The 42,020-nt window shown below is 72.6% G+C and carries 21 protein-coding genes and 2 pseudogenes; 12 read left to right on the plus strand and 11 right to left on the minus strand.

What is annotated here, in order from left to right; all coding sequences use genetic code 11:
* Nucleotides 1-14,349, minus strand: a 14,349-nt coding sequence (locus B056_RS37745; RefSeq protein WP_018504342.1) for a non-ribosomal peptide synthetase, incomplete at its 3' end; no start/stop codon positions are given.
* A 339-nt stretch (nt 14,350-14,688) separates the two neighbouring features.
* Between B056_RS37745 and B056_RS0123695 the strand changes: the two genes are divergently transcribed.
* From B056_RS0123695 to B056_RS0123705, 3 genes are read left to right on the plus strand one after another with little or no spacing between them, the layout of a single operon-like run.
* Nucleotides 14,689-15,741 (plus strand): FecCD family ABC transporter permease, encoded by a 1,053-nt coding sequence (locus B056_RS0123695; RefSeq protein WP_018504344.1) that lies wholly within the window; start codon nt 14,689-14,691, stop codon nt 15,739-15,741.
* A gap of 9 nt (nt 15,742-15,750) precedes the next feature.
* Nucleotides 15,751-16,887 carry a FecCD family ABC transporter permease gene (locus B056_RS0123700; RefSeq protein ID WP_018504345.1) on the plus strand — a complete coding sequence of 379 codons (1,137 nt, stop codon included), beginning with the start codon at nt 15,751-15,753 and terminating at the stop codon, nt 16,885-16,887.
* A 32-nt stretch (nt 16,888-16,919) separates the two neighbouring features.
* Nucleotides 16,920-17,825, plus strand: coding sequence for an ABC transporter ATP-binding protein (locus tag B056_RS0123705; protein WP_018504346.1), 906 nt, complete (start codon nt 16,920-16,922; stop codon nt 17,823-17,825).
* A gap of 29 nt (nt 17,826-17,854) precedes the next feature.
* On the opposite strand, the pseudogene B056_RS37750 reads toward B056_RS0123705, so the two are convergent.
* A pseudogene (locus tag B056_RS37750) lies at nt 17,855-18,160 on the minus strand (SDR family NAD(P)-dependent oxidoreductase); the annotation flags it as partial.
* Between B056_RS37750 and B056_RS42090 the strand changes: the two are divergent.
* Complete coding sequence (locus B056_RS42090) at nt 18,158-18,340, plus strand: hypothetical protein (RefSeq protein WP_018504348.1); 183 nt, start codon at nt 18,158-18,160, stop codon at nt 18,338-18,340. The pseudogene B056_RS37750 and the gene B056_RS42090 sit on opposite strands and share 3 nt — an antisense overlap.
* Nucleotides 18,341-18,383: 43 nt before the next feature.
* Here the strand turns inward: B056_RS42090 and B056_RS0123720 are convergent, their stop codons facing one another.
* Both B056_RS0123720 and B056_RS0123725 read right to left on the minus strand, forming a co-directional pair.
* On the minus strand, nt 18,384-19,487 hold the full coding sequence (locus B056_RS0123720) for a TIGR03621 family F420-dependent LLM class oxidoreductase (RefSeq protein ID WP_018504349.1): 1,104 nt from the start codon (nt 19,485-19,487) through the stop codon (nt 18,384-18,386).
* Between the two features lie 97 nt (nt 19,488-19,584).
* The gene (locus tag B056_RS0123725) at nt 19,585-20,583 is read right to left on the minus strand and encodes an aldo/keto reductase (RefSeq protein WP_026240066.1); all 999 of its coding nucleotides are present in this window, start codon (nt 20,581-20,583) and stop codon (nt 19,585-19,587) included.
* A 954-nt stretch (nt 20,584-21,537) separates the two neighbouring features.
* Between B056_RS0123725 and B056_RS0123730 the strand changes: the two genes are divergently transcribed.
* On the plus strand, nt 21,538-22,734 hold the full coding sequence (locus B056_RS0123730; protein WP_020572665.1) for an ABC transporter substrate-binding protein: 1,197 nt from the start codon (nt 21,538-21,540) through the stop codon (nt 22,732-22,734).
* A 42-nt stretch (nt 22,735-22,776) separates the two neighbouring features.
* Here the strand turns inward: B056_RS0123730 and B056_RS0123735 are convergent, their stop codons facing one another.
* A complete protein-coding gene (locus B056_RS0123735) occupies nt 22,777-23,676 on the minus strand; it encodes an SDR family NAD(P)-dependent oxidoreductase (protein WP_051105725.1) in 900 nt (299 codons plus the stop codon).
* 251 nt (nt 23,677-23,927) lie between these two features.
* On the opposite strand from B056_RS0123735, the gene B056_RS0123740 reads away from it, so the two are divergent.
* The gene (locus tag B056_RS0123740; protein WP_018504353.1) at nt 23,928-25,883 is read left to right on the plus strand and encodes a M13 family metallopeptidase; all 1,956 of its coding nucleotides are present in this window, start codon (nt 23,928-23,930) and stop codon (nt 25,881-25,883) included.
* 189 nt (nt 25,884-26,072) lie between these two features.
* Here B056_RS0123740 and B056_RS0123745 read toward each other — a convergent pair whose 3' ends face one another.
* Together B056_RS0123745 and B056_RS0123750 are read right to left on the minus strand one after the other, a co-directional pair.
* Nucleotides 26,073-27,467 (minus strand): MBL fold metallo-hydrolase, encoded by a 1,395-nt coding sequence (locus tag B056_RS0123745; protein WP_020572666.1) that lies wholly within the window; start codon nt 27,465-27,467, stop codon nt 26,073-26,075.
* A 251-nt stretch (nt 27,468-27,718) separates the two neighbouring features.
* Nucleotides 27,719-28,003, minus strand: a complete 285-nt coding sequence (locus B056_RS0123750) for a hypothetical protein (RefSeq protein ID WP_018504355.1) — start codon at nt 28,001-28,003, stop codon at nt 27,719-27,721.
* Nucleotides 28,004-28,532: 529 nt separating this feature from the next.
* On the opposite strand from B056_RS0123750, the gene groL reads away from it, so the two are divergent.
* Both groL and helR read left to right on the plus strand, forming a co-directional pair.
* Entirely contained in the window at nt 28,533-30,161 is a 1,629-nt protein-coding gene (gene groL / locus B056_RS0123755; protein WP_018504356.1) for a chaperonin GroEL, read from the plus strand.
* Between the two features lie 399 nt (nt 30,162-30,560).
* Nucleotides 30,561-32,708, plus strand: coding sequence for an RNA polymerase recycling motor ATPase HelR (gene helR / locus B056_RS0123760; protein WP_018504357.1), 2,148 nt, complete (start codon nt 30,561-30,563; stop codon nt 32,706-32,708).
* Nucleotides 32,709-32,841: 133 nt separating this feature from the next.
* Here helR and B056_RS0123765 read toward each other — a convergent pair whose 3' ends face one another.
* Nucleotides 32,842-33,645 carry a PaaI family thioesterase gene (locus B056_RS0123765; protein WP_026240068.1) on the minus strand — a complete coding sequence of 268 codons (804 nt, stop codon included), beginning with the start codon at nt 33,643-33,645 and terminating at the stop codon, nt 32,842-32,844.
* A 622-nt stretch (nt 33,646-34,267) separates the two neighbouring features.
* Here B056_RS0123765 and B056_RS0123770 point away from each other — a divergent pair.
* Together B056_RS0123770 and B056_RS0123775 are read left to right on the plus strand one after the other, a co-directional pair.
* Nucleotides 34,268-35,200, plus strand: coding sequence for a toll/interleukin-1 receptor domain-containing protein (locus tag B056_RS0123770; RefSeq protein ID WP_230203154.1), 933 nt, complete (start codon nt 34,268-34,270; stop codon nt 35,198-35,200).
* A complete protein-coding gene (locus B056_RS0123775) occupies nt 35,197-36,825 on the plus strand; it encodes an SPFH domain-containing protein (RefSeq protein ID WP_018504360.1) in 1,629 nt (542 codons plus the stop codon). Before B056_RS0123770 ends, B056_RS0123775 begins: the two co-directional genes overlap by 4 nt.
* 169 nt (nt 36,826-36,994) lie before the next feature.
* Here the strand turns inward: B056_RS0123775 and B056_RS0123780 are convergent, their stop codons facing one another.
* Entirely contained in the window at nt 36,995-37,432 is a 438-nt protein-coding gene (locus B056_RS0123780) for a MarR family winged helix-turn-helix transcriptional regulator (RefSeq protein ID WP_018504361.1), read from the minus strand.
* A gap of 129 nt (nt 37,433-37,561) precedes the next feature.
* On the opposite strand from B056_RS0123780, the gene B056_RS0123785 reads away from it, so the two are divergent.
* Entirely contained in the window at nt 37,562-39,100 is a 1,539-nt protein-coding gene (locus tag B056_RS0123785; RefSeq protein ID WP_018504362.1) for an MFS transporter, read from the plus strand.
* A gap of 52 nt (nt 39,101-39,152) precedes the next feature.
* On the opposite strand, the gene B056_RS0123790 is transcribed toward B056_RS0123785, so the two are convergent.
* Together B056_RS0123790 and B056_RS0123795 are read right to left on the minus strand one after the other, a co-directional pair.
* Complete coding sequence (locus B056_RS0123790) at nt 39,153-39,887, minus strand: phospholipase (protein WP_018504363.1); 735 nt, start codon at nt 39,885-39,887, stop codon at nt 39,153-39,155.
* Between the two features lie 137 nt (nt 39,888-40,024).
* Nucleotides 40,025-40,810 carry a neutral zinc metallopeptidase gene (locus B056_RS0123795; RefSeq protein WP_018504364.1) on the minus strand — a complete coding sequence of 262 codons (786 nt, stop codon included), beginning with the start codon at nt 40,808-40,810 and terminating at the stop codon, nt 40,025-40,027.
* 223 nt (nt 40,811-41,033) lie between these two features.
* On the opposite strand from B056_RS0123795, the pseudogene B056_RS45485 reads away from it, so the two are divergent.
* Nucleotides 41,034-42,020, plus strand: a pseudogene (locus B056_RS45485) (amidohydrolase family protein); the annotation flags it as partial.

Below are 42,020 nucleotides of genomic sequence, written 5' to 3' on the forward strand. Positions count from 1 at the left end.
CCCGCCGTATTCGGGGGTGGGCAGGGCGTTGCGGTCCAGCTTGCCGGACACCGTCACCGGCAACCGGTCGAGTACGACCAGCGCCGAGGGAACCATGTACTCCGGAAGCGACCCGGCGGCATGCCGGCGTACCACCACGACATCGACACCCGCGGTCTCATCCGACGCCGTCACATAGCCGACCAGGCGACGGTCCCCAGGACGGTCCTCCCGCACCACCACCGCGCTCTGACCCACCCCCGGAGCACCCGCCAACACCGACTCGACCTCACCCGGCTCGATCCGATACCCCCGCACCTTCACCTGATCATCCGAACGACCCAGGAAAACCAGCCGCCCATCCTCCGTCCACCGGACCACATCACCCGTCCGATACACCCGCTCACCCAAGACGAAGGGATCCGCCACAAAACGCGACGCCGTCAGCCCAGAACGGCCCACATACCCACGGGCGACCCCGAGACCACCGATATACAACTCACCCGGGACACCCGGTGGAACAAGCCGCAGATACCCATCCAGCACATACACCCGCGTCCCCGGATCGGGCACGCCGATCGGCACCACACCACCGACCACCCCCTCCGGTGAGCACAGGCCGAGTGTCGAGTTCACCGTCACCTCGGTCGGACCATACGCATTGAACATCCGCACCGAACCCGAATACCGCCCCACCAACTCCGGAGACACCCGCTCCGTCCCCGCCAACAACGTCCCACCAGCCGGAAGAACAGCACCCTCCGGCAACGCCGCCAACAACACCGGCGGCAAAATCATAAAATCAACACCCTGCTCAGCCAGGAAATCCGTCAACCCCACATCCGGAACCCGCAACTCAGCCGGAACAACAACCAGACCACCCCCCGACAGCAACCCCGCCACCACCTCCCAGAACGCCACATCAAAACTCGGCGACGCGAACTGCAACACCCGACTACCCCGACCCACCCCAAACCGTTCCACCTGCGTCGCCACCAACTTCGCCACACCCGCATGCGACACCACCACACCCTTCGGCCGCCCCGTCGAACCAGACGTGAAAATCACATACGCCGCATTCGACGGAGACACCACACCACCCCGCTCCACCACCGAAATCTCCCCACCCGACAAACCATCCACCACAGCACCGACCGCCGGATCATCCACCACGACCACCCGAGAAACCCCCGACACCGCGGCCAGGAAATCCTCCCCCACACCCGACCACGTCACCACACACACCGGCGACACATCCGCCACCATCCCCACCACCCGAGACACCGGCAAATCAGGATCCACCGGCACATACACCCCACCCACCTTCCACACACCCACCTGCACCGCCACCCACTCCACACCCCGAGGCAACGCCACCAACACCACACTCTCCACCCCCACCCCACACCCCAACAAAAACCTCCCCAACCGATTCGACCACACATCCAACTCACCGAACGAAACACCCACACCCCCCGCCACCACAGCCACCGCACCCGCACCCTCAGCCACCCGCACCCCAAACAACCCACCAAAAGACACCGGCTCCACCGAACAACCAGCCACACCCCAAACACCCAACACCCGACGTTCTTCCGGGGTAATCACGTCGAGCGAGGAGAGCGGCGCGTCAGGGGCCGAGACGATGGATTCGAGAACGAGCAGGAACCGCCGGGCGAAGGATTCCACCGTGGACTCGTCGAAAAGATCGACGGCGTAGTCGACGGTGCCGGAGATCCCGCCGGAGGCGGGTCGTTCGGCCAGTTCGAAGGCGAGGTCGAACTTGGCCACACCGAGCCCGGTGTCGACCGGCCGCGCGGGCAGGCCGAGCAGCCGGCCGTCGTCCCCGGACAGCACGCTGTGCGAGATCATGATCTGGAACAGCGGGTGCCGGGCCAGCGAGCGGGTCGGACTGATCAGGTCGACGAGCCGCTCGAACGGCAGGTCCTGGTGGGCGTAGGCCGCGAGGCTCGCCTCTCGGATCCGGCCGAGCAGCTCGCGCGGCGTCGGGTTCCCGGCGGTGTCGGCCCGCAGCACCAGGGTGTTGACGAACAGGCCGACGAGCGGGTCGAGCTCGTGTTCGGTCCGCCCGGCGATCGGCGAGCCGAGCGGGATGTCGGTGCCCGCGCCGAGCTTCGTCAGCAATGTCGCCAGCGCCGCCTGCAGGACCATGAACAGGCTGGCGTCCCCGGAGCGGGCGAGCTCGGTGAGCGAACGGTGCAGCCCGGCCGGGATGTCGAACTCGACGGTGCCGCCGCGGCTGCTCGCGCGGTCCGGCCGTGGCCGGTCCATGGGCAGGTCCAGCTCGTCGGGCAGGTCCGCCAGCGCCGTGCGCCAGTAGGCCGCCTGGGCGGCGGCGACACTGGCCGGGTCGGCCTCGTCGCCGAGCAGCTCACGCTGCCAGCGGGCGACGTCGGCGTACCGCAGCGGCAGCGGCGACCAGTCCGGCGCGGTGCCGGCCAGCCGCGCCGCGTAGGCGGTGTTCAGGTCGGCGAGCAGCGGCGCCTCGGAGGCACCGTCCGCCGCGATGTGGTGGATGACCAGGACCAGCGCGTGGTCGTCCCGGCCGAGCTGGAACAGCCGGGCCCGCAGCGGGATCTCCCGGTCGATCGCGAACGGGTACCGCGCCTCCCGCAGCAGCGCCGCCGGCAGGTCGGCCTCGGTGACCGCCTCGACGGGCAGTTCCGGGCGGACGCCGGTCAGGGGGGCCTGGTAGGGCCGGCCGGCGTCGTCGTCCGGGACGATCGTGCGCAGCGTCTCGTGCCGTTCGACCAGGTCGGCGAGGGCGTCGCGCAGCGCGTCGCGGTCCAGTTCGCCGGTCAGCCGCCAGGCCCACGGCACGTTGTAGGTGGGGCTCGGTCCGTCGAGGCGGTAGAGGAACCACAGCCGCCGCTGCGCGAACGACAACGGCTCCCGTTCCGCCGGCGGGGCGGCGAGCAGCGGCGGCCGAGCGGTCGGCTCGGCCACCGGGCCACCCGCCGAGGCGTCCACGGTCGCGCCCGTCGCCGCACCCGCGGGTCCGTCCGTCGCCGCTCCCACGGGTCCGCTCGCGGCTGGGCCCGCGGCCGCACCGGCCGCGCCGGCCGGGTCGAGCACGGCCGCGAGCCGGGCTACGGTCGCGGCGTCGAAGACCGCGCGGACCGGAACCGCCCGGCCGAACTCTGCGCGGATCCGGCTGGTCAGCCTGGTCACGGTCAGCGAGTGCCCACCCAGGTCGAAGAAGCTGTCGTGGACGCCGACCCGGGCGACGCCGAGGACCTCCGCGAACAGCCGGCACAGCGTCTCCTCGGCCGGTGTCCGCGCCGCGGTGGCCTCCCCCGCGCCGCCGAGGTCGGGCGCGGGCAGCGCGCGCCGGTCGAGCTTGCCGTTGACGGTCAGCGGCAGCTCGGGCAGCACGACCACGGCGGGGATCATGTGCTCCGGCAGCCGGGCGGCCGCGGCGGCCCGCAGCCGCGCCGGCTCACCGGCGACCGGGTCGGTGCCGGCCGGATCCGGGCCGGCCGAATCCGGGCCAGCCGGATCGGTGCCGGCGGCGGGCACCACGTAGGCGACCAGCCGTGGGTCGCCGGGGGTGTCGGTGCGGACGACGACCGCGACGGAGCCCACCTCGGCCAGCTCCGCGAAGGCCGCCGAGATCTCGCCCAGCTCGATCCGAAAGCCGCGGATCTTGACCTGTTCGTCGGCCCGGCCCCGGTAGGCCAGCGCGCCGTCGCGCTCGCGGTGGACCAGGTCGCCGGTGCGGTACATCCGCTCGCCGGGTGCCCCGAACGGATCGGCGACGAACCGCCCGGCGCTGAGGCCGGGCCGGCGCAGGTAGCCGCGGGCCAGGCCGGCACCGGCCACGTACAGCTCACCGGTCACCCCGGGCGGTACCGGGTTCAGGCCGCTGTCGAGCACGTACAGCCGCAGGTCGGCCAGCGGGTCGCCGATCAGGCTGCCGCCGGCCGTGGCCGCGACGGCAGTGTCCAGCGTGAGATGGGTGACGTGCACCGTGGTCTCGGTGATCCCGTACATGTTGACCAGCAGGGGGGCACGGTCGTCGTGGCGGCCGTACCAGGAGCCGAGCGAGGCCAGGTCGAGCGCCTCACCACCGAAGATCACCAGGCGCAGCGCGAGCCGGGCGGAGGTCGCGGGGTCGTCCCGGTCCGCCAGGTCGAGCGCCGCGAACGCCGAAGGCGTCTGGTTGAGGACGGTGACGCCCTCGTCTGCGAGCAGGCGCAGGAACTCCCCGGGCGCCCGGGTCACCGCGCGCGGGACGACCACCAGCCGCCCGCCGTGCAGCAGCGGCCCCCACAGTTCCCAGACCGAGAAGTCGAAGGCGTAGGAGTGGAACAGCGTCCAGACGTCGTCCGCCCCGAGGTCGAACAGGCCCCTGGTCACGTCGAACAGGCGGGTGGCGTTGCGGTGGGTGACGAGGACGCCCTTGGGCGTGCCGGTCGAGCCCGAGGTGTAGATGACGTAGGCCGGGTGGTCGGGGTCCGGCTCGCGCCACACCGGCGGCGGCTGCGTTCCCGCGCTCGGCGTGAGACGTCCCTCGGCGTCGACGACCAGCCGTGGCAGGCCGGTGCCGGTGCCGGAGTCGGAGTCGGAGTCGGCGGCCGTGACAAGCAGCACGGGCTCGGCGTCGCGGAGCATGAGGTCGAGTCGGTCGGCCGGGTAGTCGGGGTCCAGCGGCAGGTAGGCGCCGCCGGTCTTCAGCACGGCCAGCACGGCGACGACGAGGCCGGGCGAGCGCGGGAGCGCCAGTGCCACGATCTTCTCCGGGCCGACCCCGTGCCGGGCCAGCTCGGTGGCCAGCGCGTCCGCGCGCTCGTCGAGGTCGCGGTAGCGCAGCGTCGCCCCGTCGCAGCTGACCGCGGGCGCGTCCGGGGTGCGGGCGACCTGCTCCCGCCAGCGCGCTGGCAGCGTCGCGGAGGGCGGCGACGTCGAGGGCGGCGCCGCGGGCGTCGTCCGGACGGCCTCGGTGGGCCGGGTGAACCGGGTGCGCTCGGTCGGGTCGAGCACGTCGACGCGGCCGACCGGGCGGTGCGGGTCCGCGGCGACGGCGGCCAGCACCCGCAGCAGCCGGGCGGCCGCCTGCTCGGCGCGCCCGGGGTCGAACAGGTCGGGGCGGTGGTCGAGCAGGAACGTCAACCCGCCGGCGGGGTCGGGCAGCGCGGTCAGCGTCAGCGGATAGTGGGTGGTGTCGTCGCCGCCGTCCGCGACGACCCGCACCGCCCCCGTCACGACGCCGGCGGCCGCCGCCGGGTCCTCGGGGTAGTTCTCGAAGACGGCGAGGGTGTCGAAGAGCTCGTTGACCCCGACCAGCGCGCGGATGTCGGCGAGGCCGAGGTGCTGGTGGTCGAGCAGGTCGGCCTGTTCCGTCTGCAGCCGGCGTAGCAGGGCGAGCACCGGTTCACCCGGCCGCGTGCGCACCCGCACGGGCACCGTGTTGGCGAACAGGCCGATCATCGTCTCGGCGCCGGGCAGCTCCGGCGGGCGGCCGGCGACCGTGGTGCCGAAGACCACGTCGTCACGGTCGGTCAGCCGGCCGAGCAGCAGACCCCAGGCACCTTGCACGACGGTGTTCATGGTCAGGCCGTGCTCGCGGGCCAGCCGGGTCAGGTCGGCGGCCAGGCCGGCGGGCACCGTGACCTCGATCCGCCGTGACTGCGGCGCCACCGCCGCCTCGGCGGACGGCCCCGCTTCGGCGGACGGCATCGGCTCGGCGAGCAGGGTCGGCTCGGTAAGGTCCTCGAACGCGGCGGACCAGGCGGCCCGCGCGGCATCGGTGTCCCGCGCCGCCAGCCAGGCGAGATGACGGCGGAACGGCACCACCGCGGGCAGATCGGTGGCGGCTCCCAGCCGCCCGCGCAGCAGTGCCCGGAACTCGGCGACCAGCAGCGGCATCGACCAGCCGTCCAGCAGGACGTGGTGGTGGGTGAGGACCAGCCGGGCGTGGTCGACGCCGAGGCGGACCAGCGTCCAGCGCAGCAGCGGTGGGCGGGCCGGGTCGAACCGGCGCGCGGTCTCGGCGGCGACCAGCTCGGTCAGCGCCGCGCGCTGGCGGTCCGGCGGCAGGCCGGTGAGGTCCACCTCGCGCCACGGCGCCGCCACCCGGGCCGGGACGAGGGTGACTCGACGTCCCGAAGCCGTCTCCGGGAAGGCGGCGCGCAGGTTGGGATGCCGGTCGAGCAGGTCGGCGGCGGCGGCGCGCACCGCGCCGGCGGGCAGCGGGCCGGTCAGGTCGAGGCCGAGCCAGACGACGTAGGGGTCGGGCCGGTCCGGGTCGAGCGCGGTGTGGAAGAGCAGCCCCTCCTGCAGTGGGGTGGGCGCGACGATGTCCTCGACGGCCGGGACCAGGGCCTCCAACCGCTCGATCTCGGCCTGGTCGAGCGCCGCCAGCGGGACGTCGGACGGGGTGCGACCGCCGGCTCCCGGGCGCCGGGCGTGCGCGCGCAGCTCGGCCAGCGCGGCGAACCAGCCGTCCGCCAGTTCCCGGACCTCGTCCGTGGTGAACAGCGCGGCCGGCCAGGACCAGGTGGCGACGAGCACCGGGCCGTCGGGGCGGTCCTCGGTGACGGCGTTGAGCTCCAGCGGCAGGCTCACCGGCATCGCCGGGTCGGCGCCGCCCGCCAGGCCGCCGTCGGAGGTCGCGGTGCCCGGAGCCCCCGGGGCTCCCGGGGCGGCGGTGCGGCCCAGGTAGTTGAAGCCGACGGCGGGCGCCGGCGCGGTGGCGAGCGCGGCGGCGGTGGCCGGGTTCGCGTGGCGCAGCAGGCCGTAGGCGACACCGCTGCCGGGCAGCCGACGCACCTGCTCCTTCACGGTCTTCAGCGCGGCACCGGGGTCGTACCCGCCCGGACCGGCGGTGCCGACCGGGACGGCGGTACCGATTGGGACGGCGGTACCGACCGAGCCGAGACCGGTGAGATCGAGGCGCACCGGGTACTCGGTGGTGAACCAGCCCACCGTCCGGGCGAGGTCGGCTCCGGCGACCCACTCCTCCTCCCGGCCGTGGCCCTCGATCGAGACGAGCATCGGACCGGACACGCCGCCGTGGGCGGCGCCGAACCGGGCGAGCGCGACCGCGAGCCCGCTCAGCCAGACGTCGTTCACCTGCGCGTGGAACGCGGCCGGGACGCCGGTGAGCAGGTCGGAGGTGATGTCCGCGGGCAGTTCCACGGTGAGCCGACGCGCGGTGGCGAACGTGTCCCGGGCGGGGTCCAGTTCCCGGGGGCCGAACGGGGAGACCACGCCGTCGGCGAGCGCGGCCCAGGCGGCGGCCTGGTCGACCAGCGCCGGGTCCTGGGACCGGGCGAGCAGACCGCGCGCCCAGGTGCGGAACGAGGTGGACGACCGCGGCGCCACCGGCGCCACCGGTACGGCCGGATCGGCCGGCGCCACCGGATCCGCGGCCCAGGCAGCCACCAGGTCGGGCAGCAGGACACGCCACGAGACCGCGTCGACGACCAGATGGTGGATGAGGACGTACAGCCGGCCGGGCCGATCCCGGCCGGCGTCGACCCACACAGCCCGGACCATTTCCCCCCGCTCCGGCGCGAGCTCGGCGCGGGCGGCCGCGAGGGCGCCGGCGAGCGGGTCGCCCACAGGCGGATCGCCAGCAGGCGGGTCGGCGGCAGGCGGGTCGACGAGTTGGTCGCCGGCAGGCCGGCCAGCGGCGTCGACCCGTCGGACGAGGCCGTGGCGGGGCGCCGGCGGCTCGACGGTGAGCACCGGACCGGCCGGGCCGGAACGGTCGAGGCGCGCGCGCAGCAGGTCGTGGGCGGCGACGACGGCGGCCAGTCCGGTGTCGATCCGTTCCAGGCCGGCACCTGGTGGCGTCGCCACGACCATCGACTGGTGGTAGCCGTCGATCGGGCCGGGGGTGTCGACGAGCCAGCGCATGATCGGGGTGAGCGGCACCTCGCCCCAGGCCGCCTCGGGCGGTTCGGCGACGGTCGCGGTGCCGGCCGCCGGCGAGGCCGGTACGGCCACCGCGGCGAGTCCGGCCGGGGTCGGCGTCTGGAAGACGTCCCGTGCGCTCAGGACGAGCCCGCCCTGGCGGGCCCGGCTGACGAGCTGGATCGAGAGGATGCTGTCGCCGCCGAGCGTGAAGAAGCTGTCACCGGTCCCGACCGCGCCCGCCGGAACGCCGACGAGCTCGGCGAACAGGTCGCACAGCAGCCGCTCGGCCGGGTTCCGGGGGGCGCCGCCGTCACCGGCGGCCACGGCGGCGAGGTCGGGTTCGGGCAGCGCCCGCTGGTCGAGCTTGCCGCTGGAGGTCAGCGGGAAGTCGTCCACCACCACGATCGCCGCCGGGACCATGTGGTCGGGCAGCCGCGCGGCGAGATGGTCACGCAACGCCGCCGGGTCGGCAGCGGCAGCGGCACCACTACCGGCATCGGCATCGGCATCGGCGGCCGGGATCACGTAGGCGACCAGCCGGCGCGCGCCGGGGCGGTCCTCGCGGACGACGACCGCGGCGCGCCCGACGCCGGGATGCGTCGTGAGCGTGGCCTCGATCTCACCGGGTTCGATCCGAAAACCGCGGATCTTCACCTGCTCGTCGGCGCGGCCCGCGAACGCCAGCACCCCGGTCGGGGTCCAGCGCGCGAGGTCGCCGGTGCGGTACATCCGCGAGCCGGGCGGGCCGTACGGGTCGGCGACGAAACGGGTGGCGGTCAGCCCCGCGCTGCCCAGATAACCGCGAGCCAGTCCGTGCCCGGCGAGGTACAGCTCGCCGGTGACGCCGACCGGCGCGAGCCCGCAGTGCGCGTCGAGCACCCGCACGGTGACGCCGTCGAGCAGGTGGGCCGAGCGCCCCCCGTCCGGGGTGGCGTCCCAGGCGTAGGCGTCGACGGTGTTCTCGGTCGGGCCGTAGACGTCCCGGGCGATCAGGCCCTCGGTGGTGGCCAGGCGCCGCCACAGCTCCGCCGGCACGGCCTCGCCGCCGACGACCACGCCCAGCGGCCGGTGCTCCCCGTCGAGCAGGCCGAGCCCGACCAGTGCCTGGATGTAGGTGGGGGTCGCGTCGACCCAGTCGACCAGGTGCGCGGCGAGGTAGCCGGCGGCGGCGGGTACGTCCCGGTAGTCGTTGTCGTCGAGAACGTGCAGCTCGTGGCCGTCGAACAGCCACAGCAGCGGTCCCCAGGAGCCGTCGAAGGAGAACGAGGCGAGATGGGCGACCCGCAGGCGGCGCCCATCGGCCCGGCGCGCGGCGTCGGCCATCTGGCGGTGCCGGTGGGTGGCGAGCAGGTTCGCCAGCCCACCGTGGGTGACGGCGACGCCCTTGGGCACGCCGGTGGAGCCGGAAGTGTAGATCACGTACGCGAGCGCGTCGGGCACCGGACGCGCCGGCGGCACCGGCGGCACCACGGCCGGCGCGTCGCCGGACGCGGCCTCGTCGAGGACGAGCACCTCGGTGCCGGGATGGTCGGCCCGCAGCCGGGCGGCGTCCGCGGCGGTCGTGAGCACCAGCGCGGGTTCCGCGTCGGCCAGGATGACGGCGATCCGGTGCGCGGGCTGGTCGGTCGGCAGCGGCAGGTAGGCGCCGCCGGCGCGCAGCACGGCGAGCAGCGCCGGCACCGTCGCGGCCCGGGACAGGGCCAGTCCGACCAGGATCTCCGGTCCGACGCCGCGGGCGAGGAGACGAGCCGCGGCGCGGGCCGTCCAGGTGTCGAGCTCGGCGAAGGTCCACCGACGCCCGCCGGCGACGAGCGCGGCCGAGTCCGGCCGGTCGCGCACCTGCTCGGCGAACGCCTCCAGCAGGGTCGGGGCCGGCGGGGAGTCCTCCCGCGGCGTCCCGGCCCAGGTGCCGAGGATCAGCTCGCGCTCGGCGCGGTCGAGCGGGTCGAGGCGGCCCAGCCGCTGGTCCGGGTCGGTGACCACGCTGGCGAGGGTCCGCAGTACCCGGCCGAGCAGCAGCTCGGCGCCGGCCCGGTCGAACAGGTCCGCGCTGTACTCGACCGACACCTCGAGCCGCTCGGCGCCGTCCAGACCGGTCTCGTGGAAGGCGAAGGTCAGGTCGAACTTCGCGAGGTCCTGCTCGATGTACTCCCGGCTGGCGCGCAGCCCGGCCAGGCCCGGGTCGGCGTCGTAGACGCGCAGGTAGGAGACCATGACCTGGAACAGCGGGTGGCGGGCCAGCGAGCGCGGTGGGCGCAGCACGTCGACCAGGTGCTCGAAGGGCACGTCGGCGTGGTCGAACGCGGCCAGGTCGACGTCGCGCACCCGGGCGAGCAGCTCCCGGAAGGTCGGGTCGCCCGCGGTGTCGGTGCGCAGCACCAGCAGGTTGACGAAGAAGCCGGTGACCCCGTCCAGCCCGGCGTCACCCCGCCCGGCGACCGGGGTGCCCAGCGGCAGGTCGGTGCCGGCACCGAGCCGGGTGAGCAGGGCGGCGACGATGCCGTGGGCCAGCATGAACGGGCTGACCCCGGTCGCCGCGGCCAGCTCACGCAGGCCGCGGTGCAGCGCGGCGGGCAGCACCGCGGCGACCGTGCCGCCCCGGTAGCCGGCCGCGGCGGGGCGCGGCCGGTCCACCGGCAGCACCAGTTCCTCGGGCAGGCCGCGCAGCGCCTCGGTCCAGTAGGCGCTCTGGCGGGCGAGCAGGCTGTCCGGGTCGTCGGCCGCGCCGAGCAGCCTCGGCTGCCAGGCGGCGTAGTCGGCGTAGCGGACCGCGAGCGGCGCCCAGGCCGGCGGCTGCCCGGCGCGGCGCGCCGAGTAGGCCCGGCCGAGATCCTCCAACAGCGGTGCCTCGGCCCAGCCGTCGCCGGCGACGTGGTGCAGCAGCAGGAGCAGCAGATGCTCGTCCTGCGCCGCCGCCGGTCCCTCGGCCGCGCGCACCGGATCGGTATGCACCGGGTAGAGGTGGCAGCGCACCGGCGCCTCCTCGTCCAGCCGGAAGCGGTACTCGGTGGTGTCCCGGACCCGGGCCGTCAGCTCGTCGCGCGCGCCGGCCGGTTCCATCAGCAGCGCCCGGCCCGGTCGGGCGGCGTCGCCGGTGAGCAGACGCTGGGCGGGGACGCCGTCCCCGGACTGGACGAAGATCGTGCGCAGCGTCTCGTGCCGCTCGGCGAGGTCGTCCAGGGCCAGCCGCAGCGCGTCGACGTCGAGCGGGCCGACCAGGCGGAGCAGGATCGGCACGTTGTAGAACGAACTCGGCCCTTCCAGCCGGTACAGGAACCACAGCCGGCGCTGGGCCGAGGAGAGCGGCGTCCCGTCCACCGGGGTGCCGGTCACCAGCTCGGGTCGGTCGCTGCCGGAGATCCGCAGCCGCTCGGCGAGCTCCGCCACGGTCGGGGCCTCGAAGACCGTCCGCAGCGCCAGCTCGGCGCCGAGAACGGACCGGACCCGGATGACCAGCCGGGTGGCGAGCAGTGAGTGCCCACCGAGGTCGAAGAAGCTGTCGTCGATGCCGACCTCGGGCTGGCCCAGGATCTCGGCGAACAGTTCGCAGAGCATCCGCTCGCGCGGGTTGCGCGCCTCCCGGCCGGCGCCGGCGGGGCGGGCCTGCGGCGCGGGCAGCGCCGCCCGGTCGACCTTGCCGCTGGGCAGCACCGGGATGCGGTCGAGCAGCACGAACGCCGAGGGCACCATGTACTCGGGGAGCTGGCCCCGGGCGAAGGTGCGCAGCGCCGCCACCAGCGCACCCGAGCGGCGCAGCCCGGACGGGTCGTTGGCGTACGACGCGAGCGCGCCGCGCGGGTGCTCCGCCGGCCGGTAGACCGTCTGGTCCGGGCCGAGGTCCGGGCCGGCGCCGGCCGCACCGCCACCGCCACCGGCGGCGGCGGCGGCGAAGATCACGTCGATACGGCCGTCGTCGGTCCCGGCCGTCCAGGTGGCGGCCACCTGGCGACCGGTGCGCTCGGCGACGGCGACGAAGACCTCCGGGTCCGGCGCGCCCCCGTCGGAGCGCAGCGCGGCCAGCACGGCGTCCGGCTCCGCGTCCGCGTCGAGCGCCCGCAGCGCCGCGATCTCGCCGGTGAGCCGGCCGTTGGGCACGCCGGTCACCCGCAGCCGCGTCGGCTGGTGGGCCTCCAGCCACGCCTCGACGGCGGCGGCGTCGGCGACCTCCGCACCCCAGCGGACGTGCCGCTCGGCCGGGTCGGTACGCGGGGCGTCCCCACCACGGCGGCGCAGGACCACGTCGTAGCGGTAGCGGCTGAGCTCGTTGTGGTGGCGGGCCCGCTTGACCCGCAGGTCGATGCCGGCGGACGCGTCGATCTCCGGGACGGCGTCGGCGAGCGCGACGAAGAAGTCGGGGTCGAGCAGCAGTTCCTTCTCCAGCTCGACGGCCCGGTCGGCGGCCCGGCGCACCGTCCCGGCCGAGGGCAGGCCGGCCGCGGCGCCGCGGTGCAGTTCCACCGCGGTGCGCATGCAGCGCAGCAGGCGCAGGTCGCGGATGTCACCGAGGAACAGCGCGCCGCCCGGGACCAGCAGGCCCATGGCCTGGCGGACCACGTCCACCAGATAGTCGACGCTCGGGAAGTAGACGATCACCGAGTTGATGACCACGGTGTCGAAGTCGGCGGGCAGGTCGGCGAGGTCGTGCGCGGGCGCGGCGCGCAGGTGCACCCGGTCCCGCAGGTCGGGTCGGTCCGCCACGGTGGCGCGCAGGTTCTCGATCGCCCGGGCGGACAGGTCGAGACCCCAGTAGGCCTCGCAGTCGGCGGCGACCCGGGAGAGGATCAGGCCGCTGCCGACCCCGATCTCCAGCACCCGCCGGGGCCGCAGGGCGCGGATGCGGCGCACGGTGGCGTCCTGCCACTCCCGCATCTCCTCCACCGGGATGGCCTCGCCGGTGTAGCTGCTGTTCCACGCGGTGAAGTTCTCCTCGAGGCCGTGCTCGGCGGCGTCGTGGAACACCGACTCGTGGATCTCCTTCCACTCGCCGACCTGCTCGTGCTCACCGGCGGCGTCGCGTTCGGCGCTGGGCACCGCGTAGGCGACCAGGTTCGGCTGGCCGGCGGCGTCGTCGCGGACCATGACGACGGCCTGGCCGATTCCCGGGTGGCCGGCCAGCACCGACTCGACCTCGCCGGGTTCGATCCGGTAGCCGCGGATCTTCACCTGGTCGTCGGTGCGGCCGAGGAAGGTCAACCGGCCGTCGTCGTCCCAGCGGGCCACGTCACCGGTGCGGTAGAGCCGGGCACCGGGCGCGCCGAACGGATCGGCGACGAACCGCTCCGCGGTGCGCCCCGGCTTGCCCAGGTAGCCGCGGGCCAGGCCGGTGCCGGCCAGGTAGAGCTCACCGGGCACGCCGACCGGGACCGGGCGCAACGCGTCGTCGAGGACGTAGGCGCGGGTGTCCGGGTCCGGCCGGCCGATCGGGACGAGCGCGCCGGTCGGGGTGTCCGGGTCGCACTCCCCCAGCGTCGAGTTCACGGTGGCCTCGGTCGGGCCGTAGGCGTTGAACATCCGCCGGTCGCGGCCGAAGCGCGCGACGAGTTCCGGCGAGACCCGTTCGGTGCCGGCCAGCAGCACCCCGCCCGCGGGCAGCGCGCAGCCCGGCGGCAGCGCCGCGAGCAGCGCGGGCGGCAGGATCATCACGTCGGCGCCGTGGGCGGCGATGTAGTCGGTCAGCTCCGGTCCGGGTACCCGGCGCTCGGCGGGCACCACCACCAGCCGCGCGCCGGAGAGCAGGCCCATGCACAGCTCCCAGAAGGCGACGTCGAAGCTGGGCGAGGCGAACTGCAGGACCCGGGAGTGCTCGTCCACGCCGAGCCGCTGGCGCTGGGTGGCGACCAGCCCGGCGACGCCGGCGTGTGTGACGACGACGCCCTTCGGCCGGCCGGTGGACCCGGAGGTGTAGATCACGTAGGCCGCGCCGGTGACCGCGACCGGCCCGCCGCGCTCGGCGTCGGTGAGCGCCCCCGGGTCGGTCCCGGCAGCGGCGGCGATCGTCTCCGGGGCGTCGACGAGCAGCGTCGTGGTGGCCTCGCCGACCGGGATGCGCCGGGCCCACGCGGTCGTGGTGAGCAGGCAGACCGGTCGGGCGTCGGCGACCATGTAGGACAGCCGCCCGGCCGGGTAGTCCGGGTCGAGCGGCAGGTAGGCGGCCCCGGTGCGCAGCACGGCGACCATCGCCACGATCATGTCGACCGAGCGGGGCAGCGCGAACGCGACGACCTGCTCGCGGCGCACCCCGAGGCCGAGCAGCAGCCGGGCCCACCGGTTGGCGCGGGCGTCCAGCTCGGCGTAGGTGAGCTCGACGTCCTCGCAGACGACGGCGATCGCGTCCGGGGTGCGCGCGACCTGTTCCGCGAGCATCGCGGGGAAGGCCGCGAGCGGGATGGTGGAGGCCGTGTCGTTCCAGGTGGCGAGCAGGTGGTCGAGCTCCTGCGGCCCTGCGGACGGCGCCGTCATCGCGTCGCCGACTTCGCTACCAGCCATGGGAGCACGCCTCTCTCGCTGATGGGTTGTTCCTGGATCTGCTGTCGTTCCTGGATCTGCTGTCGTTCCTGAACACGCTGGTGTTGCCGGGCACGCCGGTGTTGCCGGGCGCGCGTTGTTCCGGGGGCCTGCTGCCGACCCGGAGCTCGCCGCCACCCCGCGCGGCTAACATCACGACCGGCCTGACGGTGACGTCCCGCGCTGGGACGGGACAGATCAACCGGAGGCGCCGCTCGTGACATAAGCGCAGGTCATGCAATAAAGTAACCCTCACCTAAGCTCAACGAAGCAAGTTAAGGCAAGCCGCCGGCGACCAGGTCACCGGTTACGGGAGGTGTGATGGCAGTCGCGAGCTACACCCGCGCGTCGCCGCGGGTGACCTCGGCCGCCAGCCGACGGCACCGCCGCCTCGCGCTCCTCCTCGCCGGGGCCCTCCTGCTGCTCGCCGTCATCTGCGTCCTGTCGATCGCTCTAGGAAGTCGGCAGATCGCGCCGAGCGACGTGGCGCGGGCCGTCTTCGAACCGGACGGCGGCGAGATCGACGCGGTGGTGCGCGGGCTGCGCGTGCCGCGCACCGTGCTCGGCCTGTTCGCCGGCGCCGCGCTCGGCCTGGCCGGGGCACTCATGCAGGGCCTGACGCGCAATCCGCTGGCCGACCCGGGTCTGCTGGGAGTGAGCGCCGGGGCCGCGTTCGGCATCGTGCTCGCCGTCTCGACGCTCGACCTCACCTCGCTCAACGGCTACATCTGGTTCGCGTTCGCCGGCGCGCTCATCACCAGCGTGGTCGTGTACCTGCTGGCCACGGCGGGCCGCGGCGGCGCCACGCCGGTCAAGCTCGCGCTCGCCGGCGTCGCCGTGACGGCCCTGCTCAGCTCGCTGACCAACGGCATCGCGCTGACCGACACCGAGGCGCTCAACCGCTACCGGTTCTGGGCGGCGGGCTCGCTGTCCGGGCGCGACGCCGCCGTCCTGGAGCAGGCCGCCCCGTTCCTCGCCGTGGGCGCGGTGCTGGCTCTGAGCAGTGCCACGGCGCTCAACAGCCTCGCCCTCGGCGAGGACGTCGCGCGGTCGCTGGGGCGCCGGCTGGCCCTCGTCCGCGTCCGCGGCGTCCTCGCCATCACGCTGCTCACCGGCGCCGCGGTCGCGACGGCCGGCCCGGTCGTGTTCGTCGGGCTGGTGGTGCCGCACGTGGCGCGGGCGATCACCGGGCCGGACTACCGCTGGATCCTGCCGTTCACCATGATCCTCGCCCCGGCCCTGGTGCTGGCCGCGGACATCCTGGGCCGGCTCATCAACCGTCCGAGCGAGGTCGGAGTCGGGGTCGTCGTCGCGTTCGTCGGAGCGCCGCTGTTCATCCTGCTCGTCCGCCGTCGCCGCCTCGCGGAACTGTAGGCGCCGCCCGTGACCACCACCACTGACAGCGCTGGCAGCACCGGCAACACCGACGTCGCCGGCGGCGGCGCTGCCCGCGGCGCCGCCGGGGTCCTGCCGGCGGGTGCCGGGCGAGTCGTCGTGCGCCTGGAACGGCCGCCGGTCTCCGGCGTGCTGCGTCCGCGGGTGCTGGTCGTCGGCCTGCTGCTGGCGCTCGCCACGTTCGCGGCGTTCTGCTTCGGCATGACCCTCGGGGACTATCCCGTGTCCCTCACCCACGTCGTGCCCGCCATGTTCGGCTCGGGCGACGCGGGCTCGGTGTTCATCGTCCAGGAGCTGCGCCTGCCGCGGGCGCTGGTCGCCCTGCTCGCCGGCCTCGCACTGGGCATGTCCGGGGCGGTGTTCCAGACGATGACCCGCAACCCGCTCGCCAGCCCGGACATGATCGGGATCAACTCGGGTGCCAGCACCGCGGTCGTCGCCGGCCTGGCGCTCGGCTTCGGCTCGGGGTTGGGTACCGACCTGCTCGGCCTGCTCGGCGCGCTCGCCACCGCCGTACTGGTCTACCTGCTGGCCTGGCGGCGGGGCGCCACCGGCTACCGGATCATCCTGGTCGGCATCGGCGTCTCCTGGATGTGCATGAGCCTGACCGACTACCTGATGACCAGGGCGGAGATCGTCGAGGCGCACCGGGCCCTGGGCTGGATGGTCGGCAACCTCAACGCCAAGAGCTGGAGCGACGTCGGCCCGTTGGCGGTCGCGGTGCTCGTGCTCGCGCCGACCGCGCTGATGCTGGGCCGGTGGATGAACGCGCTGGCCCTGGGCGACGACGTGGCCAGCGGCCTGGGCATCCCGATCCAGCGGGCCCGGCTGACGATGCTGCTGGCCGGGGTGGGCCTGGTCGCCTTCGCGACGGCCGCCGCCGGACCGGTCGCCTTCGTCTCGCTGGCCGCGCCGCAGATCGCCCAGCGCCTCGCCGGCCTCGCCTGGCCGCCGCTGGTCGGCTCCGCGCTGACCGGATCACTGATCATCCTGGTCAGCGACATCATCGCCCGCCAGCTGCTGACCGACACCCAGCTGCCGGTCGGGATCGTCACCGGCGTCCTGGGCGCCCCGTTCCTTCTCTGGCTGCTCGCCCGGGCCAACAGCACCGGCTCTGGAGGTTGACCCGACCTGTGGCGGCAGCGAACACACCTTCCGTGACGACGGCGCCGGACTCCGACGACGTCGCGCGCGTCCTTGACGACGTCGCGCGCACTCCGGACAGGGCTGTCGACGGCCCGGCCGGCGACGCCCCCACATTGAGCGCGACGGGGCTGCGGCTGTCCTACGACGACCGGGTGGTGGTCGACGACCTCGACGTCGTCGTCCCGCCCGGAAAGATCACCGTCATCGTCGGGGCGAACGCGTGCGGCAAGTCGACGCTGCTGCGCGCGCTGGCCCGGCTGCTGAGCCCGAAGGCCGGCACGGTCCACCTGGACGGGCGCTCCATCCAGGCGACCCCGACCCGGCAGGTCGCCCGCCGGCTGGGCATCCTGCCTCAGGCGCCGGTCGCGCCCGAGGGCCTGTCCGTACTCGAGCTGGTCAGCCGCGGCCGCTCGCCGCACCAGAACTGGTGGCGGCAGTGGTCGAAAGGCGACGAGGAGGCCGTCACCGCCGCGCTGATCGCCACGTCCATGCTCGAGCACGCCGAACGCTCCGTCGACGAGCTCTCCGGCGGCCAGCGCCAGCGGGCCTGGATCGCGATGGCCGTCGCCCAGCGCACCCCGATCCTGCTCCTCGACGAGCCGACCACCTTCCTCGACGTCGCCCACCAGATCGACGTGCTCGACCTGGTCGTGGACCTCAACCGGCACGAGGGACGCACCGTGGTGATGGTGCTGCACGACCTGAACCAGGCGTGCCGTTACGCCGACCACGTCATCGCCATGAAGGCGGGCCGGATCGTCGCCCACGGCACCCCCGGCGCGCTGATCACCGAGGCCCTCGTGAAGGAGGTCTTCGAGATCGACGCGCTCGTCACCCCGGACCCGGTCAGCGGCACGCCGCTGGTCATCCCGATGGGGCGGCACCACGCGGCGCGGGACACCGACCCGGCCGGCTGACCGGCCGGCCGGGTCCGGGGGCGTGACCGTCAGGCGCGCATGTTGGCGCCGCCGTCGATCGCCCAGACCGGACCGTTGGTCCATTCGGCGTCGTCCGAGAGCAGGAAGGACACGACGGCGGCCAGGTCGCTCGCACGGCCCAGCCGGGTGGTGGGAACCTGGCTCAGGAACCGTTCCTGGAGCGCGACGTCGTTCTGGGCCGCCTGCGTCTCGCCCATCACCAGACCCGGCATCACCCCGTTGCAGCGAACCCCCTTCGCGCCCCAGTTCCCCGCGACATGCCGGGTGAGCGCGTTCACCGCCGACTTCGACGCCGAGTAGGCGGGCCGCTCGTGCTGCCCGCCTCCCAGACCGGAATCCGCAACAGTCTGGAGAACACCGCGCTGAAACTCAAGCTGAAGCTGACGTCCAGATTCGCGACCGAGGTCGGCCAGGTCATTCGCGACGAGGCGGAACGGCTCATCAGGTCCGGCGCGTGGGCGGCGCGACTCTCCCCGCCGCAGCACGGCATCTGACCGCTGATTTCGCGCGAATGCGGCCCGCCCCGGATTTTCCGGCCTATGCCGGGTCCGGTTCGGCGGTCCGGCCCGCCAGCCGTTTCACCACCGGCGCGAAGGCCTCGGGGCTGGTCCCGAGCGGCGTCGTGAAGTAGCTGATCCCGAACCGCGCGCGGACGTCCACGATCTTCCGGCAGACGTCGTCCAGCGAGCCGATGGCGACCATCGGCGACGCGGCGAGGTCGGCCCGGGACGGAACAGCGCCCCCGGTGGATCCCCGGGCCGCGAAACTCTGGACGAGGCGCTCGAAAGCCGCCTCCGGATCGTCGGTGATCGTCGCGTCGAGCAGTTGGGCTCCGAGTTCGACGGCCCCGAACCGGTCCCCGGCGGCGGCGCGGACCCAGTCGATCCGCTGCTCGTAGGCCTCGGCGCTGAACGGATGCGGTTCGGCCGGCCGAGGTTCCCGCGGAAGCCGGGGCATGATCTGCACGATGTCGGCGTGCCGCCCGGCCACCGACAGCAGCTGCCGACCACCGCCGCCGATCATGATCGGCGGATGCGGCCGTTGCGACGGCCGCGGGGTGCCGCGCAGCGCGTCGATCGTGAAGTGCTCGCCCGTGTGGCTGAACGGGCCGTCCCCGAACAGGCCCTTGAGGATGACGACCACCTCCTCGAGCCGCGCGATCCGGGTGGAGGCCCGGTCGTACCGGATGCCGGCCTGCTCGTACTCGGCCCGCATCCAGCCGGCGCCGAGCCCCACCTGCAGCCGGCCCCGGGACAGCACGTCCAGGGTGGCGAGCTCCTTGGCGAGTACCGCTGGATGCCGTAGATCCTGGTTGAGCACCGTCTGGGTCAGCCGCAGGGTGTCGGTCGCGTCGGCGACCGCCTGGAGCGCGATCAGCGGAGCGAACCGGATCATGAAATGGTCGGCGAGGGCGAAGGTCGAGTAGCCGAGCCGCTCGATGGCCTGGCCGGCCTCCCGCAACGCCGCGAGGTCGGAGGTCCGGCCCGGGCCGGTGTTGAACCGGATCGGCCGCACCGACCCCAGCTCAGGACCCGCCTGTTCGAAGGTCACGGCCTTCTCGATCCCGCCCGCGCGGGTCGAGGTCACCTCGAGCCCGGCGGCCCGGCCGATCCGGTCGAGCTCCTCCGCGTTGCAGGTCAACGGATCTCCTTCCCGCGCTCGCCCTCGCGGTCGCCTGTGGTGCCGGCGCTCGTTCCCGCGGTGCCGGTCGGGCAGGTCCCGCTCGGCGCGCGCGGGATCAGTATCCGGACTTCGACCCGTAATAGGTGGGCCGACGCGGTGAGTAGTGCTCCTCGAGCGCGGTCACTTCCTTGTCGCCGAGCTCGAGGTCCAGGGCCGCGACGGCGTCCGCCAGGTGGTGCGGTTTCGTCGCGCCGACGATCGGCGCGGCCACCACGGGGTTCTTCAGTACCCAGGCCATCGCGACCTGCGCCATGGAGACACCCCGCGCCTGCGCGATCTGCTCCACCGCCTCCACCGTCCCGCGGTCGCTGTCGAGGAAGAGGGGCGTGCCCGAGCTGTCGGTCGTCGGGTTGAGCCCCCCGCGGGTCGTGCTCACGTCACCCCACGGCCGGGCGAGGAGCCCCGCGGCGAGCGGGCTCCAGGGCAGGCTGCCCACGCCCTGGTCCGCGAGCAGCCCGAACATCTCGCGCTCCTCCTCGCGGGCGACGAGGCTGTACTGGTCCTGCATCGAGACGAACTTCGTCCAGCCGCGCAGCTCGGCGGTGTACTGCATCTTGGAGAACTGCCAGGCCCACATCGACGAGGCGCCGAGATAGCGGACCTTCCCCGCCTTCACGATGTCGTGGAGCGCTTCCATCGTCTCCTCGACCGGCGTCTCCGGGTCGAACCGGTGGATCTGGTACAGGTCGACGTAGTCGGTGCCGAGGCGCCGCAGGGAGGCGCCGATCTGCTCGAACACCGCGCGGCGGGAAAGACCGCCACCGCCGGGCCCCGGGCCCATCGAGCCGAACAGCTTCGTCGCGATGACGACCTGGTCACGGCTCGTGTACCGCCCGACCGCCGCTCCGGTGATCTCCTCCGAGGTGCCCGCACTATAGACGTTCGCCGTGTCCCACAACGTGATGCCGAGCTCGACGGCCTGCCGGAAGAGCGCCTCCGCCGCGTCCGCGTCAAGCGCCCACTTGCGCCCGGTGTTCGCCTTGCCAAAGCTCATGCAGCCGAGCGCGATGCGGCTGACCTTCAATCCTGATGATCCCAGGCGGGTGTACTCCACAGCTCCATCCAACACCAGGACCACCGACAGTGGGAGGCACTGCCAGTGCCCCCCAGCCCGTCTGTTGCCCGCCATCCGGCCGTCGGTAAATCCGAGAGTTAATATCCGGAGCGACGGGAATCCCGGCGGTGCGTGCCCAGGAAACACCGGCCCGGTCCGTCCCCGCGCATGGAGCGGGCGACGACGACGGCGGCGGCCAGGCGGGGCCGCCGCCGGAACGGGACCGCGGCGCCTTCGCCCCACGGGGACCAGGAGAAGCAGCTCTCCACCCTGTCCCGATGGCTGGGGGCCGGCCTGCGGCCGCGGCGAACGCGACCCAACGTGACGATGTTGCACACATCACACCCTCTGGCGGGAGACCACTGCGTGACCGCGGGGCGACCTCGTCGGCCGGCCCCGCGACGACGGCGGTTCCCCGTGACACAGACCGGCCCGACCACTCCCGCAGACGATCACGCCGACCGCAAAGGGCCAGCTCACGGGCCGATAGAGGCGCTGAAACGCCACCAGCTCCGACACCGGAGCGCGCACGGAGGTCGCCGGCCGGCCGGTGTCCCGCCCGCGAGCGGGACACCGCACGTATCCGACACCGCACCGAACAGTGACCCGGGGCGCACCGCGCGAACATTCTTTCGCCAAAAGCAAATGACCTCCCGATGAATCACCGGAAAAGCAGAGCCGACGAGCTCGACACCTGGGATCGACGACACAGCCGTCTGGTCCCGCGGGGACCTTCCTGGCCGCAAACACGATCGTCCGCCTTGGTATCGTCTGGGCGTACCCGCCGACCATTCCGACAGCCGACGACGGATCGCCGTTCGGAGGCAGTGCTCCACGAGAGATTCTACCAGTGACCGGGGTTTCGCGTTCGCGGTGCGGGTAACCGCGAAAAGTCCCGGTCCGTTTTTCTTTCGAGACCGTCATACAGGGGGCCGGATGTTCTCCCGTCGTCGAATGTTGTGCTCGGTACTGGCCGCCCTTTCCGTCGGCGCGGCGGGCCTCCTCGCGGGGTGTTCCGCACCCCAGGCCGATGCGACCACCGACTGCCGCGCGCCGGGGGTGAGCGCCCAGCGGATCGACCTCGGTGTGCTGTATCCGGACACCGGGCCGGCCGCCGAGCAGTCCGACGCCGTTCGGGGCGGGATCGACGCCCGCCTCGGCGAGGTGAACGCCGCCGGGGGCGTGAACGGCCGCCAGGTCGGCTACCAGTGGCGCGACGACAAGGGGTCCGCGACCGGGAACGCGATGAGCGCCCGCGACCTCGTCGAGCGGCAGAACGTCTTCGGCCTCATCGAGTTGTCGGTCGCGGCGTCGGGAGGCGCGGGCTACCTCGCCGAGCGCGGCGTTCCGGTGACCGGCCTGGCCCACGAGCAGGTCTGGTCGACGATGCCGAACATGTTCGCCTTCACCTACGTGACCGGCGTCGCCGTCGACACGCAGGGCCAGTTCGTGCGTTCCCGGGGCGGCCGGCGCGCGGTGATCCTGCAGCCCGGGCTGTCCGCGGGCATCTCGGACACCGCCGACCGGTACGCGCGCAGCCTCGCCGCCAGCGGAATTCCCGTGGTGGACACGGTGAGCTTCACCCCGAACGTCGACAACCCGGCAGCGGCCGCCGCCCGGGTCGTCGCGGCGAAGGCGGACGTGGTCATCGGCCTCATCCTGCCGGACAGCCTGGTCGGCATCCTGAACGTGCTGCGGCAGGCCGGCCACGCGCCGAAGGTGGTGCTTTCCGGCAACGGCTACGACAAGCGGCTCCTGGCAGCCTTCGGCGCCCAGGCCGCGGGAATCACCGTGCCGCTCGTCTACCGGCCGCTCGAGCTCGGCGGTCCGGCGACCAGGACCTACCTGGACGCGATGAACCGGTACGCGCCGCAGGTCGCCCAGCCCGAGAACGACACCTCGGTGCTCGCCTACATCAGCACCGACATGTTCCTGGAGGGTCTGCGCCTCGCCGGTGCCTGCCCGACGCGGGCGGCTTTCATCGACCGGCTGCGCGCCCGGAACAGCTACGACGCCGGCGGCCTGATCAGCCCGATCAGTTTCCGCGCGGGGGCGGGCCGGCCGACCACCTGCTACTCGTTCGTCCAGGTCAACGACTCGGGCAACGCGTTCCTCGTCGTCGAGCCGGGGCTGTGCGGCAACACGATCTGATCGTCGGTCCGGCGCGGCACGGTCTCCGGCGGACGAGACGGGTCAGTGGAAACCGAGCTCGGCCAGCAGCCGCTCGCTCTCGGTCCAGAGCCGGGCGGCGGCGGCGTCGTCCCGGGCGGCTTCGGCGGGTAGCTCCTCCGCCCGGCGGTGGAAGTAACGCCCGCCGGTGCGGCCGCCTTCGGGCCCGGTGGCCAGCCAGGTCAGGGTCTCGGCCGGTTCGTCGGGTGACACCGTGTCGGCCGCGGCCATGTGCGCCCGCATCGCCGCGTCGCCGTGCGCGCTGAAGTTGCTGGCCACGACGCCGGGATGCATGGCCTGGGCGACGATCCCGGCCGGCCCGGCCCGCCGCGCCAGTTCGCGGGTGAACAGGATGTTGGCGAGCTTGGCCCGACAGTAGGCGACGGCGGCGCGGAACTCGCCGAGGCTCTGCAGATCGTCCCAGTCGAGACCGTCGACCGCGCGGTGGCCGCTCGACGACACGGCGATCACCCGCGTCGACCCGGCGGGCCGGGCCGCCGCGTTCGCCCTGAGCAGGGGCAGGAGCTCCCGCGTCAGCAGGAACGGGGCGAGGTGGTTGACGGCGAAGGTGGCCTCGGTGCCCTCCGCGCTGATGATCCGCCGGTCCCGGACCCCGCCCGCGTTGTTGATGAGGACGTCGAGGCGCGGGGTCAGGTCCCGGATCTCGCCGGCGACCCGTCGGACGTCCGCCATGAGGGTGAAGTCGCCGCGCAGCATCGTGAACCCGCCGGGCCCGCCCGCCGCCGCGGCGATCTCCGCCGCGGCGGCGGCGCTGCGCTCCGGATCACGGCCGACGCCGATCACCTGCCAGCCCTGCTCGGCGAGGGCGCGGGCGGTCGCCCGGCCTATCCCCGAGCTGGCGCCCGTGACGACGGCGACGGGCCGCTCCGCGGACGGGGACTCTGGGTTCGGCGGCAAGGACATCTCCATCAGGTCAGCGGGGCCGGAGGACGTCGGGGAACAGGCGAACGGTGGCGCGCCGGGCAGGGCGGGGCCGCGGCCAGGTTCGGACCGCGACACCCACAATGACACGCAATAGGTGCTATTCGTCAACTCCCGCGAACGGAACCGACGGCCGCGTGCGGGCAGATACCGTCAGGGGGGTTCACCGGGTGGGCCGGACAGCTCGGTGTTGCTCCATGGCCCGGCGGCAATCGATTGGAGACTTTCGTTCTGTGAGCATCCTCGACGACGCCCGCGAGGGCATGGACCTCGACGTCCGACCGCAGGACGACCTCTTCGGCCACGTGAACGGCCGGTGGCTCGCCGAGACGGAGATCCCCTCCGACCGGTCGAGCTGGGGCCCCTTCGTACAGCTGGCCGACGACGCCGAGCGGCAGGTCCGCGACATCATCACCGACCTCGCCGCGCGTGACCCGGCCACCCAGGACGAGGACGCGCGGAAGATCGGCGACCTCTACAACTCCTTCGTGGACACCGAGGCGATCCAGGAGCTCGGCCTGGCCCCGGTACAGCCGCTGCTGGACGGCGCGCGCGGGCTCAGTGACGTCCGCGGCCTCGCCGTGTTCCTCGGCGAGCTCGAGCGGATCGGCGGCTCCGGGCTGTTCGGCTCCTACGTCGACACCGACGACCGCAACTCCGACCGCTACCTGTTCCACCTGCGGCAGGGTGGCCTGGGCCTGCCGGACGAGTCGTACTACCGCGACGACAAGTTCGCCGAGACCCGCCAGAAGTACGTCGACTACCTGACCCGGATGCTCGAGCTGGCCGGGCACGCCGACTCCACCGACGCCGCGGAGCGGATCCTCGCCCTGGAGACCCTGCTCGCGAAGGGCCACTGGGAGCGGGCCGAGACCCGCGACGTCCAGAAGACCTACAACCTGATGACGGCCGGGCAGCTGTCGGAGCTCTGCCCGGCGTTCGACTGGGACGCCTACGTCACCGGTCTCGGTGGGTCGCTGACCGGTCCGCACGCGACGCTGGCGGAGGCGTGTGTGCGCCAGCCGTCGTTCTTCGCGCACCTGTCGACCGTACTGACCGGCACGTCGATCGAGGTGTGGCGCGACTGGCTGACCAGCCGCGTGCTGCGCTCGGCCGCGCCCTACCTGCCCGACGCGTTCGTCGAGACCAACTTCGACTTCTACGGCCGCACGCTCAGCGGCACCCCCGAGCTGCGGGCCCGCTGGAAGCGCGCGGTGGCGTTCGTCGAGGGCGCGATCGGTGAGGCCGTCGGCCGGGAGTACGTCGCCCGGCACTTCCCGCCGCACGCCAAGGCGCAGATGGACGACCTCGTCGCCAACCTGCTCGCCGCCTACCGCTCGTCGATCTCCCAGCTGGACTGGATGACCGAGGAGACCAAGCGGCGGGCGTACGAGAAGCTGGAGACGTTCCGCCCGAAGATCGGCTACCCCGACCGGTTCCGGGACTACTCGGCGCTGCCGGTCCGCCGCGACGACCTGATGGGCAACGCCCGCGCCGCCGCCGCGTTCGACACCGACCGCGAACTGGCCAAGATCGGCTCGCCGGTCGACCGCGACGAGTGGTTCATGCTGCCGCAGACCGTCAACGCGTACTACAACCCGGGCACCAACGAGATCTGCTTCCCGGCCGGCATTCTGCAGAAGCCGTTCTTCAGCCCGGACGCCCACCCGGCCGAGAACTACGGCGGCATCGGCGCGGTGATCGGCCACGAGGTCGGCCACGGTTTCGACGACCAGGGCGCGCAGTACGACGGCGCCGGCAACCTCAACGACTGGTGGACGCCCGCTGACAAGGCGGCCTTCGAGGTGAAGTCGAAGACGCTGGTCGAGCAGTACAACGGGTTCGAGTCGCGCAACCTGCCGGGCGAGAAGGTGAACGGCGCGCTCACCGTCGGGGAGAACATCGGCGACCTCGGCGGCCTGACCATCGCCCACCAGGCCTACGTCATCTCCCAGGGCGGCGAGGCGTCGCGTGAGGACCGACGTCGGCTGTTCATGAACTGGGCCTATGTGTGGCGCAGCAAGCGCCGGCTCGAGCTCGAGCGGCAGTACCTCACCACCGACCCGCACAGCCCACCGGACCTGCGCGCCAACATCGTGCGCAACCTCGACGAGTTCCACGACGTCTTCGGCACCGAGCCCGGCGACGGGCTGTGGCTGGACCCGGCCGACCGGGTCCGCATCTGGTAGGCGTCGCGCGTTCGGGCTGTCCATCGCGGCGGCTCCCGCGGGTCGAAACCCGCGGGCGCCGCCGCCGCCGAACGCGGTGCACAGCCGAGTGCGCACGGCGCCGAAGTCCCCGGCTGTCCGGCCGGACTGTGTTCTTCTCGCCTGTCCCGTTTCGTCGACTGCTCGCAGAGCTTGTTGTGGGCCGGGGGCTCAGCCGTCCACGGTGACGACCGACAGACCGGCGTCGGCGGCGGCGCCGTAGGAGTCGTCGACGAACGCCGCGGTGCGGCCGGCGCGGGCGAGCAGACTGGCCGCGGCGGCGGCCCGGTACCCGGACCCGCAGTACACCCACACCACTCCGACCGGTACCTGCGCGACCCGGTCCGGCAGCTCGGGCAGCGGGATGGGCACGGCCCCGGCGAGGTGCCCGTTCCGCCACTCGTCGCCCAGCCGGACGTCCAGCACGACGTCGGGAGCGGGCAGGCCACGCGGCGGACGTCCGGCCAGCGCCGCCGCCAGCTCCGGGTAGGTCACCGACGGCAGCGAGCCCAGGTGCGACCGGTCGCCGGCGGCCCACTGTTCGGGAGTTCCGGTCGCGGCGGCGGCCGGGCGGTCGATGCCGATGCGGGCGAGCTCCCGCTGGGCCTGGCTGATCTGGGCGTCGGACTCGCCGAGCAGGGTCACCGGCGCCCCCCAGCGCATCAGCCAGCCGAGCCAGGTCGACATCGGCCCGTCCAGGCCCAGGCTCAGCGTTCCGGTCAGGTGCCGGTGCGCGAACGCCTTCCGGGAGCGCAGGTCGACCACCCACTCGCCGGCGGCGATCCGGGAGCGCAGCGCGTCCGCGTCCGCGGCCCTGACCGGGGTCAGGTCCAGCAGGTCGGCCCCGGCGGCGTTCCTCGCGCCCATGTGGGCGTAGTAGGCCGGGAACGCGTCCAGGCCGGCCAGGACCTCGGTGACGAACTCGTCCGCGGCCAGCCGCAGCACCGGGTTGACCGTCCGTTCCCGCCCGATGGTCGACGCGGGCGCGTCGGACTGGCCGGCCGAGCAGAAACTGCCGAAGCCGTGTGTCGGCCAGACCTGCGCGCCCTGCGGCAGCAGGTCGGCCAGCCGCCGCGCCGACGCGTGCTGGTGGCGGGCGAGGGTGCGCGCGTGCTGGGCACCCAGCAGGTCGGTGCGACCGGTGGTGCCGAACAGCAGCGACCCGCCGGTGAACACCCCGACCGGGCCTTTCGGGCCGTGAAGCAGGAACGACAGGTGATGAAAGGTGTGGCCCGGGGTGGCCAGCACGGTCAGCGCGGCCTCGCCGGAGATCGTGATCTCGTCGCCGTCGGACAGCGGCAGCCGGTCGAAGCCGACGTCGTCGGCCGCGGCCACCCCGTAGCGGGCGCCGGTCACCCGGGCCAACGCGAGCCCGCCCGAGACGTAGTCGTTGTGCAGATGGGTCTCCACCACGTGGCTGATCCGCACCCCGAGCCCGCCGGCCAGGGCCAGGATCCGGTCGATGTCGCGCTGCGGATCGATCACCACCGCCAGCCGGCCGTCGTGCGCCAGGTAGCTGCGGTCGCCGAGCGTGGAGGTCTCCACGACCTCGACGGCAATCGTCATCTCATCCCCCATCGAGCCGGTCGAGCAGGTAGGGGTCGGGCCGGTCAGCCTGCCGGGCCCGACCCCCGGCGCGCTCAATTTCCACCCGCCCAGCTCCACACTCATACTTTACTTACCCCATGGGGGTATGCAGCACGCCGAGGGACGACGGCAACCCCGGGCGGCCACCCCCTTGGACGCGGCACGCCGACTGGGAGCGGGACGGGGGATCGACGACGTGCGTCGGATCGCCAAAGCGCGGACGGCCCCGGCTACCTCACCTGCGGCGCCGCCTCGTCGAGGCTCTCGCCGAGCGGCTCACGGCGAAACGCCCGACCGGTCCGGGCGGATCCTCGGGATGACAGTGCCGGCACGCGCGGGGCCTGCCAGACCGCGATCACGCAGTGCTCGAACAGCGGGCCGGTCGGGGACCCCGAGCCGCCGCTCGCCTCAGCCCTCCCCCGGGCAGCGATCCTCATCCGGTACCAGCCGGGGCCGGCGAACGCGAGATCCGGCCCGTCCGGGACCGGGCCGCCCATGAGTGTGCCGACCTCCATCGGGCCGACACGGAAGCGGCGGTGATCACCGGCGAGTTCCCGCCGTACACGAGGAACTGGTGATGGTCGACGGCGACGGTGAACTCGCTGCGTCACATGGCACGCCTCCAGGTGACGGGTTCAAACGGCACCGGCGTCGAAGAGCTGGACGGCGGGCCCGACCGACAGGGTCGCCCACGAGGCGGAGCACCTCGGTGCCGACCTGCCGGCCGCCGGCGCGGGCACCGGCGGCCGCCGAACGCAGGCGGACGCACGCCTTCCCCTGCGGATTCCCGCGCCGGACGGGATCGGCGCCCGACGGGCCGCTGTTACACCGCACTCTTCCCTTCCGCTCGATCACGCGGGGTGGTGATGGCCTCGGTTCCGGGGGTGCCGGGAGCTATACAGTGGCTGGCACTCAGCTAGGTCGAGTGCCAACCTCCGGAGCGACGGGTGCCTGGGCCACGCGAGCCCATCGTCTTCGTTGTCAGGCACCCACCGGCGGTCGGCGCTCCTCCGCATGGCCCAAGCCCAGGAGGAAACACCCCATATGCCGAAGATCATCGCCTTCGACGAGGAGGCACGGCGCGGCCTGGAGCGCGGCATGAACCAGCTGGCCGACGCGGTCAAGGTCACGCTCGGCCCCAAGGGTCGCAACGTCGTCCTCGAGAGCAGGTTCGGCGTCCCCACGATCACCAACGACGGCGTGAGCATCGCCCGGGAGATCGAGCTCGAGGACCCGTACGAGAAGATCGGCGCGGAGCTCGTCAAGGAAGTCGCGAAGAAGACCAACGACGTCGCGGGTGACGGCACCACCACCGCCACGATCCTCGCCCAGGCTCTGGTGCGCGAGGGCCTGCGCAACGTCGCCGCCGGNGCGAACCCGATNGNNCTGAAGAAGGGCATCGAGNNCGCNGNNGNNCGNGTCNCCGAGGAGCTCTCCANNGTCGCNAAGGACGTGGAGACCAAGGAGCAGATCGCCTCGGCCGCCTCCATCTCCGCCGGTGACCCGGCCATCGGCGCGATGATCGCCGAGGCGATGGACAAGGTCGGCAAGGAAGGCGTCATCACCGTCGAGGAGAGCAACACCTTCGGGCTCGAGCTGGAGCTCACCGAGGGCATGCGCTTCGACAAGGGCTACATCTCGCCCTACTTCGTCACNGACACCGACCGCATGGANNCCGTCCTCGACGACCCGTACATCCTGATCACGAACAGCNNNATCTCNGCNGTNAAGGACNTGCTNCCGATCCTGGAGAAGGTCATGCAGGCCGGCANGCNNCTNGNNATCNTCTCNGAGGACGTCGAGGGCGAGGCCCTGGCGACCCTGGTCGTGAACAAGATCCGCGGCACGTTCAAGAGCGCCGCGGTCAAGGCGCCCGGCTTCGGCGACCGCCGCAAGGCCATGCTGACCGACATCGCCGTCCTCACCGGCGGCCAGGTCATCTCCGAGGACNTCGGCCTCAAGCTCGAGGGCACCACCGTCGACCTGCTCGGCCGGGCCCGCAAGGTCGTCATCACCAAGGACGAGACCACCATCGTCGAGGGTGCCGGCGACGCGGACCAGATCCAGGGGCGGGTCAACCAGATCCGGGCCGAACTCGACCGGGCGGACACCGACTTCGACCGCGAGAAGATGCAGGAGCGGCTGGCCAAGCTCGCCGGCGGCGTCGCGGTCATCAAGGTCGGCGCGGCCACCGAGGTCGAGCTCAAGGAGAAGAAGCACCGCATCGAGGACGCCGTCTCGAACGCGAAGGCCGCGGTCGAGGAGGGCATCGTCGCCGGCGGCGGCGTCGCGCTCCTGCAGGCCTCCACCAGCGNNTTCNAGNAGCTCGACCTCTCCGGCGACGAGGCCACCGGCGCCCTGATCGTCGAGCGCGCCCTCGCCGCCCCGCTGCNCCAGATCGCCACCAACGCCGGCCTCGAGGGCGGCGTCGTGGTCGAGAAGGTCCGCGGCCTGCCCACCGGGCACGGCCTGAACGCGGCGACCGGCGAGTACGTCGACATGATCGCCGCCGGGATCATCGACCCGGTGAAGGTCACCCGCTCGGCGCTGCAGAACGCCGCGTCGATCACCGGCCTCTTCCTCACCATCGAGGTCGTGGTGGCGAACAGCCTGGCGGACGCGGCCGCGGCGGCGTCCGCGGACGCCGCCGCCTTCGGCGACATGGGTATGTAGCGGCGTCACCAGCTCGTCGGCGGGCCGATCGTGCGGTCGGCCCGCCGACTCCGCCGTCGACCGCTCACAGCCGCGCACTCGCAGGGGCGGGCGGTGCCACGAGGAGACCCGTCCCTCTACCGTGGACGAGAACAGGCCGAGAACCACAACAGACCGAGAACCAAAACAGGCCAGGGATTAAAACAAGCCGAGGATTAAAACAAGCTACAGAAAAAATGGGCAGGAGCGAATATCAGCTTTCTGCCACTTTCAACTTATAGCACGCAGGGGGGCTTGCGTCAAGGCCTGGGCTGTGCCGCAGAATAGCCAGCCGAGGCCAGATGCCGAGCAGAGTCCAGCCGCGCCCGCGAGCGCCAGAACTTGGATCTGAGGTCGCGAGCCTCAGGTCGGAGCCGAGCCGTGAACCCCCTGACCACCAGCGCGTTTGACCTTCCCGACCACCTCGCCGCCAAGGCCGACCCGGTGCTGATCGCCGACGACGAGCGGCACTTCACCGCCATCGCGCAGAGCCTTGAGCAGTCGATCGCCGAGCTGTCCGACCGTCTCGACACCGCCCGCCGGGCGCCCGGCGGGATCGGCCAGGAGGCGATGGACCGGGATCTGGAGATCCACCGGCTGACCGCCCGCCTGCGCGCCCTGCGTCGCTTCGGTCTGGACCTGTGCCTCGGGCACATCGTCCGCACGGACGATCCTGAGCCCGTCTATGTCGGACGGCTCGGCCTCACCGACAGCACGGGCCGCCGTCTGCTGCTCGACTGGCGCTCACCCGCCGCCGAACCGTTCTTCGGAGCGACCCACGCGAACCCGATGGGCCTGACGAGCCGCCGCAGGTTCCGCTGGACCCGCGGCCGGATCAGCGACTACTGGGACGAGGTCTTCACCCCGGACGGATTCGAGGGCCACGCCGCGCTCGACGACCAGTCCGCCTTCATCGCCAGCCTGGGCGGCAACCGCTCGGCCCGGATGCGGGACGTGCTCGGCACCATCCAGGCCGACCAGGACGCCATCATCCGCGCGGGATCCGACGGCGCCCTCGTCGTCGACGGCGGTCCGGGCACCGGGAAGACCGTCGTCGCGCTGCACCGCTCCGCCTACCTGCTCTACGCCGACCCTCGCCTGGGCCACCGCCGCGGCGGGGTGCTGTTCGTCGGGCCGCACCAGCCCTACCTGGCCTACGTCGCCGACGTCCTGCCCAGCCTCGGCGAGGAGGGTGTGCAGACCTGCAACCTGCGGGACCTCGTGGCCGAGGGGGCCAGCGCGGGGCTCGAGACCGATCCCGAGGTGGCCCGGCTGAAATCGTCGGTGCACCTGGTGCGGGCGGTCGAGACGGCCGTCCGGTTCTACGAGGAACCACCCACCCAGGGGATGACGATCACCACCCACTGGGCGGACGTCTGGCTGAGCGCCGACGACTGGGCCGAGGCGTTCGAGGCCCCGGACCCCGGTACTCCGCACAACGAGGCACGGGACCAGATCTGGCAGGAGCTGGTCACCATCCTGGTGGACAAGCACGACGACGACATCTCCACCCATCTGCTCCGCAGGTCGCTGCTGCAGAACCGGGAGCTGCTCACCACCCTCAACCGGACGTGGCCGCTGCTCGAAGCGGCCGATCTCGTCGGCGACCTCTGGTCGGTGCCCGCCTACCTGCGCAAATGCGCTCCGTGGCTCAGCCCCGAGGAGGTCCGGCTCCTGCAGCGCGCGGACGCCCAGGCCTGGACGCTGGCCGACCTGCCGATCCTGGACGCGGCCCGGCAGCGGCTCGGCGACCCGGAGGCGTCCCGGCGCAAGCGTCGGCAGGACGCCGCCGTCGCCGCCGAGCGCGAGCACATGACCAAGGTCGTCGACAACCTGCTCGAGGCAGACGACGACGGCGAGGGCCACGTGACGATGCTGCGCGGGCAGGACCTGCGCGACATCCTGGTCGACGAGTCCGCGCTGCCCACCACCGACCCGGACCTGCTCGCCGGCCCGTTCGCGCACGTGGTCGTGGACGAGGCCCAGGAGCTGACCGACGCGCAGTGGCAGATGCTGCTGCTGCGCTGCCCGTCACGCAGCTTCACCGTCGTCGGGGACCGCGCCCAGGCCCGGCACGGCTTCACCGAGTCGTGGCGGGAACGGCTCGCCCGGGTCGGGTTCGACCGGATCCGGCAGGCGTCCCTGAGCATCAACTACCGCACGCCGGAAGAGGTCATGGCCGAGGCCGAGCCGGTCATCCGCGGCGTGCTCCCGGACGCGAACGTGCCGATGTCGGTCCGCGCCAGCGGCATCCCCGTCCGGTACGGATCCACCGCGGAGCTGGGCTCGGTCCTCGACGACTGGCTCGCCGCGCACACCGAGGGGATCGCCTGCGTCATCGGCGATCCCACGTTCCGGGCGACGTCCCGGGTCCGGTCGCTGACCCCGGAACTGTCAAAAGGGCTCGAGTTCGACCTGGTCGTCCTCGTCGACCCGGCGGCGTTCGGCACCGGCGTCGAGGGAGCCGTCGACCGCTACGTCGCGATGACCCGCGCGACCCAGCGGCTCGTCATCCTGACCAGCCCCTGACGGCGCCGCGCCGGACCGGTCGGACAGCGGGCCCGGCCGGTCGGGTCAGCGGGCCCGGCCGGTCGGGTCAGCGGGCCCGGCCGGTCGAGTCAGCGGGCCCGGCCGGTCGAGTCAGCGGGCCCGGCCGGTCGAGTCAGCGGGCCCGGCCGAAGGTCCGGGTGGTGGCGAGGACGGCGAGACGGTCGCCGGCGCCGGTGTCACGCACCTCGACCCGGCCGAGGCCGTCGCGGACCCGCGCGGTGGCCACGACCGGGCCGACCCGGGCCGGGCGCAGGTAGCGGATCGTCAGGGAGGCGAGCGTCTCGCCCGGGGTGAGTGACAGCGCCGCCTCCTCGGCGGTCAGCGCGAGCAGCCCGCCATTGATGGTGTTCGACGCGTTGATCGCGTCCTCGGCGCGGGGCAGCGTCGCCACACCCGGCTCGAGGATCTCGCAGCGGGCCCGCTCGGCCAGCGGTCTGCTCAGCCGCCGGCCCGGGATCCGGCGCGGCCGGGTCCTCAGGTCCGCCAGATCGGGTGCCATGACCAGGGCGGGGTTCGGGGCGGCCATGAACGAGGCCACGGCGAAGCCGATCCGGTCACCGTCACTGCCGGTGAACTCGACCTCCACGACACCGACCGACCGGCCGGCCTTGGCCAGCCGGGCGACCGCGCTGATCGTCTCGGACTCGCGCGGCGGGGCGAACACCTGCACATCCAGGTCGAGCGTGACCGGGACGCGGGGGGCGAACCGGTCCATGACCGTGTAGCCGGCGACGGTGTCGGCCCAGATCGCCAGGATCGAGGTGCGCACGCTGCGCGTCCCGGGGGCGAACATCTCCGGGACGACCGGCGCCGACCCGTGCCACTCGTCGCCGACCAGGTCGAGGCCGAAGCCGAGCTCGAGCAGGATGTGGTCATCGGTGTGCGTGACGTACTGGACCTCGTCGGTGGTGGTCATCGCCGCCACCGCCCGGACGGGCCAGGGCATGACCCGCCGGGACGCCCCGGGTCCGCGTCTCGACTGGAGCCACTTCGGCTGGGCACTGGTCTGGTCTCCGATCCGTTCCTCGGGTACATGGTGCGAGCGGGCGTCCAGCCAGCCACCGAGGGACTCCCTGAGTCAACAATATTGACGTCAAAATCAAGGCACGTGGGATCAGGGTGTGGCGCACGACATGCCCACCCGAGGCCCGGCGGAGCGTCACCGCGCCCGACCGACGTCGACCCGGCCCCGGCCCCGGCCCGACTCCAGCTCCGGCTACAGGCCGGGGGCGGGGGTGCCGATCAGACCCGGTGGACCCGGACCTTCCGTACCAGACTGGTCCGATATGGGCACACAGCCTGCTACTTCAGGTCGAGGTTTCGCGCTAATATCCATATTCTTCATCTTCGTTAGCCAACATACTGGAGGCGGCGATCAGTGCAGGTATGCCTTCGGACCGGATAAGGCCGAAATATGGCGGGATTACCGGACCACCTCGACCAGCGCTCCGAACTGAGGCGATCCCGGGACGCGCCGACGGGCCCCGTCCCGCTTACAGCACGGGCACCGGGACGCCGCTGACATGGGAAGCGGCACGTTGAACGAGCCTTCTCTGTTTATCTCGTACGCGCACGCCGACGCCCTGTACGTCGAACGCCTGGCGCGGCGCCTGGACGCCTTCGGCCTGCCGGTCTGGTATGACGAGAGCCTGAGCTGGGGCGCGCGGTTCACCCAGGAGATCCGGCTGCGGATCAGGAACGCCCTCGCGGTCATCGTCGTGATGTCCCCCGCGGCGGAGAAGTCGGAGTGGGTCGAACGGGAGATCCTGGAGGGGCAGCGGCACGACCGGGAGTTCTTCCCGATCCTGATCGAGGGAAGCCGGCTGTTCCTGCTCGCGACGCGGCACTACTTCGACGCCCAGGACGGGGCGTTGCCGGGCAAGCGGGAGATCGCGCAGCTGCAGGCGGTCTGCCGGAACACGGGCACCGCCGGCGGGGAGTCCCCGACGCTCCTGCTACGGCCGCCACACCAACGGGCGGCGACGGTGCATCTGTCCAGGGAGAGATCGCTGGAGAAGCTCGGCTCGCTCTTCGAGGAGGGAGAGCTGGAACACGCGGACATCCTGACGTCGTCACTGCTGCTCGAGTCGGTGCAGCGGCTGGAGGCCGGCTGGATGCGGCGCCGGGCCGACGGCGAGCGCCTGCCCCTCGATCTACTGGCCAGGATCGACTCGCTGTGGGAGAACGCCTCCGCGGGAACGCAGGGGTTTCGCGCCCAGCTGGCCCGGCACAGCGGCCTGCGCGTCGACACGGAGCGGGATTTCGTCCAACTGGCCCGGGCGCTGGGATGGACGAGCGGCCATGGGGACACGAATCCGCGTTACGGAGCCTTCGTCGGAGCCGCCGCCCGCGGCGGCGGCTTCTTCCCGACTCTGCGTAATCCGCAGACGGAGCGGTATCAGAGCTGGCATGACCAGTGGGTACAGACGGTCATGGCGGTACATTTCAGGCTGCTGAAAGGCGGGGGATGATCGTGCCCTGGTACGGATGGCTGCTGCTGCTCTTTTTCCTGGGCGGCGGCGGGTATGTTCTCGTCACCGGCCTGATAAAGGTCCCGCCGGGCCACGTGGGAGTCGTCCGGATACGGTTCGCGCCGGGCCACCCGGAGGACGCGCACCGGCGGGTGAAGGTGCACGGCTCACCCGGGGTGCAGGCGGAGCTGTTGAGGGCCGACTGGCTGCACTTCCGGCCGCCGGTGCTGTACCAGGTCGCCCGGCGGGAGAGGACCAGGGTCCCGCCGGGGACCATAGGCGTGGTCGTGGCGCGGGACGGGGAGACGGCACCGGTTCACGAGGCGCTGTCGAGGCACGTCGAGTGCGACTCCTTTCAGGACGGGCGGGCCTTCCTCCGCAACGGCGGCCAGAAGGGCAGGCAGCCCGCCGTGCTGCCGGTCGGCGAATACGACATCAACCCGGAGCTGTTCGACGTCGTGACGGTGGAGACGATCGGGTCGGGCCGGTACGACCTCGTCGAGAGCGACCTGCGGGAGATCGACGTGCAGGTCGGAACCGCGGGAGTCGTGATCGTCCGCGTCGGGCAGTCGTACGACGACAGCAACGCCGCGGTCGCGCCACGGGTGCCCGGGCATCGCAGCTTCCAGTATCCCTGGGCCTTCCTCGAGAACGGGGGCTGCCAGGGGGTGCAGGAGGAGACGCTCGCCGGCGGCGGGATCTACCAGATCAATCCGTGGTTCGCCCGGGTGGTTCTCATTCCCACCCGGGTCCTCGTCCTGGAGTGGAGCAGGAAGCGGCAGGAGGAGAGCCGTTTCGACTCGGCGCTCGATCAGATCGTGGTCAATGTGGGAGGTTTCCCGATCCGGTTCGACATGCAGCAGACCATCCAGATTCCGGCCAGGGCGGCGCCGCGGCTGGTCAGCCAGTTCGGTGAGCAGGAGAAGCATCCGGTCGGGCCGGGCGACGACGACGTGACGCGGCCCGCCCCGGTGCGCAGGTTCGTCGAGCGGGTGCTGGGGACGACGGCCGAGGGATATTTCCTGAGCACCGCCAGTGAGTACAAGGTGCTCGACTTCCTGAACAGCCACAACGAGGTTCGGCTGGAGGTGGAGCAGAAGGTCCGCCAGGCACTCGACGAATGGGACATCGAGGCGGTCCGCACCACTCTCGGCGAGTTCGAGCCGCCGGCGAACCTCGACGAGATCCGCCGGGCGATCGCCAGTGAGCGGGAACACGCCCGCGTCCACCGGCACGAGCTGGAGAACGCGCGGATCAAAGCGGAGATCGTCCGCGTCGAGGCGGAGAGCGCGGCGGTGGCCGAAGGAATCCGGAGCACCGCGGAGGCGGAGCACATCCAGCGGCTGGCGGCGGCGGAGCTCGAGGCGAAGATCCAGCTGCTGGGCCAGGATGTCGTGGCGATGGAGCTTCTCCTGGCGCAGCTCTCGAAGATGAACGTACCGACCTATGTCGGCGGCGACGCGACCGCGCTGTTGCAGCACATGCCGCTGGAGGCCGCCCGCGAAATGATCAACAACGCGATCGCCCGCGTCCAGCGGAAGGAGCCGGCTGGCACCTCACCGCGTCTCGACCCGGCCGACGACGGCGCCGCCGGTCAGCTGACGACCGGTACCGGGCCGGCCTGAGGCTCCCGGGCCTGAGGCTCCCGAACACGAGGCTCCCGGGCACGAGGCTCCGGAGCCGAGCGGAACCCACGAGCCCGGATCGCCCCGCGGGCCCGGCTGGTCGTCCCCGCGGGCTGGCCGATCGTCCCCGCGGGCTGACCGGTCGCTCCCCCGGACCGGCCGATCGTCCCTACGGGCTGGGTCGGCGTATGGCGCCGTCGAGCGCCTGACCCAGCAGGCGGGCGAGCGTGGCCCGCTCGTCCCGGCTGAGGCCGGCCAGGATGTCGTCCTCGACGCTCTCCTGGGCCTGCTCGGCCCGTTCGAGCGCCTCGCGGCCGGTCTCGGTCATCGTCACGAGATGGCGACGGCGGTCGGCCGGGTCACGGCGCCGCTCGGCCAGGCCGGCGGCCTCCAGGTCGTTGAGCAGCAGGACGCAGTAGTTGGCGTCGATGCACAGGCCCTCGGTCAGGGCCTGCTGGGTGGTGCCGGCGTGATCGCGCAGGTAGGCCAGGGCCGCCATGTCCTTGAGGCTGATCCCGAGCAGATCGGGCGTGCTGGCCCGGTGGACCAACCGGGACAGGCGGGTGAGCAGCACGATCGGCCCCGTTGTTGAGGTGGCTTCCGGCATCGAACTATAGTAGCGGCATCGACATCATCACTGATCCGTGATGATTTACCTGACGTGATTATCGTTGCGACGATGACCAACGGCGGTCCGACTCTCCGGAGGAGATCCCCTCGATGACCGACACAGTTGATGTCTGAGCTCACGGTGGCCGCCACCGCGGGCGGAGCCGACCGGCGCCGGTGGATCGCCCTGGTGGTCGTGTGCCTGGCCATGCTGATGAACGCGCTCGACTCGTCGATCGTCAATGTGGCGCTGCCGTCGATCCAGAGCGATCTGCACTTCAGCCAGTCCAACCTGACCTGGGTCGTCGACGCCTACCTGATCGCCTTCGGCAGCTTCCTGCTGCTCGCCGGACGGCTGGGCGACCTGATCGGCCGCAAGCGGGTGTTCCTCACCGGGGTCGCGCTGTTCACCGCCGCCTCGGCCCTGTGCGCCGCCGCCCCCAACCAGGGCACGCTGATCGTGGCGCGCTTCGCCCAGGGGCTCGGCGGTGCCGTCTCCTCGTCGGTGATCATCGCGATCATCGTCACCGAGTTCCCGAACGCGGGCGAGCGGGCCCGGGCGATGAGCGCCTACATGCTCGTCGCCGTCGGAGGCGGCTCGCTGGGGCTCGTCGCCGGCGGCGTGCTCACCCAGGCCGTGAGCTGGCACTGGATCTTCCTCATCAACGTCCCGATCGGGGTCGCGACCTTCGGTCTCGGGGTCGTGCTGATCGAGGAGAACGTCGGCCTCGGGGTGGGCCGCGGGGTGGACGTCGCCGGCTCCCTGCTGGTCACCGTGGCGCTTCTGGTCGGCATCTACGCGATCGTCACCGCGGCCACCCACGGCTGGGCCTCGGGCCACACGCTCGGCTACGGGGCGGCCGGGGTCGCGTTGCTGGTCGCGTTCTTCGGGGTCGAGGCCCGGCGGAGCAATCCGATCATGCCGCTGCGGATCCTGCGGGTACGCAGCCTGGTCGGCTCCAGCGTGGTGCGTGGCTGCCTGTTCATCGCGATGTACGCCGTCTTCTTCTTCGGCGCGCTCTACCTCGAACAGGTCCGCGGTTACAGTCCGCTGCGTACCGGCCTCGCGTTCCTGCCCATGTCCATCGTCGTCGCGGCCCTGTCGATGGGGGTCATCAGCCGGCTGCTCATCCGGTTCGGAGCGATGAACGTGCTCATCCCCGGGCTGGTCGCGGTGATCGTCGGCCTGTTCCTGCTGACCCGGGTGGACGAGCACACCGGCTACGCCGCCGGCCTCCTCCCGGGGCTGCTGATCCTCGGTCTCGGCATGGGCGCCGCGATGGTCCCGCTGCTGTCGATCGCCATGGCGGACGTCCCCCCGGCCGACGCCGGGCTGGCCTCGGGAATCGTCAACGTCTCGATCTGGCTCAGCTCCTCGGTCGGCCTGGCCGTCCTGTCCAGCCTCGCCGCCAGCCGTACGAAGACCCTCGCCGCCCACGGGCACTCCGCCGTCGCCGCCCTGGTCAGCGGCTACCACCTGGCCTTCCTGATCGGTACCGGCTGCGCCGTGCTCGGGCTCGTCACCGCGCTCGTCGTCCTGCGCGCCCCGGCCCGGGCGGCCTTCGCGGCGGCGCGGGCGACAGCGGCGGCGACCGACTCCGCGAAGCTGCCCGCCCCCCGGGAGCAGCCCGAACCCCACGCGGAGGCGGTCTCCCACGACTCCTGAGCCGCCGGGACCGGCGCGGTCCCGCCTGACCGCCCGGCCCCGCTCCCGCGGGCTAGCCGAAGGCCCGCACCGCGTTGTACATGAGCAGGGCCGCGCGCTCGCAGGGCATCATGACGCCGAACCAGTTCACCTGCGGCTGGCCGGCCGTCCCGCAGGTCGCGCGCAGGTCGACGAGGAACTGGTTGTCGATCGCCAGCCGCCGCTGCCCAGTGGGGTCGACCGCCGGACCGTTCAGGAAGTTGCGGTAGCCGAAGTCGTGGCGCAGACAGGGGTCGGCGAACAGGGCGTCCACCTCGGGCGGCGTCGGCCCGCTGCAGCCGTCGGTCGTCCACACCAGGACCCCCGGCGGCCCGGCCGCCCGCGCGTCGCGCACGACGACGAAGTCGGCCAGCGGGAGGCTGTAGACGCTCGGGACGTCGACGGCGGGCACCTCCCCGCCGGGAACCTGGTGGACGTCGGTCCGCGCGCCGGTGGCGAACACTGCCCCGCCCTGGAAGTAGCTGACGCTGTCCGCGCCGACCGCGGGACGCGGGTCGAGCAGCGGCCGGCCGAGCGGCCCGGTCGGGCCGCCGAGCTGCGTGTACCGGTCGTATACCGGGTCGCACACCTGGAAGCCGTCCACCGCCTGGCAGCCGCCGGATCCGGTACCCCCGGTCGACGCCGCCGCAGCCGCGACGGTCTGGCAGCCGGCCGCGAGCAGCGCGAGCACGGCGCAGGCGAGCGCGGTGACGACGGCGGGACGGCGTCCCGGCCGACGCCGCCCGGCGAGGGCCCCACGGTCTGACATGGCCTGCTCCTTTTCGACCAGTCGAAGTTAGGTCGAAAAGGCCCCCCGGGACGCGCTCCGCCACTGTGCGGTAACCGACCTGTCGGTTACCGCACAGCCCCGTGCCAGGGCCCTGCCGACCGTTGTCAAGGCATGGATCAGAAGAGCACGCTGCCGGTGGGTGACTCGCCGAGGCGATAGCAGGTGCCGCTGTCACGCAGGTAGCCGAAGGCGAACGACTGGGCGCGCTGGCGGGGTGTGCCGTGCGCGCCGTCGGAGGTGGCGGTCTCGCGGTCGAACCAGCCACGGTCGCGGTTGTCGCCGAGGGAGAAGAACAGCAGGGCGCCGGAGAAGGCGTCGCCGAGGTCCAGCCGGTCGGCGTCGGTGGCGAACTGGGCCTGGTCACCGGCGAGACAGTCGGCCTGGTTCTCCTCCGCGCGGGACACCACCCCGGTGTGGCCGGAACGGGCGGACGCCCGGTGGGCCAGCTCATGCATGATCACGTACATCGGGTAGGACGGGCCGCCGGCGTCGTGCAGCTCGGTCATGAAGTCGACGCTGTAGGCGACGGTGTCGTCGAGCGGGCAGTAGAGGGCGTTCCCGGCGAAGGCGGCCGGGTCGGTTTCGCCCTCCCCGCAGGCGATCGGTGGGATCTCGCCGTCGCGGTAGGGGACGAAGCGCGGCGCGGTCCACTGCCCGCCCAGCTCGCCGGCCCAGTAGGTGTTCACCGCGCCGGGGCAGCCCGCCGGCTCGGAGATGATCGCCTCGACATCCTGAACGGTCTCGACCGGCCCGCCGCAGCCCCCGGCGGGCGCGGGCAGCCCCGCGGCCGGGGCGGCGCCGTCACCGGCGGACGTCGACTCCAGCCCGGCGCAGCCCGCCAGCAGACCACCACCGAGAACAGCGGCGAGCACGCTCGCCACGACCCTGCGCCCGACCTCCATGTCGCCACCGTATGGGCCCCTGTGGGCGCCTGGTCCGACTCGTCGGCACCTGGACAGATCTGCCGGCCGGCACGCACACGGCGCCATTCATTAGTGAGTGTTCACTTGTGCCCTACAGTGAACGCGGCTAGCCTGCTCCCCACGCGGCGGATCAGTCCGGGGAGCGCGACGCCGTGACCGTCGTGGACGCGTCGCGCAGTCGGAACGACGCGAGGAGAGCCGAGTGGTCAAGCTGGCTGACGGAATTCGAGTGGTCGACGCCGACGCCCACATGACCGAGCGCCACGACCTGTTCACCGAACGGGCGCCGAAGGGCTACGAGGACCGGGTCCCGCACGTCGAGCGGATCGACGGTGCCGACATGTGGATCGTCGAGGGCAAGGCGTTCGGCAAGGCGGGCTCCGGCGGCACCGTCGACCACCACGGGAAGAAGCACCCGTTCCGGGACTCCCAGGGCGGGTCGTGGGGCATCGACGACGTGCGCCCCGCGGCGTGGGACCCCCGGGAGCGGCTGCGCCTGATGGACGAGCTCGGCATCCACACGCAGGTCCTCTACCCCAACGCGATCGGCATCGGCGGCCAGAACCTGCGCAACTCGGTCCAGGACCCGATCGTGCTCCGGCTCTGCGTGGAGCTCTACAACGACGCGATGGCGCAGGTCCAGGCGGAGTCGGGCAACCGGCTGCTCCTCATGCCGATCATGCCCGCGTGGGACATCGCGGCCTGTGTGCGCGAGGCCCAGCGCTGCGCCGCGCTGGGCTACCGCGGGGTCAACATGACCGCCGACCCACAGGACTCCGGCTCCCCCGACCCAGGCGACCCCGCCTGGGACCCGTTCTGGGGATCTGCGCCGGCAACCAGCTCCCTGCGCACTTCCACATCGGGGCGAGCCAGACCGCGCTGTCCTACTTCGGCACGACCCGCTGGCCGAGCCAGGACGACTACGTGAAGCCGGCGATCGGCGGCGCGTCGCTGTTCCAGAACAACTCCCGGCTGCTGCTCAACAGCTGCTACTCGGGAATGTTCGACCGCCATCCCAACCTGAAGATGGTCTCGGTCGAGAGCGGCATCGGCTGGATCCCCTTCATGCTCGAGGCGATGGACTACGAGCTCGAGGAGAACGCGCCGGAGTACTTCCACAAACTGCAGAAGCTGCCGTCGGAGTACTTCGCCTCGAACTGGTACGCGACCTTCTGGTTCGAGAAGGGCC

The organism is Parafrankia discariae (genome assembly GCF_000373365.1).
GTDB lineage: Bacteria > Actinomycetota > Actinomycetes > Frankiales > Frankiaceae > Parafrankia > Parafrankia discariae.

Coding starts and splice junctions, on each gene's coding strand:
- B056_RS0123695 (WP_018504344.1), top strand. CDS start 14,689: ATGGCAGTCGCGAGCTACACCCGCGCGTCGCCGCGGGTGACCTCGGCC.
- B056_RS0123730 (WP_020572665.1), top strand. CDS start 21,538: ATGTTGTGCTCGGTACTGGCCGCCCTTTCCGTCGGCGCGGCGGGCCTC.
- B056_RS0123735 (WP_051105725.1), bottom strand. CDS start 23,676: ATGTCCTTGCCGCCGAACCCAGAGTCCCCGTCCGCGGAGCGGCCCGTC.
- B056_RS0123745 (WP_020572666.1), bottom strand. CDS start 27,467: ATGACGATTGCCGTCGAGGTCGTGGAGACCTCCACGCTCGGCGACCGC.
- B056_RS0123750 (WP_018504355.1), bottom strand. CDS start 28,003: ATGGAGGTCGGCACACTCATGGGCGGCCCGGTCCCGGACGGGCCGGAT.
- B056_RS0123765 (WP_026240068.1), bottom strand. CDS start 33,645: ATGACCACCACCGACGAGGTCCAGTACGTCACGCACACCGATGACCAC.
- B056_RS0123775 (WP_018504360.1), top strand. CDS start 35,197: ATGATCGTGCCCTGGTACGGATGGCTGCTGCTGCTCTTTTTCCTGGGC.
- B056_RS0123780 (WP_018504361.1), bottom strand. CDS start 37,432: ATGCCGGAAGCCACCTCAACAACGGGGCCGATCGTGCTGCTCACCCGC.
- B056_RS0123785 (WP_018504362.1), top strand. CDS start 37,562: ATGTCTGAGCTCACGGTGGCCGCCACCGCGGGCGGAGCCGACCGGCGC.
- B056_RS0123790 (WP_018504363.1), bottom strand. CDS start 39,887: ATGTCAGACCGTGGGGCCCTCGCCGGGCGGCGTCGGCCGGGACGCCGT.
- B056_RS0123795 (WP_018504364.1), bottom strand. CDS start 40,810: ATGGAGGTCGGGCGCAGGGTCGTGGCGAGCGTGCTCGCCGCTGTTCTC.